Below are 57,671 nucleotides of genomic sequence, written 5' to 3' on the forward strand. Positions count from 1 at the left end.
GACTGGATCCGGTCCCTGGGAAGGGACCAAGCAATCAGGAGGTGCCTGCTACGTGGTATCGATCATCCCGCGATATTTGACCGCCGCGTTCCGCAACGCGGTAATCAGGGCACGCTGAGACGAACCGTGGTACCGGGTGGAGATGGGCTCCACCAGGCGTTCCTCGTCGACGATGCTTGCTCCCACGATCAAGCTCCGGACGAACGTATTCGTCAGGGCCAACGTCGCCGTGCATTCCGCATCGAGGATTCGGTGAGTGTTCCGGTCGACCACGAGGCCGACGAAGAAAATCCCGAACTGGTGTGTGATCGGGTTACTCGACGGCGACTTCGCTTCTCCGGTCACGAAGATCGAGGAACACATGGGAAAAGCTTAACCCCAGACAACTGTGATTACGAACACGTTACGCACGTTGAGCCTCCGCCTCAGCCATGCCGGTACCAACCCACGTCGTCACCGTTTCTCGCTCCGCCAGGTCAGCGGCGAGTTCCTGGACTTCCGCAGCGGTCACGGCGCGAATATTCTGGTGCAATTCGTCCAAATCCGTAAAAGTTCCGGTGTCGAGTTCGGAGCGACCTAAACGGAACATTCGAGATCCAGAGTCCTCGCTCCCCAGCAAGGTCGCGCCACTGAGCTGACCGGTGACCTTATCCAGTTCGGTCGCGCTCATCCCGTGCTCGGCCAGATGATGCAGCTCCCGTCGCATCACATCAATCACCGTGGACGCCTTATCCGGGGTGCACCCTGCGTACATTCCGAAATACCCGGCGTCGGAATAGGACCCGCCAAAGGAGAAGGTGTTGTAAGCGAGTCCACGTTTTTCCCGGACTTCCTGGAAGAGCCGGGACGACATGCCCCCGCCCAGGGCCGCATTTAGCACGGACATCGTGAATCGCTGGGGCGACCCCGCGATCAAACCTGTGCTTCCGATGATCACATTCGCCTGCTCGAAGGCACGATCCACGGTGTGATGGCCGAATTCCGGGGACAATGGTGCGGCCTTGCGAATGCGCCGCGGGGCCGGCGTCGCCCCCTGGGGCAAAGCCCAGCCGGAGCGGTCCAGCGCCTCGAGCACGTGCCGCACGACGTCGCGGTGTTCGAGGCCTCCCGCCACCGAGATGACGAGCTTGTCCGGGGTGTAGTGCTGGGAATAGTGGTCCCAGACGGCGTCACGGGCCACCGAGGTGATCTCTGATGGGTTGCCGCCGATCGGGCGCCCCAGCGGGTGCTCACCCATGATTTTGCTCGTGAAGTTTTCGAAGGCAACATCGGTGGGATCATCCAAATCCATCGCGATCTCTTCGAGGATGACGCCGCGTTCCTGCTCCAGCTCTTGCGGGTCCAAGAGGGCCGAGGTCACCATGTCCGCAATCACGTCCACGGCCATGGGCAGATCCTCTGACAGCACCCTGGCGTAATAGCAGGTATGCTCCTTCGCCGTCAGTGCGTTGGACTCGCCGCCCACGGCGTCGAAGGCCTCCGCTATCTGCAGCGCGTTGCGCCGCTCGGTGCCCTTGAACAGCAGGTGTTCGAGGAAGTGCGTCGAACCATACATTCCCACGGCCTCATCGCGGGAGCCGACGCCCACCCAGAAACCGAGGGACACGCTACGTTGCCCAGGCATGCGTTCGGTGAGAACCCGAACTCCTCCAGGCAAAACCGATCGACGTACCTCATTGCCGCCTTCCCCCGACCAGACCAGGCGTCCGTCGTCGTCGTGCATCTCGGCGGTCAGGTCCTGAGGCTCGAGCCCCAATGTGTACGGCATGTCTGCTGGGTGGTCCTCACTGGTCGGTTTCGGCTTGCGGGAGCACGGTACGCCCCGGCGAACAGTCTAGGGCACGGCGCCACCTGCCCACGACGCACCGAGGCCCCGGCCAGATTCGAGATGAATCCGACCGGGGCCTCAGTGGCTCAACGCGTTACGCCTCGTCGGCGGCTTCGGAGTTGGCCTCATCCTCGGCAACTACCGGGGCAAGCGAGAGCTTTCCGCGGTCATCAACCTTGGTGATTTCAACCTGGACCTTCTGGCCCACTCCGACGACGTCTTCGACGTCGTTCACACGGTTGCCATCGTTGAGCTTGCGGAGCTCAGAGATGTGCAACAGACCATCCTTGCCCGGAGTCAACGAAACGAAGGCGCCGAAGGTCGTCGTCTTCACGACCGTGCCCAAGTAGCGCTCGCCCACCTCGGGAACCTGAGGGTTCGCGATGGCGTTGATGGCGGACCGTGCGGCTTCTGCCGAGGGTCCGTCGACGGCGCCGATGAACACGGTGCCGTCATCCTCGATCGAGATATCCGCGCCGGTGTCTTCCTGGATCTGGTTGATCATCTTGCCCTTCGGTCCGATGACCTCGCCGATCTTGGCCACCGGAACGTTCACGGTGATGATGCGGGGAGCGAATTCGCTCATCTCATCCGGGGCGTCGATCACCGAGGTGAGCACGCTCAGGATGTGCAAGCGAGCCTCACGGGCCTGCTTCAGGGCGGAGCCGAGCACGGCGGCGGGGATGCCGTCGAGCTTGGTATCCAGCTGAATTGCCGTGACGAACTCGGACGTGCCGGCGACCTTGAAGTCCATGTCGCCCAGGGCGTCCTCGGCGCCGAGAATATCGGTCAACGCGGCGTAACGGGTTTCGCCGTCGACCTGATCCGAAACGAGGCCCATCGCGATGCCTGCGACCGGCGCGCGCAGAGGCACACCGGCGTTGTACAGCGAGAGGGTCGAGGCGCAGACGGAGCCCATCGACGTCGAACCGTTGGAACCGAGAGCCTCGGACACCTGGCGGATCGCGTAGGGGAACTCTTCGCGAGAGGGCAAGACCGGGGTCAGGGCACGCTCGGCGAGAGCACCGTGGCCGATCTCGCGACGCTTCGGCGAGCCGACGCGGCCGGTTTCACCCGTGGAGTACGGCGGGAAGTTGTAGTGGTGGATGTACCGCTTCGACTTGACCGGAGAGAGCGAATCGATCTGCTGCTCCAACTTGAGCATATTGAGCGTGGTGACACCCATGATCTGGGTTTCTCCACGTTCGAAGATCGCCGAACCGTGAACACGCGGCAAGACATCGACCTCAGCGGAGAGTCGACGGATGTCGGTGAGCCCACGTCCGTCGATGCGAATCTGATCCGTCAAGATGCGCTGGCGCACGGTCTTCTTGGTTAGGGCGTTGAACGCACCGTTGACCTCGTCGAGGCGACCCTCAAACTGCTGGCCTTCGCCGGCGAGCGCGTCCGCGATCTCCTTCTGGAGGTTCTCCGAAGCGATCTCGCGTTCCTGCTTGCCACCGATGGAGTAAACGTCCTTGACCTTCTGGCCGAATTTCGACTCAACGGCTTCGGCGACGTCGTCGCCGTATCCGCCAAAGCGCTCGATCTCCATGGCAGGCTTGCCTGCACGCTGAGCCAGGTCCGACTGAGCGTCGCACAGTGCCTTGATGAAGGGCTTGGCGGCCTCGAGTCCCTCGGCCACGACGTCCTCGGTGGGTGCAGTAGCGCCGGACTGAATCAATTCCCAGGAGTCGTCGGTGGCTTCCGCCTCGACCATCATGATCGCGACGTCTTCCGTGCCATCAGACTTGGTCACGACACGGCCGGCGACGGCCATGTCGAAGACGGCGTTTTCGAGCTGGGAATGCTTGGGGAAGGCGACCCACTGACCGTCGATGAGGGCAATGCGCACGCCGCCGACCGGTCCCTGGAAAGGAATGCCGGACAGGGTGGTGGACATTGACGCGGCGTTGATGGCCACGGTGTTGTAAATTTCGTCCGGATCGATGGTCAGAACCGTGACGACGACCTGCACTTCATTGCGAATGCCCTTGCCGAAGGCCGGGCGCAACGGGCGGTCGATGAGACGGCACGCGAGGATCGCGTCCGTCGAGGGGCGTCCTTCACGGCGGAAGAACGAACCGGGGATGCGGCCGGCGGCGTACATCCGCTCTTCGACGTCCACGGTCAGCGGGAAGAAGTCGAATCCTTCACGCGGGTGCTTGCCGACGGCGGTCGCGGACAGCATCGTGGTGTCCTCGTCGATGGACACGAGCGTCGAACCCGCGGCCTGCTGGGCCAAACGGCCCGTTTCAAAACGTACGGTGCGCTGACCGAACTTGCCATTGTCGATGATGGCTTCTGCGTACTGAATCTCGGGACCCTCCAAGGGTCACCTCCATTTCTTCTTAGGTCGCGTGGGCCCTCCCCGACTCGGTCTTCGATCGAGGCTCACGGATGATTCACCATCCGGAAGCCACTACCGAGGACCGTGGGTTAGGGCCGGGGCCCACGCTGTTCTTCTTCCGAACCCCCAAGGTTCCTCCCCGGCGGGTTCGCGGCACGGTATTCGTGCCGTTATTTAACAAGACGGCGGTGCCGCCTTCAGTCCCTAGTGTTCCATGAAAGAACGCTCAGGTCTTGAAAGCAGCACCGCCGCTCGCAAACGTCACTACTATCGGCGCAGGCCGAGACGCTGAATCAGCGTACGGTAACGCTCGATGTCGATCCGGCGCAGGTAGCCGAGCATGTTGCGACGGCGACCCACCAGGATCATGAGACCACGACGCGAGTGGTGGTCATGCTTGTGGGACTTGAGGTGTTCCGTCAGATCGCTGATGCGACGAGTCAGAACGGCGACCTGAACCTCGGGCGAACCGGTGTCGCCTTCGCTGGTCGCGTACTCTTTGATGATTTCCTGCTTGACAGCGGGATCCAATGCCACTGAATAACTCCTAGAGTTAGTGCCGTGAACCGCCCGATACGGTGTATACCGCCGGGATCCCCTGCATCGCGGACAGTCCCGATGTGGCAATGCCCATCGAGGATCACGATGCGAGGGAGGTCTGGCAACCACGGACTGCAGCCAGACGTATCGAACAGTCTAACTGATGGCGGCCCATTCCCGGAAGGCTGCAGCGGCCCATCGATGTGAGACGTGTGACCTTATCGTGCGACGATGGCTGACATGATCGATTTCTCGCAGCCCGCCGACGTGGTCGCCCCGCTTCTGTTGGGTGCAATCCTCCATCGTGGCGACGTCGCCATCCGATTGACGGAAGTCGAAGCGTACCTCGGCGAGATCGACCCGGCCTCCCACGCACATAAGGGACCAACCCCGCGGTGCCGCACGATGTTTGGTCCGCCAAGCTGCCTGTACGTGTACGCCTCCTATGGGATACACCGCGCGGGAAACCTCGTATGCTCCCCTGACGGCACCGCCACCGGTTGTTTGATGCGAGGTGGCGAAGTGGTGGCAGGGCTCGACACGGTTCGTGCCCGCCGCGGCCCCCACGCACCAGACGCTGGGTTGGCTCGGGGGCCTGGGAACCTCGGCGCAGCCCTGGGCCTGAGCCTGTCCGACGACGGCTCCCGCGTTCACCACGGTTCTTCACCAGACCGTTCCGGCCTCTCGGTCGCCGACGAGGACGGATTCTGGATCGAAGAACGCCAGGGCCCGGTTGAGGTGGTTCGCGGACGCCGAATTGGCATTAGCAAGAACGCCGACGCTCCCCTGAGGTACTGGATTCCGGGCGACCCCACGGTGAGTTCTCCGCGCTCCCGCAGAGTCGCCCTCGATCAATCTCTCTGAATCTCTTCCAGGTTGGGATCGGCCCGATCCGAAATCCCGATTACTTCAGGTTCCGCTCGGCTTCATACGCGGCAACTGCCCTCTGGAGTCGATTCACGCCCTCGACGATGTCGTCCTCCGCATTGGTCACGAAGGACAGCCGCATCGTATTCCGAATGCTGGTGTCCACGTGGAATGAGCTCCCCGGCACAAAGCCGACGCCTTCACGCATCGCATACGGCAAGAGGGCATCGGTATCGTAGGCCTCCGGCAATTCCGCCCAGAGGAACATTCCGCCGAGCGGCGTCGTGACTCGGGAACCTTCCGGCAAGGCCCGCGGAAGCTCGCGAGCCAAAGCGTGGCACCGCTGCCCGTAGACCCGCAGTTTTTCCTCATCGGAACGATGATTCTCGGGATGAGCCAGGAAATGGGCGGCCGCGTACTGGTCGACGGTCGAGCTGTGGAGGTCGATGGCCTGCTTGGCCACAATCAAGGCGTCCCGAATCGCTGAGGGAACACGTGCCCACCCGAGCCGGATCCCAGGCGCCACCGATTTGGAGAGGGTCTGGAGAAGAACCGTTTGTTCTGCCATGCCCTCGAAAGCGCAAATGGGATCGAGTGCCTCACCCGAATAGCGGAGGCTCGAATAGGGATCGTCTTCGATGAGCATAGTTCCGGTGGCGCGCAACACGTCGGCCACGGCGCGACGGCGCGACATCGTCATCGTCCGGCCGCTCGGGTTCTGGTAACTGGGAATCAGGTACACGAGCTTCGGTCCGTGCTCCGCGATCGCCGATTCGAGGTGGTCGGGAAGCATTCCTTCGTCGTCGCATTCCACGGCAACGAATCGCGCGCCGGAGAGGCCGAACGTCTGCAAAGCCGCGAGATACGTGGGATCCTCAACCAAAATCACGTCGCCGGGATCGATCATGACCTGACCCATGAGGGTTAACCCCTGCTGCGAGCCGGTCGTCACCAAAAGGTCGTCCGAGCTCGTCGGAACTCCTTCGTCGGTGAGCCGTGCCGCCAGGATTTCACGCAGCTCGAGTTCACCCTCGCTCGAGGAATACTGAAGCGACCGATCGGGTCGCTCCAAGCTGGCACGGTATGCGTCACGAATGGCGTCGACATCGAAATACGTGGCGTCGGGAATACCACCCGCGAAAGAAATAACTCCCGGGCGGCTCACCAGATCCAGCAACGCCCTCACCGGGGAATCTTCGGTATCCGCAAAATTGCGGGAAAGCTGGGGAGTAAATTCGGTGACGCCCGTGGTCATGATGCCTCTTTCGTCGTCTGTTGATGTGTGATGGTTGAAGATAATGTCTCACATGCTGAGGAGTGAGACGCGGAAGAACTCATGCACCGGCACTTCGCGTGGCGACCACGAAGATGCGCCGGAAAGGTAGGACAGTCCCGAATTCGGCCACCGGGTAAGCCTCGCGAAGGGCTGCCTGATATTCCGCGATAAATTTCTGCTGTTCCGCCGCCGGCAGGGCGTGGAGCACGGGACGCGCCCCAGTAGAGGAAATCCACTCGTAGACTGGATTTTCGCCCTGAAGAACATGCATGTAGGTCGTTTCCCAGGCATCGACCGACCACCCAGGGCGCGAAAGGTCACCGAGGTATTCCTCGGCACCAATCACGGTGTCCCGCAATTTTTCCGTGATGTGCCGCGCGTACTCCGGTCGAGAGGCGATTTCTCGTAGAAGAACGTGCGACGGGGCATCAAAGTTGCCCGGAACTTGAAAGGCGAAAGCCCCACCGGGAGCCACCAGGTCGGCGATCTCCGGCAGCAACTCGCGATGCCCGTCGACCCACTGAAACATCGCATTCGACACAATGACCTGAGGCCGTTCGCCGAGACCGGTCGATTGCGTTTCTGCAAGCCACTGCCTGACGTCGACCTGACGATACTCCGTGTGAGGATCGGCTCCTCGACGAGCGGCCTCGATCATTTCGTGGCTACTGTCCACGCCATGCACCATTGCCCCTGGCCACCGCTCCCGAATCACCGGTGTGTCCGTCCCCGGGCCACATCCCAGGTCAACGACGTCGTTCACCCGTTCGACCGGAACCCGACCGAGCAAGTCCACGAGCGGGCGGGAACGTTCATCGCCAAACGTCCGATAGCGCCGTGGATCCCAGTGCGTATCGGCCTGAGGTGTTGCGGGGTCGGCGGGGGTCATGCCTTATCGCGCCCGGAAACCTTCACTCCAAGATCCCGACCCAAAATCGCCGAGGCCGCCCCGGTCGCCGCCGTCACGGTAAAAACGCTCGGCCACGCCCCCAACTTTTTGGCGAGGGGATGAGAAAGGCCGAAGGACAGAACGTAGACGCCGGTCAAGGCTGAGGCCATCCCGGTACCGGCGTTTTTCTGCCATCCGCGGAAAGCGGCTACTCCGGCCGCGGCCAGCACAGCCCCACCGAGCGGTCGATTACCGGTGGCCCTGGCCACCCCATAGCCTCCGATGAGACCGGCGGTCGAAAAGAGGGTGGGCGCTGCAGTGGACATGGTGGACCTTTCCGTCGATGAGTTGCTTAGTTCCGGTATAACGCACTGACCTGACCGTTCGCCACTAGCTACCCGGGATAGCTTTCCACCCGTAGAGACGTGACGGCGGGCGGATCCCAATGCGGGAATTCGCGAGAGACGGAGCTGGCCGAACGCCGAACCCGCTCCCGCATCACATGGGCAATCGTGGGGTATTCGGCGGAAATCTCGGGTTTGCGCCCTGGATCGATCGGCTCTGGGGTCTGCACCAGGACGACTCCGCGGCGTCCCCCGTCCTCCGCGTTCTGCCGCATCACGGCATGCGCCGTTGTCCCGGATCCGGCAAAGAAGTCCAGCACCAGAGTGTCGGGTCCACTAGCGACGCGAAGCAAGCGCTGAATGAGCTCCACCGGTTTGGGGGTATCGAAGACACCCGTCGTTCCGAAGAGCGCGCGCAATTCCGCCCTTGCCCCATGGGTGTGTCCGGCCACCTCGCGCGCCCACCACGTCGTCGGCACCACCCCCGGCTGCACCTCGGAGAGATAACGCTTGAGCTGAGGCCCGTGGGTTTGATCCACTCCCCAGTAGACGCGCCCCTCCTCGATTAACGCATCCATGGCTTCTGCGGATACGGACCAGGATCTCCCGCGCGGCGGCACATGAGCTCGCCCGGTCTTCGGGTTAATCACGGGGTAGTCGTGTGTGGGCCGATAGGTCCGTACGGAGAGATCGCTGGGTCGGTATCGTCCCCGACCATCGCCGTCGTCGTGACGATACGCGGCGTTCATGCGCTCCGTGCGCGGCAAGAGACCCGGCCGGAAGCCGGGCCTGGCGTACACGAGAATGTATTCGTGCACCGTGGAAAATCTGCGGGAGTCATTCGCCGGCGAGTATTTTCGCTCCCACACGATCGTGGCCTGGAAACACTCTTCCCCGAAAATTTCATCCAGGAGCAAACGGAGGCGCGGTGCCTCATGGTCGTCGATCGAGATCGCCACGACACCCGATTCCTGGAGGAGCTCCCGGGCCACCCAAAGTCGTGCGTACATGAGGTCCAACCACAAGGAGTGACGACGTCCCGCGCTTCGCCGACCCTTCGTTGTGGCGAGTGAATTCACAGCACAATTTTCACTGGCTTGCGAACGCCGAAAATCGTCGCGATAGTCCGCCCGCGTGCCGCAATTGTAGGGAGGGTCGAGGTAGATCAGCCCAAAGGCCTTCGCATGAGTGCGGGTCAGAAGCTTGAGCGCATCCAAGCTGTCCCCTTCGATCATCGTGGTGTGTCCACACCGGGCCCCTCGCCCGTCCATGGTCACCAATCGCGCGGCCGTGGGCGCCTCCGCCAAGCGACGGGCCTCGGACTTCCCCGGCCACATCAGTCCATAGCTTTCGGGCCCCTCGGCGAACTCCACATCATTCCACCCACGGTCACCTGAAAACGTGGATCCATCCACCGGCATTGCCTCCCCCAAATAGAGCAATGTACACTTGGCAATACAGGATAGCGAAGTTTCGCAAAGTGCACTTGGTAGACCTGATCCACGGCCAAACCGATTCTGGTGCAATGACTTCCGACTCTCTTGACCGCGAAACCGCGCAGCGGTTGGGGAGTCTCCTGCAGAGCTATCGTGCAGACCTCGGCTTCTCGCAAGAAAAGGTCGCCATAGCGGCCGGCATTTCCCGGCAGCACTATCAACAAATGGAATATGGCTATAGCGATCGCGCGACTCGGAGCCCCTCTAATCCCAAATTGCGTTCCCTCATGCGAATCGTCGCCATTTTGAATATTCCTCGGGAAGAAGTTCTGGACGCCATCTGGCCGGAAGATTCCGCCCATCGCCATGCGGCCCCCGTCAACGCCGATTCCTGAGACACGTTACGTCCGGCATCCGCGCCGTCTGTTCCCGCGGAGAGTTCTGCGCGACAATTGGAACATGCAGAAGATGAACGTCGAATCCTTCAATCTGGACCACACTAAGGTCGCGGCACCCTATGTGCGCATCGCGGACCGCAAAGAGCTTCCCGGCGGTGACACGCTCATCAAATACGACGTGCGCTTCACCCAGCCCAACACCGGGCACCTGGACATGCCGACCGTCCACTCGATCGAGCACCTCACCGCCGAACATATGCGCAACCACACGAACGCGCTCATCGACTTCTCCCCCATGGGCTGCCAAACCGGGTTCTATGCTTTGACCCTGGGCCTAGAGCCGGCCGAATTCTTCCCCGTCTTGGAAGAGTCCTTCCGCGACATCTTGGACGCCCAAGAAGTTCCCGCGGCCAATGAGACCCAGTGCGGCTGGGGAAGCAACCACACTCTGGCGGGCGCACAAGAGGCCGTCCGAGGTTTTCTCCGCCAGCGCGACGCATGGTCCGAGGTCTACGCGTGAGCGACGCCGCGACCCTCTCCTTCCCCGCCGAGATTCCCGATCGCCTCACCGGAGGCGTCGTCGTCCAGGTGGCCATGGACGAAGAAGCGCGTCCGTTCCTGGCCGAAGGCACCCTCCTCGCCGATCCCGTGGTTTTTGGCCGAGCCCAATTCACGCCGTTGCTCCACGAAGACCGGGCCATCTTGCTTGTACGGTCCGGCATCGGCTTGGTCAACGCTGCCAGCGCTGCGACGAGCGCGCTCGCTCTGTGCGCTCCGCGAGCCGTCATCTCGGCGGGTAGCGCCGGGGGCTTGCGTCATGACGTTGAGGTCGGCGACGTCGCTATTGGAACCTCCTATACCTTCACGGACGCAGATGCGACGGCGTTCGGATATGAGCGGGGCCAGGTGCCGGGAATGCCCGTGGACTATTCCACAGACCCTGCCCTTTTGGACGCCGCCCGTGATGTCACGCCGGAACAGGGATCGCATCTGGTCGGTCAGATGTTGGCCGGTGGTTCTTTTGTCACGGAGTCGAACGTCAAGGACACTCGCGAGAGATTTCCCGAAGCGCTGTCCACCGACATGGAAACCACCTCGATCGCCCAGGTCTGCGGCAGTCACGGCGTCCCGTTCCTCTCAGTGCGCGGAATTTCCGACCTATGCGGTCCGGCCGCCGACCAAGACTTCCACATGGCCGTCGACGTCGTCGCCGCGCGATCCGCGCGCGTCGTCCTGGAGGCCATCCGCCGCACCGCCGTGACGTCACGTCGACCGTAATGGCGCGCTACCACTACCCGAAACGTCCCCTGACTCGAGGAGATAGACCATGATCACCTATACGATGCGCGACGGCCGGAACATCCCGGCGATCGGCTACGGCACGTACCCGATGTCCAACGCCGAGGCAGAGGACAACGTCGCCGAAGCCATCATGCGGGGCCACCGCCTCATCGACACCGCGGCCCAGTACGGCAATGAGGAAGGGGTCGGCCGCGGGGTCGCGAATTCCGGCGTCGACCGCGAGGACATCTTTGTGACCAGCAAGCTCGCAGGTAAAGACCACGGCTTCGACTCTGCCGTGGCCGCGGTCAAGGAATCTCTGCGCGTCATGGGCCTGGAATACCTGGATCTCTACCTCATCCATTGGCCGAACCCGCAAGTGAACCTCTACGTAGAGTCGTGGAAGGCCCTCATCGCCATGAAGGAAGAAGGGCTCATCCGGTCCATCGGCACCTCGAATTTCCTGCCGGAGCACATCGACCGCCTCGGCGAAGAAACCAGCGAAATTCCCGTGGTCAATCAGATCGAGCTCCAGGTCCGTCAGCAGCAAGAAAAACTTCGGGCCTACCACGCCCAGAAGAAGATCGTGACGCAGGCGTGGTCTCCCCTGGGCCGCATGAAGAATCTTGAGGAGATGCCGGAGCTCGGCGATATCGCCGACACCATCGGCGTGACGCCCGCACAAGTGGTCCTGCGCTGGATGGTGCAGAACCACATCGTGCCGATTCCCAAGACCTCCACACCGGCTCGCATGGAAGAAAACCTCAATGTTTTCGACTGGGAGTTGAGCGCGGAGCAGATGGACACCATCAAACTCTTGCACACCGGAATTGGCTACAAGGACTTCGATCCCCGGACCCACGAGGAATTCTGAGCGTTCCCGGCCATAAACGACGATGCCCCGCGAGACCACGGTCTCGCGGGGCATCGTCCTATTCGGGCGCTGATTGTTCGGCCGAGATGTCCTTCGGCGTCGGTTCCGGGAATCTACGCGGGACGACCGCCCAGAGCATCCCATGCGTCGTCGACGTCTTGCGTCATCTGGCGAATTAAAGCCTCCATGCCTTCGTATGCGACCATCGGCCGGAGGCGGGCCACGAATTCGAGGAGAACGTTATGACCGTACAGGTTGAAGTCCTCCACGGCCTCCTGGGGGCGACCCATCACGTGCGCCTCGACCTGACGCGAAACACCGTCGAAGGTGGGGTTGGAACCCACGGAAATCGCGACCGGCCAGCGTGAGCCACCGTCGTCGTGTAGCCATCCAGCGTAGACGCCGTCTGCGGGGACCAAACCGTCGGAGTCCGTGGCCATATTCGCCGTCGGAAATCCCAATTCTCGGCCCCGAGCTGCACCGTGCACCACCTTCCCCCGCATGCGGTGGTACCTGCCTAAAAGGGTGGCGGCGGACTGCACGTCGCCCTCAGCCAGTAATTCGCGAATCCACGTCGACGAGCAGCGACGATGCGGGGCGTCGACGCTCAATCCGCCCAACACGTTGTCGGTGGAGAGATCATCTACCACGACGACGCTAAACCCGTGGATTTCGCCCAAGTGACGCATGGTCTCGAGATCACCGGCGTTATTGCGTCCGAACCTGACGTCGGCACCGATAACGACTTTCTTGGCCGAGAGCCCTTCGACGAACGTTTCTCGGATAAAGTCTTCCGGCGTCTGCTGCGCAAATTCCAGGGAATACGGCAACAAGACGAGGGCATCGAGCCCCAATTCCGCCAGGAGGTCCCGACTATCGCGTTCGCCCATGATCGGATAGTGCGGAACATCTGGTCGGTGCACGAGCGCGGGATGCGGATCAAAGGAAATCGCGACGGCCTTGAGGCCCGAAGCACGGGCCTCCTCCACGACCGTCCGGATCACCCGGGTGTGGCCGCGGTGGACGCCGTCGAAATTTCCAATGGTCACGGCCGTTTCGCCGTATCCCTGAGGAATCTCACTCAGACTCCTGAAACAGTCCACAAATCTCCTTGAAACATGAGCCAACCCGGTTATCGAGTCGGGGCCTCACTGTGATTTTGCTGCCAGGCGCTCGGCCAGGCCGCAGGTGCTACGAACGCCGAGCGCGCTTGGACTCAGGCCGAGTCTGGCTTGCTGGAGCCGCGCCTTGGGCGAGATCACGGCGAATACGGTTGGCCTTGGTGACCCATGCATGCCAAACCAACAGGCACGGCGGGATCACGAGGTCCAGCACCATCATCACGATCATCAACGGATGCGGTAGGCCAAAGATGGCCCAGGACAGAATCCTGCCGATGCCGCCCATAAAGATCATGAGGCAGACGAACCACAGGACATTAGCCCATTTGAATTTGATCGCAATCGCCACAAATGCTGCCCCCACACCGCACAGGACGGCGGCCAATGCTCCGTAGGACGCGGCGACAGTCGCCGAGGACTTGTCGGTTTCGCCGGGCAGGGACGAGGTTCCCGCCACGATCTGCCAGACGCCGTAGGCAATAATGAGCAGACCATAGAGAGCAACGACCGTCCTGAACAGACCCCAATCTTGCTGCTTGCTGGCGGGCTTGCCTTGTGCTGGCTTCTGTCGCTTCCGGGAGTCCTGCGAAGGCTTTTGGGCCGCCGGACCACGAGCTGGTCCGTCGGCAGGCTTCGTCCCAGGCGCTGAACCGACCGTGGGGTTCGCCTTCTGATGCGTCGTCTGAGTCGGTTCGGAGGGCCGTTGTCTGCCGGCACCTTCCGCAGCAGGTTGCTGGCCGGCGGGTGCTTCGGCTTCGCGGCGCGACCATGGGCTCGGGGACTTCGGGCCGGGGCCCGCGGCTCCTCCGTTTTCCGGCGTCGGGGGTGTCGTCATCGTAATTTCCCTTCTCGGACGATGAATTCTCTGAGTTCCACTCTAGAACGGAGCGGCGCCCTTCGGGATTAGTGCGCGCGTTTTGTCGGTCGATTCCGGTACAACCAGAGCAAACCAACGATCGGCAGGACTAACGGAACGTAACCATAGCCGGCCCCGAAATGCGACCAAACGGATGCCAACGGGAACAGTTCGGGGCGCATCAGGGAAAAGATTCCCACGGCGATCACGCCCAGGAACTCGACGACAATCGCCCAGACCGCGGCCCAATATGAGTTGAGCCCGCGACGGGCCAGCGAAATGGTCGCCACAATGTAGATCGCGGCCGCAACCCCGGAGAGGATGAAAGAAACGGGCGCGGCATCGAATTTCGCCACGATCTGGTAGAGCGCGCGGGCACCGGCAGACAGAGAAAATACCGCATAAATGGCCACCAGGATCATTCCCGGGCCTTTGGATTTCGCGGTTGGACCTGCGGTCTCCGTGGTCTCGTCGTCAGTCTTCAATAGTGTCGGTCTTTCTGTGAATCGATGAGGGTTGGCGTCGCGGACGTCCTCAGTAGTAATACCAGAGCACGTTCATCCGCTGAACCATCACGACGATGATGGGACCGGCGACCGCCAACATCAGGGTGGACCAGCGGGTGCGTTCCGTGAGCGACCAGATGAAGGTGCCTGCCGGAATCAGCATTGCGGTGAGCAAATATCCGTAATATTCCCAGGCATCCCCCGAGGGGCCGTCGGTGAGCACCTGCATCACGATCGAACCGATGAGGTAGACCACCAGAAAGGCTTCGAGGATCAGCACCGATCCTTGGGATAGGTCATCCGGTGCTTTCCCACGGAAGAACTGGATCAGGCAGATGAGGGCCGCCAAGGTCCCGAGGACCGCAGCGATCCAAAACCACACGTCATATCCGGCGATCACTGGTCGGATCCTCTCTCGATTGTCGTTTCGAAGCGTTGCCCCGAAGCAAAGACGAGGTGGGGCACAGCCACTGAGCGGCCCCTTCTCAGCTGATTGTGGCAGAGGGCCACCAGTGTGCCATCGGGCGCGTAAGCTGCGGCGAGTTGTTCCGCCGGGACGATGTCGTTCGGTCCCGAGGAGCCTCCCGTCTCCAGAAGGTCGTCCGTCGGTTCAATCCAGCGACCGTTGGAGAGAGCCGTGGCTTCCTCAGCCGTAAGCTCCCGGCGTCGGAACAGACGCGCAGCGGCTTCGGTGAGCGGTAGAACCGGGAGGTCCTGGCCGGAGTCCCGAGCAGCTTCGAGCTGTTCCAGAGTCGACGCGTCGTCGATGCGGACTTCCCCGATAGAGGTACGGCGTAGACGGGTCAGGTGTCCGCCAACACCGAGAGCCGTCCCAAGATCCCGAGCCAAGGCCCGGATATACGTTCCCGAGGAACAGGTCACCGACACATCGACGTCGAGCACGGATGCGCCCTCATCGGTGGTGGCGGAACGGCAATCGTGGATGTCGAATGCGCGAATCGTCACCGGCCTGGCCTCTAGGTGGACGTCTTCACCAGAACGAACCCTGGCGTAAGAGCGCACACCGTTCACCTTGATCGCGGAGACGGCCGACGGGACCTGCCGGATCTCGCCGGTCAAATCACCCACGGCAGCTTCCACGGACGAGCGGGAAAGTTCCCCCACCGTGGCCGCGTCTGCGGTGTTGGTGACGTCGCCTTCGGCGTCATCGGTGACCGTCGACTGCCCGAGACGAATCGTCGCATCGTAGCTTTTGCCCTCGCCCGTGACCCATGTCAGCAGCTTGGTGGCTTGATTAATACCAAGTATCAAGACGCCGGTCGCCATGGGATCGAGGGTCCCCGCGTGCCCGACCCTGCGGGTTCCGGCGATCCGCCGCATCTTGCCCACCACGTCGTGACTGGTGAATCCCTGCGGCTTATCGACGACGATCAAACCCGCCGGGCCGTCCTGCGAGCTACCCCGACGTGCCACTTACTCGGAGGCTTCTTCGGACTTGGGTGCCGGAGAACCAGAGTCAGGGTCTTGCCCTTCGATACCAAAATCTTCGTCGACGGGGTCGTATCCGTTGCGCAGGCTGTCGAGGTCCTGCCGGGCGGCGTCGGTATGCGGGGTTTCTTCCTCATCGCGCTTATACGGATCGGCGTCACCGGCATAGGTTTTGCCTCGCGCGGCTTCGGCGAGTTCTGCGTCTCGAGCCCGAGCCTCACGGAGAATTCCCTCAAGGTGGCTTGCGTTGACCGGAACCTCGTCGGGGACAAAGGTCAGCGTCGGCGTCAGGCGTGCCGTGATGTTCTTGCCCACCTCGGAGCGCAGGATCCCCTTGGCCGATTCGAGTGCGGCGCGGGTCCCTGCCTGTTCGTCCTCGGTTCCGTACACCGTGTAGTACACGGTCGCGTGCTGCAGGTCGTTCGTGACCCGTGCGTCCGTCACGGTGATGAATCCGAGCCGCGGATCCTTGACTCGGCGTTCGAGGGCCTGGGCCACGATGACCTTGATGCGGTCCGCCAAGCGGGCCGCGCGGGCTGCATCAGCCATGTTGTCTCCTCAAGTCGCTGCGTCGGTTTTCGACGCAAATATAGGGGTGGCTTTCGTGAAAACGAGCCGGTTCCCAGGGTACCCCTGGAAACCGGCTCGTTGCGTCACGAGGTGTGAGCTTCACTCACACTGCCCGGTTATTAGTCGCGAGGCTTCTCGCGCATCTCCCAGGTCTCGATGATGTCGCCTTCCTTGACATCGTTGAAGGCGCCGAGCCCAATACCGCACTCGTAGCCTTCGCGGACCTCGGTCGCGTCGTCCTTGAAGCGACGCAGCGACTCGATCGACAGCGTGTCCGAGACGACGTTTCCGTCGCGCACCAGACGCGCCTTCGCGTTGCGACGAATCAGGCCGCTGCGAACAATCGAACCCGCGATGTTGCCCCACTTGGACGAGCGGAATACCTCGCGCACCTCGGCCGAGCCCAGCTCGACCTCCTCGTATTCCGGCTTGAGCATGCCCTTGAGGGCCTGCTCGACTTCGTCGATGGCCTGATAGATGACGCTGTAGAACTTCATCTCCACGCCTTCGCGATCTGCCAGGTCGGCCACACGCTCGGCGGGGCGAACGTTGAAGCCGATGATGATCGCGTTGTCCACGGTCGCCAAGTTGACATCGTTCTGCGTGATCGCGCCGACACCACGGTGGATGACACGCAACTGGACCTCGTCGCCGCCGACCTCGATCTTGAGCAACGAATCTTCCAGGGCCTCGACGGCACCGGAAACGTCACCCTTGATGATGAGGTTGAGGGTGTCCATCTTGCCCTGGGCCACGGCCTCGTCGAAGGACTCGAGCGTGACGCGCTTGCGGCGTTTGGCCAGCTGGGCGTTGCGGTCCGCCGCTTCACGCTTTTCAGCGATCTGACGGGCGGTGCGCTCTTCCTGAGTGGACAGGAAGGTATCGCCTGCACGCGGAACCGTCGACAGGCCAAGAACCTGCACGGGGCGGGACGGACCTGCCTCCTCCACGTTCTGACCGTTCTCGTCGAACATCGCACGAACGCGGCCGTGGGCCACACCTGCGACGATCGAGTCGCCGACGTGCAAGGTACCGGACTGGACCAAGACGGTCGAGACCGCACCGCGGCCCTTGTCCAGGTTCGCTTCGATGGCGACGCCGCGAGCTTCCTTATCCGGGTTCGCTTGGAGTTCCAGGGCACCGTCGGCGGTGAGGCACACGGCTTCCAGGAGCTCATCGATGTTCAGGTTCTGACGAGCGGAGACGTCGACGAACATGGTGTCGCCGCCGTATTCCTCCGGCACCAGGCCGTATTCGGTCAGCTGACCGCGGACCTTATCCGCGTTCGCGCCTTCCTTATCGATCTTGTTGACCGCAACCACGATCGGCACATCGGCCGCCTGCGCGTGGTTCAGCGCCTCAACCGTCTGGGGCATGACGCCGTCATCGGCGGCAACCACCAAAACGGCGATATCCGTGACCTTGGCACCACGGGCACGCATCGCGGTAAACGCTTCGTGGCCGGGGGTGTCGATGAAGGTCAGCAGGCGATCTTCGCCCTCGACGGTCGTCGTGATCTGGTAAGCACCGATGTGCTGGGTAATGCCGCCGGCTTCGCCCTCGATCACATTGGTATGACGGATCGCGTCGAGCAAGCGGGTCTTACCGTGATCGACGTGACCCATAACGGTAACTACCGGAGGACGAGCCTCGAGCTGTTCTTCAGTCTCGGCCTCGCGCTCCGCCTCGAGGTTGATGTCGAAGGACTCGAAGAGCTCACGCTCCTCGTCTTCCGGCGAGACGATCTGGACCTTGTAGCCCAGCTCTTCGCCGAGCAATTCGAAGGTCTCCTCGTCCAAGGACTGCGTCTGAGTAGCCATCTCACCCAGGTGGATGAGCACCGTGACGAGTGCCGCCGGGTTCGCGTTGATCTTCTCAGCGAAGTCCATGAGCGAAGCACCCCGTCGCATGCGGACGACGGTGTCGCCGTTGCCGCGGGGTACAACCACGCCGCCGGCCGACGGTGCCTGCATCTGCTCCAACTCGTGACGCTTCGCCTGCTTCGACTTGCGCTGCTTGCGACGCGAATTGCCGCGGCCGAAGGCACCCTGGGCGTTTCCGCGCCCACGGGCACCGCCACGCGGAGGACCACCCGCGCTGGGGCCTCCCCTGCGCGGACCATTGTTACCGCCGGGACCGCCGCCGGGCTGGCCGCCGACGCCGGGAGACATCTTGGCGGGCATCATGTTGGGGCTCGGACGGTTGCCGCCCGACGATGCCGGACGGGGCGCGTTGCTCCGCTGGCCGCCGGCAGATGCGCCGGGACGGGGGCCACCCTGGCCACCCTGCCCCTGACGGGCACCGGGACGGGGACCGCCCTGGCCGGCGTTACCTTGACCCTGCCCCTGGCCGGGACGCGGGCCGCCGCGGCGATTGCCCTGGGCACTGCCGCGCATCCCCTGTTGGGAGCTGAACGGGTTGTTGCCGGGGCGAGGAGCGCCCGGCTTGGGAGCGGTTCCTCGTGAGGCCGCAGGACGGGGACCGGGCGTCGGAGCGCTGGGCTTCGGCGACGCCTCGTTCTTCATGCCCTGCTGCGAGCTAAAGGGGTTATTTCCGGGACGCGTAGCTCCCGGCTTGGGCGCGTTGCCCGCCGGCTTCGGCGCGTCCGATGAGGTCGATGCTTTCGCCTTGGAGGATTCAGCGGGCTTCTGAGCCTCAGGCGCCTTCGCCGGTGTCTCGCTCTTGGGCTCGGCGGCCTTGGCCTCTGCCTTGGGGGCGGCCTTACCCGCGGTAGCGGGGGTCGCCGTCGGCCTGGGGCCGGGTGTCGGTGCCTTGGGCGACGGCTTCGGTGCGCTCTTAGCACCCGGCTTCGGGGCGGAGCTCTCCGAGGCAGCCTTCTTGGAGGCTTCCGCCTTCTGAGCAGCCGGCTGAGGCGATGCGGAATCCTGGGAGCCTGAGTCGGCCTGACCGGATCCTTGAGCGCGGTCCGCGAACGCGGCGCGCAACTTCTTCACCACGGGGGGTTCCACCGTGGACGATGCACCTCGAACGAATTCGCCCAAGTCTTGAAGCTTGGCGATCGCTTCTTTAGAGGTGATATTGAGCTCTTTCGCGAGCTCGTGAACGCGGGGCTTGGCCACATTACTCCTGTCTCGGTTTGTGCCGAGACAGGCACAAACCGTTATTTCCTTCTAAGATTCCCGGCGATCAAGAGATCACTCCGGGTTTTGCCGTGTGCAAGCACAGTGAAGTACTCATTGCGCGGCACTCATCGGGTTTCCATCGGTTTTCTTCTCGCTTTCTTCAGGCTGGCGCCCGTTGATTCAGCTAGGACTGGTCCTCGTGTGCTGTGGAGCCGTGGGGTGGTCGAAAGATCGACTCCCACTGCACCAATAGGTCACTGGTATCCACCGGGGCACGAAAAGATCGAGCAAATGCTTTGGTCTTCACGGCCCGGTCGAGGCATTGCCTTCGTGGATGCAACCAGGCCCCTCGCCCACTGATGACCCCATGCGGGTCAAGGACGACGACGCCCGTTCGCTCCGGTGACCTTTGGAGGACCACACGTACTAGTGCGGTGCGATCATCGGAACTGCGGCAACCTATGCACGTCCGAATTCCGGCTGGGGAAGACATCAACCCTCCCCTTTCCGACACGATCGTGCCCGGTGGGTTGCCGGGCAGAGTCGATGATCTCCCCCAGTCTATCCCCTATCCGGCCTTTTCCCCCAACGATGGAGGAGGTTCACCCGGTCACTGTGAGGACGATTACTCGGTGACTCCCGGGCGATCCTCGATGTGAACGGCTTGCGCCTTGGACTGAGCGACGATGTCGATGCGCCAATTCGTCAGCTTGGCCGCGAGCCGGGCGTTTTGCCCTTCTTTGCCAATCGCAAGGGAGAGTTGGTCGTCGGGAACGATCGCGCGAGCCTGGAACCGCCCCTGCGGATCGACTTCTACCGAAGCGACCTTGGCCGGGCTCAGCGCACCTGCGATGTACGCGGCGGGGTCGTCGGAATAGCTCACGATGTCGATCTTTTCGTTATTCAGTTCAGAGGTCACGGCGCGCACTCGTGATCCCATCTCGCCGATGCACGAACCTTTAGCATTGATGCCCTCACGGGTGGCCCGGACGGCAATCTTCGTGCGGTGTCCGGCTTCACGAGCGATCGACATGATCTCGACGGAACCGTCCTCGATCTCCGGAACTTCGTGCTCGAAGAGTCGACGCACCAAGTCCGGGTGTGAACGAGACAAGGTGATGGACGGTCCCTTGAAACCGCGTCGGGCCTCCACCACGAAGGCACGGATACGAGACCCGTGAGGATACGATTCGCCCGGAACCTGTTCGTGCGGAGGCAACACGCCTTCCACGGTTCCGAGGTCAACCTGAACGGTGTCGAATCGCCCGCCCTGTTGCACCTGGCCCGAGACAAGTTGCCCTTCGCGATCCCGAAAGTCGCCAAGAACCTGGTTGTCCTCAGCTTCGCGAAGACGCTGGAAAATCACCTGACGTGCCGTGGCGGCAGCGATACGCCCGAAGTTGCGAGGGGTGTCGTCAAATTCCCCAATAACTGTGCCGTCTTCGTCGATCTCCGGGGCCATGATGGTCACATGTCCACTCGAACGGTCGACGACGGCGCGCGCGTTACGAATCGCACCGGGATTCTTTTCGTAGGCCAGCAACAGAGCAGACTGAATCATCTCGATCAGTTGATCGACGGGGATATCACGCTCCTTCTCCAAGAGTCGGAGGTTGCTCATATCGATGTCCATTGCTGGCCTTTCTTAGCTCTGTGTGCCACAACACCGGGGCCCTGAGCGTCCCGGCGCTTGGCCTGGCCCGGCGGCTTCCGCCGTCGACCTCAGTGTTCCGACCTATTCTAGCGGTCTGTACCTAGTGGTTGAACTCAATTTCCACATGGGCGGACGCTACTTCGCTCAGGCGAATCTCTTCCGGATCTCGGTATTTTTCCGGAACGCCCTTTGGCGTATTCACTTTGCGAGCGATTGTGGCGGTGGTGCCATCGGTCTCCTCGAGGCGGGCTACGAAGTTATCCCCCTCGGTGGTCCGCACCGAAATCAAACGGCCGCGAGCTCGCTTCCAATGCCTCGATTCGGTGAGGGGGCGCGTGGCACCCGGCGAGGTAACCTCCAACAGATAGGCGTCCTGGGGATCGTCCTCCATGCCGTCGAGGGCCTCCGACATGGCTTCGGACGCCTCGGCAATCGTGTCGAGTTCGACGCTGCCCACTTCGTCTTCGTGCAAATCCACCACGACCGTGAGCGTCTGGCTGTTTCCAGCGCCCCGGGCGGTCACGTCCTCGATGACGAGGTGGAGTTGCTCCGCGACGGGCTGTAACTTCTCCCGAATTTCGTCCAAGCTCACGCTGTCCGCGAGAGAATTTCGGGGATGCGATTGGTCCGAGAAGTGTGCGTTGGCCTTTTCTCGTGCCAACCGACGTCGTTCGCGCGAGGTGTTCTTACCGCGTGCCGAAGACTTCGAGGTGTTGTGAGCCAAGAGACCTCCCCATCGTGATGTATTCCTGTTCTCGTCACAGGGTACCGTGGCCCGCCACGATACCGGACGTGCGATGATGGTGAGTTGCCACCGGAACCAGCGTAGGAGAGAAGTTCACTCAGATGAGAGCCACCTTCAGCAAGACCCTCTTCACGATCCTTGTGGTGGTGCTCCTGGTCCTTGGGGCGATCGCCGGGTACGCCGCCTGGCGACTCAACCGAAACGACGGCAACTACGACGCACAACGCGAAGCGGCGGCCCAGCTCAAAACCCTCCAAGAGAGTCTCCGGAATACCGACCTGCCGCAGGATTCGCGAGACGCGCTGAATTCAGATCTCTCGACCCAGCTCGAGGCGCTGAACCGCACTGCGGTCGACGAAGCACAGGCAGATTCTCATGCCACGCCCACGACCCGTGCCAACGCAGGTAAGAATCTCGACGACGCCGCCGAACGGCTCTACGCACTCGCCGGGACCCCAGGAATCGAGACGGATGAATCCGCCGTCCTGATCTCTATTTCCGTGAGCCAGTGGTCCTCAGCTCGCCTGATTGACGGCTCCATCTCGGACCTTGGCAACCCAGATTCGGCTGGGTCCCAAAGCCTGAGCCACATGACGGGTCTCTCCCGCGGCGACTCTTTCGAAGGATCTGGCTTGTGCCCCGCGGTATCCGAACAAGAATCGGCCTCGGCAAGCAATTCAGCGTCGGCCTCCCAGGCACCCGACGCCCAAGATTCCGAGGAACTCGCCTCGCTCCTCAAGGGCCTCTATCGCTCCACCTGGGCCGAGTCCTACTACCAGGCTCGCTCCGATGTTGATGGGATCCCCGACTCGACGACGCGGTTGGTCGGCGAATCCTCCTCCATCCACGACGACCAGCTTCGGTCCTTGCGAGCTGCACTCGGAAAGAGCTGTTCTTCCATCCCTCAGCCGAAGGCCGCTTACTCCATCGAGGATCACGGGGAACAGAATCCCGCTCAGGTCCTCGCCGAACAGGCGGAATATCTGGCGCAACAGTCGCTCTCGGTGGTCAAGTCTGATCCTGCAGCCACGGGTCAAGCGACGGGTCCAGACTCGTGGCGGGCGTGGGGCACCACGTCCTTGGCTCTCAATACCGCGCTGGCGGCACGAGAGACTTCGGACGTTCCGGCCCTCCCCGGGGTGTGACCCCGGGGAAAGCATCACGAGGCGTCGGAGCGGACGTCCTTCAAGACCTCTTGCGTGACGGCCTCGACGTCGACCTCGCGGGCTTCGCCGGTAGCGCGGTCCTTGATTTCGACCTTGCCATCTTTGAATCCTCGTCCGACGACCAAGATCGTGGGAATTCCCAAGAGTTCGGCGTCACCGAATTTCACCCCTGGAGAGGTCTTCGGCCGGTCATCGAACAAGACGTGGAGTCCGGAACGCTCGAGTTCGGCGACGATGCTCTCGGCACCATCCATGATCTCTTCACCCTTACCGGCGGCGACCACGTGAACGTCCGCCGGCGCAAGATTGCGCGGCCAGATCAACCCACGATCGTCGTGGTTGGATTCGGCGATGGCGGCGAGCGCGCGCGTCACACCAACACCGTAGGACCCCATGGTGACGGTCACGAGCTTGCCGTTGGAATCCAGCACTCGTAGGCCCAAGGCCTCAGCATACTTTCGGCCCAAAGCAAAGATGTGGCCCATTTCGATGCCGCGTGCGGTGTGCAGTGGACCGGATCCGTCGGGGGCCGGGTCGCCCTCGCGAACCTCGCAAGCCTCGACGACGCCGTCCCACGTGAAATCGCGGCCCGCGACGAGGTGGTACACGTGACGGCCTTGCAGGTTGGCTCCCGTGATCCAGGAGGTGCCCTCGGCAACTCGCGGATCCACGAAATAAGGGATGCCGGTGGAGGATTCCGTGCCCAAGGTCGCAGCTTCGAGGCTCAGGCCTGGCCCGATATAGCCCTTGACCAGCATCGGGAAGCGTCGTAGTTCTTCGTCTCCGGCTTGGGCGACGTCGATCTCCCCGCCCACTCCGAGCGCATCGCCCAGGCTGGCTTCCAATCGCTTGAGGTCAACACCACGATCTCCGGGAACGCCGACCGCAACCATCTGCTTGTCGCCGGTCGGCAGGGTAACGGAGACGAGGAGGTTCTTGAGGGTATCGGCGGCGGTCCATTCGCCGTCGTCCCGCGGATGTAACGCGTTGGACTGGGCAACCAAGGTGTCAATGGTGGGCGAATCCGGGGTTTCCTCGACATGCGCCGAAGGCAGATTCGTGTGATCGATCGCCTCGGGGGCAACGGTGGTGACGGCCTCGACGTTGGCAGCGTATCCGCCCTCGGAACGGACGAAGGTGTCCTCACCGACGGGGGTGGGATGCAAGAATTCTTCCGACCGTGAGCCGCCCATGGCACCCGACTGGGCACGAACGATCACGATGTCCAGGCCGAGCCGTTGGAAAATGCGCTGGTACGCGCCGCGGTGAGCGAGATAGGCCTCGTCCAGGCCCTCGTCGTCGACGCTGAAGGAGTACGAATCCTTCATGATGAACTCGCGCCCTCGCAGGAGACCTGCGCGCGGTCGGGCTTCGTCGCGATACTTGGTTTGAATCTGATAGAGGGAAACCGGCAAGTCTTTGTACGAGGAGTACATGTCCTTGACCAGCAACGTGAACATTTCCTCGTGGGTGGGAGCCAACAGGTAGTCGGCCCCCTTTCGGTCCTGCAGCCGGAAGAGGTTTTCCCCGTATTCTTCCCAGCGGTTCGACGTTTCATAGGGCTCGCGCGGCAGGAGCGCCGGGAAGTGAACCTCTTGGGCACCGATCGCGTCCATTTCCTCGCGCACGATGGTCTCGACCTTATTCAGAACCTTGAGGCCCAGAGGCAACCACGAATAGATGCCGGGAGCGGCCCGGCGAATATATCCTGCACGCACCAACAGCTTGTGGCTGTCCACCTCAGCGTCGACGGGGTCTTCACGCAGGGTGCGGAGGAAAAGCGAGGAAAGGCGAATGGCCAACTAACGTATCCGTTTCTCTGATTTGACGTTCTTCTTCTGCCCAAGTCTAAAGGAGGCGACCCACCAGTACATACTGGTCGCTCATCACAGCAGAATCGTCGCGAATGACCCGACTTCTTCGAAGCCCACGGCCTTGTACAACGCCCGCGCGGGAGCGTTGTAGTCGTTGACGTACAGGCTGATGGTCGGGAACCTCGGGCGGATCAATTCACAGGCTCGAATGAGGAACGGCTCCGAGAAGCCCTGTCCGCGGAGGTCAGGAGCCAACCACACGCCTTGCAACTGGCACATGCCGTCAGCTGCCAGGCCTAGGTCAGCTTTGAATACCACTCGACCGGTCTCGTCCCGGGCCAGAACGCTGCGGCCGGCCCGGACCGTATCGCGGACCCTCTGCGTGTAGCCTTCAGGATCACGGCCCAACGGCGAATATCCCACTTCTTCGGTAAACATGGCCACGCTGGCCGGTAGAAGTGCTTCAAGGTCGGATTCGAGGGCCCACCGCACCTCGGGAAGTTCGACGGCGGATTCCTCCACCGATGCCCGTCGACTGTTCGGGCCCAGCACCATGAGAGGCTGGTTCGGTCGCTCATCGAAGGGTGTGGGGAATCCACCACGGAGCCACTCCCACAACGGCATCACATATTCGGCCGGCCCAAAAAGAGACGCGGTATTTTTTCGACTCCGCAAAATGTAGTTGGCAACTCGAGAAAAGTGCTTTGTTTCCAGATGGAGTGGAACGATGTTGACGCCAAACCATACGCATCCCCGGAGCGTGGGGATCTGGTCTTGACCCGTCGGCTCGAAGACTCCCAAAAACGGCGAGGCTGAGTGCATTTTCGTCAGAAAACTCGGACGAGGCAGTCCGATCCGCTCGTAGTGTTCCAGGGGAAAGAGGTTGGCGATGGGCCGATCGTGAATCATCGTCAGCAAGGCATCGGAATCTTCCACGGTCAGCGGGCGCACCGTCGGACCCGTTACACGGTCCGCATGCTGTGTCCAGAATTTCACCACGTCACGTCATCCACAATCAGAAAATCTTGACGGGGTCGAAGATATCGGCCGCGATGAGAAGCACGGACATACCGATGAAGGCGATGGCGACGACGTAGGTTAGCGGCATCAAACGGATGGGGTCGAAGTGGCCCGGGTCCGGCTTCTTGCGGAATCGAGCCCAACGGCGTCGGATCCCTTCCCACAATGCCCCGGCCACGTGTCCGCCGTCGAGCGGTAGCAATGGGATCAAATTGAAGACGAACAGGCTGATGTTCAAGGTTCCGAGAACGGATACGAGGTATGCCACTTTGGCGTCGGTCGTGATGTTTTCAGTCGACGCGACTTCACCGGCCACTCGTCCCACGCCAACCACCGACATCGGCGAGTCCGCCGGCCGTTCCTTGTCGGTAAACAGGGCCGTCCCCACATCCCACAGTCGAACCGGAAGTTTGATGATCACTCCCCCGATTTGAGTCAGGGTCTGCCCCAGCACGGGGGGCACGTCCGAGATGCTCCCCGGCGTCAGTTCTTGCCGCGGACCAATGCCGACGAATCCGACGTCGTGGGTTTTGTATTTGCCGTTGGCGTCCTTGACCGGGGCTCCCGAAGCATCCGTGACCGGACGGGGCGTGATGATCGGGGTAATACTGGTCTGAATCGTGGAACCGTCTCGGTCAATGGTCATGGGTACGGTCTGGCCGCCGTGCTCCGAGATGAGCCGACTCAACTGGTCCCAGGACGTGATGTCTTCCCCAGCGAACTTCACGACTTTGTCGCCAGGTTTCACACCTGCTTTTCCGGCAGGTGACGCCGGGTCCTTTGAGGTGCAGGTGGAGGATCGGTTCGTGTCGCCAACGTCGACCGTATGGACGCATTGACTCACGGAACTCACGTTCGTCGTCGGCTGGCTCGTACCGAAGGCCATGACCACCACCGACAAGCAAACGACGCCAATCAGCAGGTTCATCAAGGGGCCACCGAGCATGATGATGATGCGCTTATGAATCGGTAGCTGGTAAAACTGGCGGTTTTCGTCGCCGGGTTGAAGCCTTTCGGCTTCCATGCTCCGCGTCTCCGTGGCCATTTGCTGAAGAAGGCCCGTTGAATCGGCCGTGATTTTTTCGCCGTTTCGATCCGGCGGATACATGCCAATCATGGAAATGTAGCCACCCAGCGGGATCGCTTTGACGCCATATTCGGTTTCACCGCGTCTCCGGGAAAACAGCGTCTTGCCAAAGCCGATCATGTATTGCGTAACTCGCACGTTGAAGAACTTGGCCGGGAGCAGGTGCCCGACCTCGTGTAGCGCAATCGACACGGCGATACCGAGGGCCATGACGACGACGCCGATCACGAACATGAGCCACGACCCGCCCAGCATGTGCGAAAAATCCACCAGTGAATTCCCGTTCTTCGTTCCCTTGGGCTTTTCGCCCCGGTCGATTCTACGTGGCCTTGCCGCAAGAGACGTGGACGATTCCTGAAAGCATCCCTAGCCGACGATCCCGAATTCCCGAAGACGCTTACGGTCCGCGGAACTCGCCGACATTTGCAGCCGCAATAATTCGGAATAGATCCCACCGGACTGAGCGAGCTCACCCGGGGTTCCCATCTCGATGATCCGACCATTCTCCAACGTGACGATCCGGTCCACCGCAGAAATGGTGGAGAGCCTGTGGGCAATGATGAGACTCGTTCGCCCTTCCATCAGTCGGTCCAGGGCATCCTGAACGATCCGTTCCGATTTGGTGTCCAAGGCGCTCGTGGCCTCGTCGAGAATCAAGATCGGCGCATCCTTGAGGATGGCCCGCGCGACGGCAATCCGTTGCTTCTGGCCACCCGAAAGTTTGAGGCCACGCTCCCCAATGAGGGAGTCGTACCCGTCCGTGAATCGACGAATGAACACATCCGCGTTGGCCTGGCGTGCGGCGTCAACGATCTCGTCGCGCGTTGCATCCGGCTTGGCGTAGGCAATATTTTCCGCGATCGTTCCGGAGAACAGCGACGCGTCTTGGAAGACCATGCCCATCGTGGAGCGAAGTTGTCCCAAGGTCGACGTCGAGGTGTCGAAACCGGCGACCTGCACAGAGCCGTTGGACGGCGTGTACAGGCCTTGCAGGAGGGACATCAACGTCGATTTTCCGCCGCCGGACTCCCCCACAAACGCAATCTTTTCCCCGCGCCGAACGCTGAGATTGATGTCGCGAAGCACGGGGTCTTCGCCGCCGTAAGCGAAATCGACGTCGTGGAATTCGATCACGGGGTCCGGCAACTCGTGGTTACTTGGCTTGCGTGGTCCTTCCTCTGAGGACTGCACCTTCTGAATGGTTGACGTGACCGTCGGGGGAATGACCGAGGCCGCCCGTGGGTCGTCGGGCAATCCCATGACCTCAAAGTATTCGCGGGAACCAGCGATGGCCCGCTGCGCCGAATCGATGATCCACGACAACATCGAGACCGGTTGAGACGCCATGGCCATGAGCTGAATCATGAGCACCATGTCGCCGAGCGAGAATTCACCCGTCAAGGTCTTCCAGAAAATGAGGAGGTACATCGCGAAGAAGACGATGTTGAGGATGGAACGCCGGTACACATCCATGGTGTGCCAGTGCCTCGACTGCGAACGAGTCAACGACACCGTCGATGTGAAGTGCTCGGCAAATCCGGCGAGTTCACGCGCTTGGGTTCCGAATGATTTCACGACCCGCAGCTGCGAGATGACCTCATTGAAACGACCGCCAGCCAGATCGACATGCTCGTTCTTGTCCTTCTCCCAGCCTTGCCACTTTTTGCTGGTCAGTCCCGTGAGCCACAGGTACGTGGGATAGATGATGAGCAGAAGCACGGCCAGCGGCCAGTAGTAGATGAACATGACCACGAGCACGGCCACGGTGCTGACGATCATCGAAAAGAAGTTATTCGACATCGACTTGATGAAAAAGGTGACCTCGGCGATCGAACGATTCAGCCGTGACACCACGGTGCCTGTGAGCTGACCGTCGAAGTAGCTTTGCGGGAGGCTCAGGAGCTTATGAAAATAGCGCGTGGACAAGAGCGAGCGCATTTTCTGCCCCATGATGTCGCCTTGATATCCGCCGTAATTCGACACGACGGTCATCAGCAGCTGCACCACAAGATAAAGTCCAGCGAAGGTGAAGATGATCCGGACCGTCGAGCCGCCATCGCCGTTGAGCGCAGCGACCACGGCGTCCGTCGCGAATTTAAGGACGAAAGGCGTGGCCAAAGAGGCAACGGCCGTCAGTACAGAACAGGCCAAAATGATGACGTAGTACGGCCACAGAGAGCTCGTGGCCCGCATGATGCGAAAAATGCTTTTCATGGCGTTCTCCTTTCAGGATGTCCCGCGCCCCCGAAAGGATGACGACGGCGGCGATTTCCGGTGTGGTGGTCCGGCCGCAATCCGTCGTCGCGCGGTTAACGCAACGCCTGAATCAGCTGGATGGCGGTGTCAAGAAAGGCATCGACCTGGACTTCATCATAGGCGTGTTTCCGGGTCGCGGTTCGGAATGAAGACCGCCGAATCACGGACGGTTCCACGTGGCTCTCCGTGCGGAAATATTCTTCGAGGCGGTCACAAAGATCGTCGACATCACCCACGAAATATCCTTCGACGCGCCGGTGAGCGGGACGTCGGAAGCGGTTTCCGCGCTCTCGGGTAAGACGCCCCATGACGAGGTCGGCCAAAGCGGCGGAATGCTCGTGCCAGGCTTGATCACCTTCGCGACGACAGTACGCCACCTTTTCGGCCTCCGCGAATCGGTCCTCATAGGCGTCCAAGAGGTCGTCGACGTCGTGTGGGTCGTAGCCGCCTCGTTCCCGCTCGAAGGTGACCTGACGAACCTCAGCGGCACCCATGGTTTCGACGGCGGGATCTTCGGCCCATCGGGCGAGAGCGTCGTCGAAACGCTCGATCGCGGCGTCGACTGCCGAGGCAGAGTAGCCAGTCTCTCGGTGACCGACTCGACGTACCGTGCCGGGGTCCCGACGAGCTGAAATATTGCCGTTGGAGTCCGCTGCGGTAGCGGCCCTTGATCCATTCATGCTTTCTCCAAATTCCTGTGGTCGGCTCAGACGAGCAGAACGGCAAAGATCACATATCCGATGGCCGCGGCAAAAACGATGGAGTCGAGTCGGTCCATGACACCGCCGTGTCCAGGAAGCAGATTGCTCATGTCTTTAATACCGATTTCGCGTTTCACCATCGATTCGGCAAGGTCGCCGACCGTGGAGACGATGACGAGGAGTACCGCGATCACGATGCCGTGCCACCACGGCTGGTGAAGGAGGAACAGCGCACATAGCGTCCCCACGATCATGGAACCGATCATGGAGCCGGCGAAGCCCTCCCAGGTCTTTTTGGGACTGATACGTGGGGCCATGGGGTGTTTTCCGAACAAGACGCCCGCGATGTATCCCCAGGTGTCGTTGCCGATGGCCATCAAAACGATGGTGAAGACCTTGGCTGGTCCGTCCACGTCGCGAAAGATGAGTACCGCGAGGGCCAACATGAACGGCACCCAGCTCATCACGAAGATGCCGCCCATGATGGAAAACAACATGCCATCTTTGCGCCCGAAGGCTCGCCACAGCGTGACGAGACTGACCGAGCCCAGCACAGAGAGGATGAGCGCCTCTCCCCCACCAAAATAGGCGGCGAAGGGGAGCAGTCCACCCGTGATCACCGCCGGAATCAGTGGAACGCGCATCCCCCGCTTATGGTTGAGGGATTGACCGACCTCCCACGTGCCGACGGCCGCTGCTACAGCTGCGAACGCGACGATCACCAACGGGATAAAGAACAACCCGATGATGACGAGGGCCACCAGAGTCACGCCGACTCCGATGGCCGCCGGAAGATCACGTCCGGCCCGAGATTTCTTCTTCTCGGGTTCGGTCGACGGCGCGCTGGATGAAGTCATCAGACCGCCAGGAGCTCAGCTTCCTTGCGCTTCAGCAATTCATCGATCTGGTCGATGTGCTTTTTGGTCTGCTCTTCGAGTTCCTTTTCCGCACGGCTACCCTCATCTTCACCGGCGTCGCCGTCCTTGACGGCTTTCTCGATGGCGGACTTGGCGGTGCGGCGAATGTTGCGCACGGACACGCGAGCGTCTTCCGCTTTGCCCGAGACCATGCGGACGTATTCTTTGCGTCGTTCTTCGGTCAGTTCCGGCATGACCACGCGGATCACGTTGCCGTCGTTGGCCGGGTTGGCACCGAGGTCAGAATTACGGAGGGCCTTCTCGATATCGCCGAGGGCCGACTTGTCGTAAGGGGTGATGAGCAGCGTGCGGGCCTCAGGGTTCTGGAACGACGCAAGCTGCTGGAGCGGAGTCGGAGCACCGTAGTAGTCCACGAGAATGCCCGAGAACAACGAGGGGTTGGCCCGACCGGTTCGCACCGACGCGAAATCCTCCTTGGCGGAATCTACCGCCTTGCCCATCTTCGTTTTGGCTTCTGACAGGGAATCTTCGATCACTTCGGTCTCCTCATTCGTGGGGACTCGCTCTCGGACGAGTCGCTGTGGCGGCACCGCGCCTTCTGCTCAGTGGCACAAGGCAGCGACGGCCGAATTCTCCGTACTCCAGTTTAGCGATGCGTCAATGAACGTCGCGAACTCTGATCACCGATGCCGGATCTTACGTCGTCACCAGGGTTCCGATTTCCTCGCCAAGAATCGCGCGCGCCACGTTGCCTTCGCCCTGCATGCCGAAGACCCGCATGGTGACGTTGTTGTCCTTGCACAGGCTGAAGGCCGTCTGGTCCATGACGCGGATGTCGCGGCGCAAAGCCTCGTCGTAGGTCAAGTGGTACAGACGCTCGGCGTCGGGATCCACCTTCGGGTCGGCGGTATAGACGCCGTCGACGCCGTTCTTGGCCACCAGCACCTCGTCGGCACCGATTTCCAGCGCACGTTGCGCTGCGACGGTATCGGTCGAGAAATACGGAAGCCCCGCACCCGCACCGAAAATGACCACTCGGTCCTTTTCCATGTGCCGGATCGCGCGGCGCGGAATGTAGTTTTCCGCCACTTGGGCCATCTCGATCGCCGACTGCACGCGGGTGTCCACGCCGGACTGCTCCAGGATGTCCTGTAGGGCCAAGGAGTTCATGACGGTGCCGAGCATGCCCATGTAGTCAGCTCGAGAACGGTCGAGCCCCGCGGAGGAGAGCTCGGCGCCGCGGAAAAAATTCCCTCCTCCGACGACGATGGAGGTCTCCGCCTGGCCGACGGTCGAAGCAATCTGCTCCGCGAACTTGCGCACCACGCCGGTGTCGATACCGACTCGGCCGCCACCAAAGACCTCTCCCGAGAGCTTCAATAGGACCCTGCGGCGCTGTGGTTGCGTGGACGTTGCGGAATTGACGGACATGGATCCTCCTGGGCTATGGGCCCCAATTTCTCGTGTGCTTGCTACTGGTGTTTAGCTTACGCAAAAAGGGAGCGTCCACACGCGGTGGACGCCCCCTTCACATCATCAACAGTGATTAGTTGCCGACGCGGAAACGAACGAAACCGGTTGCCTTAGCGCCAGCTTCCTCGAGAACCTGCGCCACGGACTTCTTGGAATCCTTGGCGAAGTCCTGGTCGAGAAGGGTGTTTTCCTTGAAGAAGCCCTTCAAACGGCCCTGAACGATCTGAGGAATGATCTTCTCGGGCTTGCCCTCGGAACGAGCGGTCTCTTCAGCGATGTGACGCTCGGACTCGACCTGGTCCTCCGGAATGCCGGACTCATCCAGGTACTTCGGGGCCATTGCGGCGATGTGCACGGCGACGTCGTGCGCAACTTCGTCGGTGTTAGCACCGTCAACAGCGAGCAGAACGCCAACCTGAGCAGGGAGGTCCTTGGAGGTCTTGTGCAGGTACATCGCGACGTTTTCGCCCTCGAGGCGTGCCACGCGACGAACGACGACCTTCTCGCCCAGCAAAGCGCCGGCCTCGGTCACCTGCTCCTCGACGGTCTTGCCGTTGGAAGATGCCTTGAGGAGATCCTCGAGGGTCTCAACGTTGGCCTCGACGGCGGCATCGAGAACCGAATTGCCGAAATCGATGAACGGGGCGGACTTGGCCACGAAGTCGGTCTCCGAGTTGACCTCGACCAAGAAGCCGACGCCGTTCTCGACGCGAGCGGCAACGAGACCTTCCGCGGTAGCGCGTCCCTCGCGCTTGGTCACGCCCTTGAGGCCCTTCACGCGAATGATTTCGAGGGCTTTCTGCTGATCTCCCTCGGCCTCGTCCAGGGCCTTCTTGACATCGAGCATTCCGGCACCGGTGCGCTCGCGAAGAGCCTTGATGTCAGCTGCGGTGTAGTTCGCCATGTGAACTCCTTTTATTAGTGTCTGGAACACGTGGACGCGGGGCCGGGCCGGAATGGCCCGGCCCCGCGGAAACTGGGCGGTTCACCGTGCGGCAAACCGATCAGCGTGAATTAGTTGGAAGAGGTTTCGGTCTTCTCGGCGGATTCGGTCTCGGAACCCTTTTCAGCTTCGGCGGCCTTCTGTGCCTCGTGCTGCTCGAGGAGTTCCTTCTCCCACTCTGCCATGGGCTCCTCCGGCGCGTCTTCCTTACCGGACTGTTTCTTGTTGCGCTCGAGGAGGCCCTCGGCGACGGCGTCGGCAACGACGCGGGTCAGCAAGTTCACGGAACGGATGGCGTCGTCGTTACCCGGGATCGGGAAGGCGACTTCGTCCGGATCGCAGTTGGTGTCCAAGATGGCGACAACCGGGATACCGAGCTTCTGGGCCTCGTCGACCGCGAGGTGCTCCTTCTTGGTATCGACGACCCACAGAAGGGAGGGGGTCTTGGTCAAGTTGCGGATACCACCGAGGGTCTTCTCGAGCTTCTCAAACTCGCGACGCAGCAGGAGCAGTTCCTTCTTGGTGTACTGCGAGGCGGCGACGTCGTCGAAGTCGACCTGCTCGAGTTCCTTCATGCGCTCGATGCGCTTGGAAACCGTGGCGAAGTTGGTGAGCATACCGCCCAACCAACGGTGGTTCACGTACGGCATGTTGACGCGAGTAGCCTGCTCGGCGATCGCTTCCTGAGCCTGCTTCTTGGTGCCGACAAACAGGATGGTTCCACCGTGAGCAACGGTTGCCTTGACGGCCTCGAACGCGCGGTCAATGAATTCCAGCGACTGCTGAAGGTCAATGATGTAGATGCCGTTGCGCTCGGTGAAAATGAAACGCTTCATCTTCGGGTTCCAGCGGCGGGTCTGGTGACCGAAGTGGACACCGGAATCGAGAAGCTGGCGCATTGTTACGACGGGCATGTCGTCTCCTTTGTGATGACGCGTCCCAGGTACCTTAGGGGCCCGCATCATCGTCGTAGTTATCGGTTTTCATGCTGAGGACATTTCCACAACATTCCTGGTGATCGTCGACGCCTGTCGCATTCAAGAACGCGACGGACGAGAACCCGCCGTCACCGGCACCTGGAGGCAACCGGACCGTTGGCGAGCGCCGCTTCCGAGGAGAAACGCGGCGATCACGCGAAGTCAGTGGACACACTTATGCCACTGCTTCGGCCACTATACCGCACGAATAGCCGCAAACAGGCCACTAATTCCCCGATTCAGATCACACTTATCCACAATGTCTGGTCCTCAGCGTTCGATGGAAGCACTCGCGTCCTGTCTATGAGTTTTCGTGGAGCCATGTTCCGATGCATCGTTGTATCCCTCATCGCCATGCTCACGGCACTGGCCTCGTCGTCTGTCACGTCAGCGTCGGCAGCATTGTGGTCGTGGCCGTTGGACCCGGCCCCCGCCGTTCTGCGCGCCTTCCACCGACCAACACACCCATGGATGTCGGGCCACCGAGGCGTCGATCTAGCGGCCCGGTTCGGTCAAGAAATCCACGCCCCGGCCGACGGCGTCATTGTGTTTACCGGCAGGGTGGTGAATCGGACGGTCATTAGCCTCGAGGTGAAGTCCGGTCACCGCATCAGCTTCGAACCAGTAGCTGACCCTGCACCCAAAGGGAGCAAAGTTCGTGCGGGCGACGTCATTGCTCGCCGAGACCCAGCCATTCCCCATGAACCGTGTGGACCGTGCCTCCATTGGGGCGTTAGGGATAGCGACGGCTACGTCAATCCCCTACTTTTTGTCGGCGCGACAGAACATTCCGTCTTGTGGCCACTCCCGGCTGCTCGACCCTCAGGAAATAACCCAGATTAATGGCGGCACATAGCGACACGAACAACACCACAATTACACCGAAACCCATCGCCGGGCGCTTTCCAGGAAACAATCCCATAGTCTGGCTATAGGACTACAACCCACCGAGACCACGCCGTGAAAGGACACCGGACTCTCGTGACCCAACACTTCGTCAGCCGGCATAAAGTTGCCGTTGCCCTCGGCATGACCCCCGCCGCCATCCAACAGCGTCACAACGCTGGCACCATGCCTCAGCCCGATGCCATACTCCACGGATCCAAAGGATCCGAATGGTTCGGTTGGAAACGTGAAACCATCGAAGAGTGGGCACCGAAGATCAGACGCACGGCTGACTGGACCCGTAGCGCAACGTAGATACGGCCGAAAAAGAATAGCCCCGCAATATTCCACCCTTCGAGGACTCGTAGCAATCTGGATACGAGCCACTCGTAAGGGATCACGAACTGAGTGCCAAAGGCTTCGACACCCTTCCCATCGCGCGCACTCGATTCACGCCGGAAGCACACGGTGAAACGAAAAGTAAGGAAGCCTAGGGGTTCAGGGCACCGACTCTCAGCTCAATTCCGGAGCTTCATCAGCTACCACCTGGCTCTTGGGACTCATGATTTTGCCCACATCTCGCGGCTGGAGATTAATCCCAGTGAACTCTGGAAAGCGGTCCAATGCCGTGTTTGTGCGCCAATTTATGTGCGAGTCAACTCAATATTGTGACCGCCACGCCGTCGGAGTCTCCAGAATCACCCCATGTCAAACACGATCGGACCTAGTAGTGTCTGGTTCTACAAAACCTAAAAACTAGCTTTGGGGAGCCACCATGCCCAGTTCGCACATCACTCGCCGACGCCTGGCCCAAGGGGCGGCCTGGTCTGCACCCATGATTTTGGCCGCAGGAGCCGTTCCGGCCCACGCGGTTTCTATCTGCGATGAGGTTTCCTACGCGCCTGCGCTCAACTCGAACACCGTGACGCGAGCCAGCGACTCATCGGCCACTGGGGCTTTCAACCCGGTCACACCGGTCAACTCCCCCACCGGCCCGGTGAAGCCGACCGTTGCCGTGACCTTCAAGGCCACCGCCTTGGGAGGCAAAACTCTTAACTCTGCACAGAACCTCACAGTCGCTGGCCAACAGCTGGATCTGGGATACAACGGCGCCGGAGACCTCGCCACGAACGGTCTCGAACTGATTCAGAGCGGCCCTATCGGTTACGCGGCTCGCCAAACGCTCACCATCACCTTTGACCGGCCGGTCAAGAATTTGGCCTTCACGATTGCCGATCTTGACCAAGCCGGATATTTGGACCAAGTTGCACTGTCTGGGTCTCCCACGGTTTCGAACGGATCCAACGTCAGCGGAGCGGGCACTACAACCTCCCCGCTCGGTCCAGCGACCAACGTGGGCGATCGCAAATCCGATGACGTCACGACTCGCAGCGATATTCGCTACTCGCAGCCCGTCACCTCGGTAACTATAGATTTTTGGAGCAAGCAGGGCACTCTTAGCCAGCAGGTTTTTATTTCCGGCATGAGCTTCACCGCCAGCACCTGCCCGTAAGAGTATTTCAGCGTGCCACCTCATTATGGCTGGCGCATAGGTGATTTCCTCGAAGCGCTCAGAGGCGTGCTCACAATCATGGGGCATATGGTGAGCTCTCCTATGAGTGCATGACGCGCCTGGTTGAGAGCGCATGTTTTGTTCAGCTCGGTATCGGACTTGAGATTTCGATTCCACGTTAGGTCATTGACTGCTGCCCTCGTCAGGCGCAAGTAGGGGCCTCATGAATGTTCGCTCGTATCGGATCACGCATTGCGAATTATCACGGATTTTGTTTGCTTCTATGAATTCGGGATCAGTGTCGAATCTGGATCGATATTGTTCATAGGCGGCTAGGCTGTTGAAGCTGAATAGTGCTTCGGCGCGGTCGCTGGCGCCTTCGGAGGGGAGGAAGTAGCCGTGATGTCTCCCTCCGTGCTTGTTGACGAGCCTGATCCATTCTTTGGCAAAGCGCTCGAAATCCTGGATTTTATTCGGGTCAATGGTGTAGTGCACGACACAGGTAATCATGGCCTGACGGTAACACCGTTGATCGTCAGACTGCATATCCCGCCTCCACCCGCCTACATACTGTGTTTCGCTGCCAAGGCGTTAGAGCGTCGCAATAGTGAGCCTGGTTGTGTTTCCGTCCACTCCCGGCGCTTGGCGGGATCCGAATAATCTTTGGAAGTAGTCGCGCCAACAGTTAGCCGGTTCAAAATTCGAATAGGTGCATCATCGCACCATCAGGTCCACGATGGGAACACTGTTAGCTCACACGGATAGCTTGAAGGCCGCTTCTGCACAGTGGGGTCATTCGTCGCAGGAAGTCACCATGAGGCACTATGTGGCCAATTTGCAGGACACCCCGAACCCATCGTCGGCACTGGAAGTGCTAGGAAATGCGGCGAATCGTAAGTGATGGGTTCGCGCTGGATTCCGGGCTGTCTAACATGTTTGAAGCCCGTCATATCAGGCTACTCCCCTGATATGACGGGCTTTTTGGTAGGGGGTGCGGGGCTTGAACCCGCGACCAAAGGATTATGAGTCCTCTGCTCTGACCAGCTGAGCTAACCCCCCGTAGTGGTACTCGCCCGGCCAACGCGAGGTTGGACGGACGGCTCCCCAGTTTACCGCATGATTGTTGCTACCTTGACACCATCAGAGCCGTGAAGGCAGGCGCGAGAAGCCCCTGGGTCAGCGAACTACCGTCCTTCCGGTCCACGATATTCGCCTCGGTACATCGCTTCGAATGCGTCCCACGTTTTCTCAACCGAATGCTTCTGAACTATTTCGTGGCTTACCTCGCCCATGCGGCGTCGTTCTTCGTCCGACGCCGTCAAGACGGCCGTCAATTTCTCGCTGAGGTCCTGAGGGTCACCGGGTTCGAACAGATATCCGTTCTCGCCTTCTCGAACGAGGTGCGGCAACGCGAGGGCGTTAGCCAGGACGACCGGTCGAGAGGCAGACATCGCCTCCAGGCTCACCAGGGATTGAAGCTCGGCGGTGCCCGGCTGGCAAAAGACGTCGGCCCGAAGGTAGCCCTCCCTCAGCTCTGCGTCCGAGACAAAACCCAAGAAGTGGACACGGTCTTCGACCCCTGCTTCACGCGCGACTCGTTTGAGTTCATCCTCAATTTCGCCCGTACCGGCGAGCTCAAGGTGAACCTTCAAATCTGCGGGCAATAGTGCGACGGCCCTGATGAGGACGTCAATGTTTTTCTCCACCGCAAGACGTCCCGCGAAAAAGACCACAGGGTGATCCCGTTTCTTGACCTCTTCACCCGGAGCCAATTCGTATCGGGCTGCATCAATACCGTTAGAGACCGGAATGACCGGCGCCCCAAAGCCGTGGTCGTGCATGGCTTGAGCCCCAATGGGGGTCGGCGTCGTGACATAGTCGGCCCGGCCCAAAACTCGTCCCATGTCTTTCCAGGAACAATAGGCAATCACCTTGAGAGCAATATCCGGGAACGGCAGGAATGGATTGAGGTTTTCAGGCATAAAGTGATTTGTGGAAACCAGCCGAATTCCCCGCCGTTTGCAGGCCCACGAAATCATACGGCCAATAATGTAGTGGCATTGAATATGCACCACATCCGGCTGGACCTCGTCGAGGATCTTCCCCACTCGACGTTGCATTTCCCACGGGAAGCACAACCGGTAGTACGGATGGGTCGGCGGATTATGGGAACGCAGGCGGTGTTCGTGAATTCCATCGATCTCGATGTCATACGACGGCCCGTCCGAAGAACGACCTGCAATCACGTGAACCTCATGGCCCCGGTCCCTCATCCCGACGGCGAGACGGTGACCGAATTGGGCCGCTCCGTTAATATCAGGCGGATAGGTGTCCGCGCCGATCAGGATTTTCAGGGGTCTTGAGTTCATGGATATCTGTCATTCCGTTGGCTCAGTATGGAACAGGGATGAAGTTAATCCCCCATAGTCTATCGGCCGGAACCTCATGCAACCCAACCACTGCACACGAGGTGTTCATCATGAATCGTCGGCATGATCCACATAACGACGACGCCCGCCCTCCGGGGAGGAGGACGGGCGTCGTCGGTGCCGTTGGAACGGCTTGGCCTACTTCTTGAACAAGCGACCGAGGAACACGAAGAACGCGCCCACGGAAACCGCCAGGGCCGTCAGCGGCTTCCAACGTGCCTTGAGATTGTCGGGATCGGAAACATTCGCGCCCAAGTTGGATGCCGCGACCTTGGCGCGGTCAGGGGCTGACTTGGCATCCTCCGAGGACTTCTCAGCCAGGCCAGTGGCCGAGGACTGAACCGAGGAGAACTGCTGGCCAAAGTCGTCTCGCAACGACTTGAGGTGATCGCGGCGTGCCTTGGTGCGCTGCTCGAGCTGGTCCTGCGAAGGCTGCGGCGTCTCCGGAACCTCGTTGGAACGCTTCTGACGCTTCTTCTCTTCCTTGGCCTGACGCTTCTCTTCGGCCTTTGCTTCTTCCTTTTCCTTCATCTCGCGACGCACGCGGCTTGAAGTGTAGGAAGAGCCTTCCTTGGCAACGCCAAGGTCATACAAGAAGCCGAAGATCGCGGATTCCGGCTTAAGCGGCAGCTGCGACTTGATGCGCAAAAGACCGATCAAAGCAAAAATCGCCAAGAGAACGATGAACAGCGCGGCGAAAAGCAACGCCGACAACCACAGCGGCATGACCGTTGCGAGGCCTGCAATGGCCGCAGTGATCAGCGCGATGACCGCGAACAAGAGGAAAACCAGGCCGACGACGACGAATGCCGCCCCCACGCCGAGCTTGATCCCCTTATCCTTCATTTCGAGCTTGGCGATCTGCAGCTCATCTTTGATCTGCTTCGGTCCCAGCCGGGACGCAACCTTGCCGATCCCCAAAACCTGGCTAACCCCGGCCTTCAGGGAGCTCAAGCCACCCCGGTAGGAACGGGGCTTATGTTTCGTGGTGGTCTCTCCGTGATTGATGGAGTGAGACATCAAGCCTCCCTAGTGAATGCCGATGGATTTCACAGCTAAACCTATCACTGACTGTGACTTTGTCGGTGCTGCACTGCGCGAGACGTACCAAATATTCATGCGGGCGGGATCCTTCGCCAAGATCAGCCGTTCACGGTCTTCGACCTCGATCGACGCTAGCTGTTCCCGCGGACTTCGAAATCCCCCCCCCTTTGGAGCACCCCCAGACGCAGGTTCCTAAGTCCCGACCTGGGGGCGTTAGACCAAAAAGTGGGAACGGTCGGAGAGGTCATGAACGAACCTCTAGAAGGTTATGTTTCGGCGCATCAAAATTCACCACACATTGATATAACCGACATCTCATCAATGTTTCGCTTTTGGTGTTGAATCCCAAGGACTGAGACGAGTACTCTGAGCTACGTCGGTAGGGCCCGACGGCCGCGCGACGAATCGGTCCCCCAAGTTGATTCGTCGCCCCGCCAAAATAATCCCTAGGCGCCCCGGTTACCCCCATAGCATCCGGGGCGCCGCCTTAAACTCCATGCTCCAAGCACGATCTAACCGTGCAAATTCTGATGGCATGATAGGGATTTTAATTCCGAGTATCAATTCGTGACGTCATCCCGTTACTGCATATCCCAGCGAAGACTCTTCGATTCGACCGGTCTGTCAAACGTCAATTCATCCGTACTGACCAGTACGATCATGCTGATACCACTCGCACCGTAGAAAGTTCCTGATGTCTGCTTCCTCCAACCCACCGGGCCCTGCGCCAAGAACCACATCCTCAATGTCCGGCAAAAAGAAGGGATGCCTGGGGTGCCTCGGTTGTGGCGGTATTCTTCTGGTTCTTCTCCTCATCATCGGCATCATTGGCGCATTCTTTGGCCCCAACAATTCAAAGCCGGAGAGTTCACCGAGCACATCGTCCACGACTAGCTCAGCCTCTTCACCCTCCCCCTCGTTGACGCCTTCGCCGTCGCCTACACGGGAATCCTCGGCTCCGAGCCAGAGTCCCTCGCCAAGCTCCACGAAAATCGACACCGGTACGACCGCTCAAGGGGACGCGGCGAAAACTTTGGCTAGCTTGCCCGTGAAGGGACGAGCTCCCAAAACTGGATATTCCAGGGAGCAATTCGGCCAAGCTTGGGCCGATGTAGACCACAACGGTTGTGACACCAGGAATGACATTCTCAAACGAGACATGACCGATGAGACCTTTAAGCCAAATACTGGGGACTGCAAAGTAACGCACGGCACGTTAGCCGACCCGTATACGGCGACCGAGATTTCCTACACCGTCGGACAAGATACGAGCTCAGCAGTGCAGATTGATCACGTCGTCGCACTGTCCAACGCGTGGCAAACGGGTGCCCAGCAGCTAGACGCCGACACTCGCGAGCATCTTGCGAACGACCCGCTGAACCTTCTCGCCGTGGACGGCCCAGCCAATCAGCAGAAATCCGACGCCGACGCGGCCACCTGGCTGCCCGGCAACAAGGGGTACCGGTGCCATTACGTGGCCCGACAAATCGCCGTGAAAGCCACTTACCACCTATGGGTCACCCAGCCTGAACGTGATGCCATGACCGGAATTCTCCAGGGATGCCCCGGTGAGCCGTTGCCCGGACGAGATGCCGGCCCGACCGTCGATGTCGCCCCGACTCCGGCACCGGCCCCAACGACGCAGGCTCCAGCCGCGCCCACACAGGCACCCGCTCCCCCAGCAGCACCGGTACCCGAGCAACCACAGGCGCCGGAGGCCCCCGCCGAACCGGCGCCTCCGCAGGAAGGCAACGTTTACTACCCGACGTGCGCCGCAGCTCGCGCCGCAGGCGCTGCGCCGATTTACCAAGGCCAACCTGGTTACAGCCGCAAATTGGACCGCGACGGCGACGGTGTTGCCTGCGAGGCCAAGTCATAGCCTGTGACTGCATGCGACCAGCGCTGGAACACCGCTGTCGACCCACAACGCCCCGGCCCTATGGGACCGGGGCGTTGTGGGTTTTCGTTTTCATCGAATCTATTCAGGCCACGACGAATTCTTAATGACCTCCACAAAATCTCCCCTGCGGAATCCCGGAAGGAAGTGAGCCAAGACGTCCGCTTTAACATTTCCGAACGTGGTCTCCGGTCGATCTTTCAAACCGTCGGTAAAGGCGGCCAGAATCTGATTTTTGAAGTCCGGGCGCGGGTGGGCGGCAACAACGTCAGAACGGTCCGCCTCACTGATGTCGTCATAACCCACGCCCATCACGTCGAGCTCCACACCCCTGGTCACTAAGGCCACCTCCGGTGGCATATGCAACGGAATCTCGGGGGTGGTGTGAAGTGCTATGCCCTGCCAGACTCGGTCGGCGGCGTCGTCGTCAATTCCTCGGTTAACTAAGAAATCACGTGCCACGTCGGCCGCGTCTATTTCGAAGCGCTGATCAGTGGTTCGATACCTCGGGGTGAGACCGAGGTCGTGAAACATCGCCCCCACGTAGAGCAACTCTGGGTCCCAGGTCAGTCCGAATTCTTGGCCTCGCAACGACCCGAAGAAATAGACGCGACGGCAATGATGGTAAACGACGTCGTCGGCCGCGTCCCGGACCAGCTCGGTCGCTTCCCGAGTGAGATCTGTATCCGGGACGGTGATGCCTGCAATGGTGTCGGTCATAATGCCCTCCAGAGCTGAGATGTGGTTCGTCGATGAGCCTGTCTCGCGATTCTTCCCGATCAAGATGGACGAAGCCATACCTGCATCGGTTCGAATTATTTCGAAATGCAATTATCTGCACACTCTCAACCTGATGCCCCGGAAGTTTTAGAAGTGGGGCTCAAGACGGGAATGAACCATTGGCGCCAATTAATCATTGGGGCCATAGTTTCCAGAATCCCTCGGATTTTGACTTAGGTTTCAGGTGCGGACACGACTTTTCTTGCCGCATACCGAAGGTGTTTCGCAGTGGTGAACACAAGCTTTACTAAGTTTTCTCAAGCTATCTACCCAAATGGCGAGCGACCACATACAATCTATCCAGGCCGCACTCAGGCCCCACACAGAAAGAACCATCATGAAATCTCGCACCATCATTCCCGCACTTGCTGTGGCCACTCTCGCTCTCGCAGGTTGCAGCCATGCCGATAATTCGTCGTCCTCCGCTAGCCCCAGCTCCAGCGCATCGACTTCTTCGTCCAGCGCCTCTGCGACCCCGACCGAGGCCGCATCCGCATCGGAAGCTCCTGCAACGGAGTCGCCGTCCGTCACGGAGACGACTCCGGAGGATTCTCCGTCGGATTCAAGCTCCGAGACCGACAGTACGGAGGCCGCGCCGACCGAAGCGCCCGCACCGGCGGACTCACCTGCGCCGTCACAGGCAGCGCCTTCCTCTGCTCCTGCGGATAGCGCGCCCGATGCAAACCAAGCCCCCGCCCCGGCACAGCCGAACGCCGGTGGATCGAGCGTCAACTCGTCAGCACTCCGCAAAGCTGAGCAGTACTCCAGCATGATGCACATGTCTAAACTAGGCGTCTACGACCAGCTGACCTCAGAATATGGAGAAAAGTTCTCTCCGGAAGCCGCGCAGTATGCCATCGACAATATGAAGGCCGACTGGAACGCCAATGCTCTGGCAAAGGCGAAAGACTATCAATCCCAGATGAATATGTCTCCCGAGGCGATTAGGACCCAGCTCACCTCCGAGTACGGCGAAAAGTTCACCCCGGAAGAAGCAGACTACGCAATTCAACACCTCAACGGCTAAAGCCACAGCTCCTCGACGGCTAAAGCCACAGCTCCTCGACGGAAACCCCGCTGATCTTTCGTAGGTAAGCGGGGTTCTCCCGGGAGCCACTCGGATTGAGGCCATCCCCTTTGAGTTGCGCCACGCGCCCATAGATCATTCGGCCGCGAACAAACGACTCGCATGGTGAGGCACTGCTTGAGGTACCTCGATTTTCCCGAGGTTTCATGTCCCCATCAATTCGCAACAGCAGGCATACACCTGTGCATTCAATCAACACCAGGAGATCCCCCTTTGGAAAACCAGCCCAACGCACCCCAAAACAACCAGCAATGGCAGGGTCACGATAATCAGCAGTGGCAAGGCCACTATGGAAACGTCCAGCAACCGAAAAAGAAGCGCCGGGGGCTATTTGGATGTCTCGGTTGCCTCGGCATCATCGTCGTCATTGTGATCATCGCCGTGATCGTCATGGTTGCCAATGGGGCAAATTCGAACCATGACTCAAATTCTGGGGGTAATTCGCAATCCAGCTCTTCGGACGGCTCTGGAAAGAGCGATGACACTCCCGCTGATTACAAGGCCGCCCTCAAGAAGGGACAGTCCTACGCTCAGACCATGAATATGTCGAAACAAGGCATTTACAATCAGCTCACCTCAAGCGTGGAGCAGTTCACTCCGGAAGCGGCACAGTACGCCATCGATCACATCGATGCGAACTGGAACGAAAATGCCCTCAAGAAGGCGAAGGACTACCAGTCCCAGCAGAACATGTCACCCGAAGCAGTACGGACGCAGCTGACTTCTGAGATCGAGGGTTTCACTCCTGAGGAAGCGGACTACGCGATCCAACATCTCAACGGCTAGATCTGCCCCAAACAATAGGGCCCCCACTGACCGGCACGGTATGTGGGGGCCCTTTTGCGCAGTAGATGAATGGTTGAGGACGCCGTCGAGAAGGAAGTGACTGAATCCGTGACGTATCCACGACGCCTCACTCTCACTCGCCGACCTGCGACCTTCACCTTCAATCGACTTCGAATTGGTATCTGCAGGTAATAAAAAGCCCCGCCCACCACAGAAGGTGAGCGGGGCTTTGAAACCGACTTAGTAGATACCGTTTGGACTCGCTGCGCCTTGGTTAACATCTCGCACGACCGATGAATCTATCGGTGTGCTACTGGGCGTCACGATGGTCCCGCCGGTCACGCTGGTGATCACGATTTTATTTTTAATTCGGCCTGTGGTCGTTTTTGACTCACCATCCTGAAAAGTGAACAATATGTCCGGAACGCCTGAAGCCGTGCTGACTTTTGGCAATTTTGTACCGGCGGGCAAGGTCCAGGTGATCGTTGTGGTTCGTGTGGAAACGTTGTAGGCACCACGGCTGACGGAGCCTAAGCTGGCAGAAACCGTGAAGGCCCGTTCATCCGTTGCAGCCGTTAATAGTCCCTCTACGTTCAAGGTCATGACCAGTGGCGCTTGCAAAGTCATCGGAGTTCCGGTGGCGGGCACACCCAAATCCACGTACACGCTGTTAAGGTAGCCGTCGGCGCCACCTCCGCCGTCAAAAAGTACCCCTAAATCCGGATTTGTCGGCGAGGCCGCCTGCGCGGGCATCGCGGCCGTTGCCACGATAACCGGCGCGCTCCAGGCGCCGCCCTTGATGATACTTCGACGCCGAAGTCCTGTATGTTCCATGGTCCCCCACCCAAATGGCTACTGACCTGCGCAAATGCACAGAAGTCTCAATGTGACCCACACTCTACTCCCTAGTACTTCAAAAGCGTCAACTTCGGACCGGGCGGTCAGTGAATTCAAATCGAGAAACCTTGAATCACCCCACCTGCAGAGGTCCCGGAGCCGGTATCGGGCCGACGGTCTTGGACTGGAAGGTGTCGAGTTGAATCCGCGCCCTAACCGCGCCTTTTGCCGTTTTTGGGCACAAAAAATGCCGGGACACTAGGCCGTGTGGCCCGGCATCCCGGCAATCTCTTGGCTCCCCCGACTGGACTCGAACCAGTAACCCTTCGATTAACAGTCGAATGCTCTGCCAATTGAGCTACGGGGGACCGTTACTCTCAACGTTCTTCAACGCTTGCAACAGCACTAAACTTTACAGGCTCGGCTGGGGGTTCGCAAAACGACAGCGGGTGACCCTTGTCACCGATATTCCGAAAGCTGCCGACGTTTGTACTCCAGGTCGGCTATCTCCCGCTGGATGCTGCGGAATCGATCAGCCTCGGTGACGGCATCGACCCGTTCGAGCTCACGCACTTTATCCCGTTGCCGAGCGCTGAGCTCCTGCTGAAGCAGGCTATTGAGAATCGAGACGGCGTAGGCCTCGAGCTGGCGTTGGCTCGAGGCCGGCAACGGCGCCACGGTCAGCTCGGCAAGCAAACCGTGCGTTGCCTCGTGGGCGTGACCTCGAATCGCGTTGATCCACCCTGTACCTGAAGTGGGAGTCATCTCGCCGGCCGCAGCGAGGATCCCACGGAGCAACTCATAGTGGACCCGGAACCTCACCCGGATCGACCCCAGGGCATCCCACTGGGACTGTTCCACGAGCTCCGGAACCTGAATCAACACCTCCAGAGCCTGACGTTCGCGCCGGGCCGCGGGATCCCTGTAATCCGGCACCTCAATCTGTGGCGCCCCCACGGAACCGTGATCCGACGCCGCCGCGACGGCTTCCACCTCGTCCCGACGTCGTTCCGAGGGCTTGCGCGCTTCCGCTTGGACGGCCTGATCCAGTTCCTGAAGGTCCACTCCGATCCATCGGGACACTTCACGCTGATAACCGTGCCTGAGAACGGAATCGCGGATCGAGGCGACCATGGGCGCGACTGCCTTCATGGCCCGGTAGCGCCCCTCGATGCTGTCCAGGTCGAAGTCCCTCAGAGTAACTCGGATCGCGAATTCGAAGAGGGGACGCTTATCTTCAAGCAGGTCGCGGACGGCGCGATCCCCCCGTTTGAGCCGGAGATCGCACGGGTCCATACCGTCTGGGGCCACGCACACGTACGTTTGAGCGGTGAACCGTTGGTCCTCCTGAAACGCGTGGAGGGCCGCCTTTTGCCCCGCCTCATCGCCGTCGAACGTGAAAATCACCTCTCCGCCGCTACCGTCATCTCCCAGTAGTCGACGAACGATCTTGATGTGTTCGGTGCCGAATGACGTTCCGCAGGTGGCCACCGCAGTTTCGATTCCGGCCAGGTGCGCAGCCATGACGTCGGTGTATCCCTCGACCACCATGATCTGCTTCCCTTGTGCAATCTTCCGCTTGGCGAGGTCGATGCCGTAGAGCACTTGAGACTTCTTGTAGAGCTGCGTCTCAGGGGTGTTGAGGTATTTGGGGCCTTGATCGTCGTCGAAGAGCTTGCGAGCACCGAAGCCAATGGTTTCGCCCGTGATATTGCGGATGGGCCAGATCAGTCGACCACGGAAACGGTCGTACAAGCCGCGTTGCCCTTCCGAGAACATACCGGTGGCCTTGAGTTCCTCATCGGAAAACCCCTGATCACGGAGGTGCTTCAGGAGATTCGACCAGCCTTGCGGGGCGAACCCCACCCCGAATTTCTTCGCCGCCTCCCCATCGAAGCCACGGCCGCCAAGGAACGCTTGGGCCACTTGGGCCTGACGGGTATAGAGCTGGCGCTCGAAAAATTCCTGGGCAATCTTGTGCGCATCAATCAGGCGCTGACGGCGACCCTTCTCCTCGCGCGTCGGCCCGCTCCCCTGCTCGTAGTGCAGTTCGTAACCGATGCGTGCGGCCAAACGCTCCACAGTCTCGGCGAAGCTGGTATGTTCCATCGCCATCAGGAAAGCGATGACATCGCCCGATTCTCCGCATCCGAAGCAATGGTACGTACCCATTTGGGGCCGCACGTGGAACGACGGCGTCCGCTCATCGTGGAAAGGGCACAAACCCTTGTAGGAGCCAATGCCGGCGGATTTGAGGGTGACAAAGCCTTCGACGATCTCCCGAATATCGCTTCGGGAACGTACCTCATCGATGTCTTCGCGTCGTATCAATCCAGCCACAAGGGTCAGTTTATCTGGGGCCCGCAAGTCACGGGCTGGTCTTCGCGGAACGTGGACATCTCACCACAGGGGCTTATCGCCGGTGCGCCAATTCAGGCCGGTGATGCGATCGTGGAGACGCACCGCAGAAGAATCCGTGAGCGAAGCGACCTGGTCAATGACCAAACGTAAGCGCCCGGCGTCGTCGGAGGGGTCGGTTTCCCGCCAATCGGCAGCGAAAACCGGATCAAGGTACATGCCGTCCGTCTCGACCAGAGCTTCAACCACTACCGTCAGCATCTCGCGCTGATTCTCGTACATGGGCCCTTGGTCTCGGACCGCCATCACGAAAGCGGTGGCGATACCTTTCATCACCGCGATCTCGGTCAGAGTCTCCCGAGGGATTCGCAATTGGGCATCGTATCGGGTGAGACGTCCGTCGCCGTATTCAGCACGGGTCGCCGCAATGGCATCACCGGCGAACCGACCGATCAACCGGCTGGTCAGCGCCTTCAGCTCGGCCATCGAGGCTCGGGTACCCGTCATGCTCGGCAGCCATTCCTTCAAGTTCCGAAGACGCCCCAACGCCTCCTCCAACTCGGAGGGCTCGGCGTCGGGCAGGTACAACCGTTGCGTCCAGCTCAGCACGCGTTCCCGCTCGGCCGTGCGGTCCATCCAGCCCAACTGCACATGACCGGCAAAGACAGCATCCTCGACGTCGTGGACGGAATAGGAAATGTCGTCGGCCAAGTCCATGACCTGCGCTTCTAGGCATTTCTGGCCCTCCGGGGCTCCGTCTCGGAACCACTCAAATACCGGGAGATCATCCTCATAGACGCCGAATTTCTTGCTTCGCACGCCGTCTTTCACCGGAGCGTCTTCGCGCTTCCAGGGGTATTTGCAGGCCGCATCGAGGCTCGCGCGCGTCAGGTTCAACCCACAGGGTTGGCCGTCAGGCATAGTGACCTTGGGTTCGAGCCGACTCAGCAGTCGAAGAGTTTGCGCGTTTCCTTCAAAGCCACCGGCGGATTCCGCAATCGCGTTGAGGGCCGTCTCGCCATTGTGGCCAAAAGGCGGGTGGCCGAGGTCGTGGGCCAAACACGCGGCGTCGACGACGTCGGGGTCACACCCAATCATCCGGCCGACTTCTCGCCCCACCTGGGCAACTTCCAAGGAGTGGGTCAGCCGGGTCCGAATGAAGTCGTCCGAATTCGGTGAAACGACTTGAGTCTTGAAGCCCAGCCGACGCAATGCCGAAGAATGCAAGACTCGCGCCCGGTCCCGTTCGAAGTGACTGCGATACAGGTTCTTGTGGTTCTCCGGGAGCCACCGCTCGGAATCGCGCGCGGTGTAACCAGGCTGCTGGGGATCCATCGGGGAAGACATCGAGCGGGCACCTTGATCGGGGACGTTGGGTCATGCCCACAGTACCGCGTGATTCCGCGGAAGGACGGAGTTTTCCACAGCATCCGCGGGTCGGGTCACGCTTAGCCGCCCGAAATGTCCAATTCGGCATCGGCGAGACCCAGACGTTCCGCGTCGCCCAAGATTCGCGAATTCAACCAACCGTCCGGAAGATGGGGCTTCTTCGGTGACCCCGCCCTGCCACGCGGTCCCTCAACATCGGCACCAGGATAAGGGAGGGAAAGGTCCAGTTGATTGAGCAGGTCACGGAATTCGTCGAGCGTGGCAACCTGCGCCATGCTGGCACGAAGTTCGCCACCAACGGGGTAACCCTTGAAATACCAGGCGATATGCTTACGGATCTCGCGCATGCCTCGATGCTCATCATGGAAGGTTTCGACGAGTAGTTCGGCGTGCCGATAGATGATGTCGGCGACTTCGGCCACTCCAGGGCGGAAGCGATCCGTGCGTCCCTCGAAAGCTGCCTGCAGGTCACCAAAGAGCCACGGACGGCCCTGGCAACCGCGCCCAATCACCACGCCGTCTACGCCCGTCTGCTCGACCATCCGAGCGGCGTCTTCAGCCGACCAGATATCACCGTTACCGAGCACGGGAACGTCCGGAATTGCCTCTCGCAGTTCCGCGATGGAGTCCCAATCGGCTTGCCCCGAATAGTGCTGCGCCGCGGTCCGACCATGAAGCGCGATCGCGGCCACACCAGCGTCGCGGGCGGTCTTGGCGGCGTCGAGGAAGGTGATGTGATCATCGTCGATCCCTTTGCGCATCTTCACGGTCACGGGGATATTCGCTCGTGATGCCTCGCGCACGGCCGTGGTCACGATGGCTTCGAAGAGGTCGGTTTTCCACGGCAGGGCCGAGCCCCCACCGTTTTTGGTGACCTTGGGAACCGGACAACCGAAATTGAGGTCCACATGGTCCGCTCGCCCCTCCTCGGCGACCATCCGGATGGCCTTGCCCACGTTGACGGCATCCACGCCGTAGATCTGGATCGAGCGGATTTTCTCGTCGGAGTCGTGCTCGATAATGCGCAAGGACTCGGGGCGGCGTTCCACCAAAGCGCGGGCCGTGACCATTTCGGTCACGTACAACCCTCCACCGTACTCGCGGCACAGGCGCCGAAAAGCACGGTTCGTCACGCCTGCCATCGGCGCCAGAACCACGGGAACATCGACCATGAGCGGCCCAAGACGCAGTGGTGGCAGTGAAAGGCGGGTGGGAGCGGTTGCGGTAGTCACCCAGCGATTTTCTCACAGGCCACAACGGTTGCACACGTTTCGAGCGCACATTGTGGGTGGAGGAACATTCGCACGTGGCGGCACTCTCGGGTCAGACGACGTGGGCATCCGCGACGTCGAGCGCCCGATCGATGATCCTCAAGCCCTCTTCCGCCTGGTCCTGAGTGATATTCAGCGGGGGTGCCACATGAATACGGTTGTAATTCGCGAAAGGAAGCAACCCTAGCTTTTTCATGGTGCCGATGAGTTCGTTCATTTCCGGGGAGCTTCCGCCATAGGCAGCCAAAGGCTCACGGGTCTCGGGATTCTTGACGAGTTCGATGGCCCAGAAACACCCCAGGCCCCTGACTTCGCCGACAGAGGCGTGGTTCTTGGCGATCTTCTCGAGGCCAGGTCCGAAGACTTCCCGCCCCATCCTTTCGGCATTCTCGATCATGCCTTCATCCGCCATCGTGCGGATGGTAGCTACGGCAGCGGCACAAGCCAGCGGGTGGCCAGAATACGTGAGACCGCCCGGGTAGGCCCGTTCGCGAAAGGTCTCAAAAATGTCATCCGAGATGGCGACGCCGCCCAGCGGGACGTAGCCAGAATTCACGCCCTTGGCGAAGGTCATGAGATCGGGGACGACGTCCCAATGGTCCACGGCAAACCAAGCTCCAGTGCGACCGAAACCCGCCATGACCTCGTCCGCGATATACACCAGGCCGTAACGGTCCGCGAGATCGCGAACCCCCTTCAGGTATCCGGGCGGGGGCGCGTAGATTCCGGCGGTTCCCGGCACCGTTTCGAGGATGATGGCCGCGATCGTCTCGGGCCCTTCCAGAATGATGGTGTCCTCAAGGTGTCGAAGGGCTCGCTCGGTCTCTTCTTCCAGAGTTTGCGACCCAAAATACGAGCGATATGGGTAGGCCGGCATGAAATGCGAGACCCCGGCGTCACCGTAGTCGCTCGCGAAACGACGGGTATCCCCCGTGACATTCACGGCCAGATCGGTCCCACCGTGATAGCTGCGGTATGCGGAAAGAACTTTCCGACGTCCCGTGTGCAACCGAGCCATACGGATCGCGTGCTCTACGGCTTCTGCCCCACCATTGGTGAAGAAGATGTGATTCAAGGTCCCGGGTGTCCGCCCCGCGATGAGCCGGGCAGCTTCGGAACGTGCGTCGTTGACGTGGGAGGGCGCGATCGTACACAGCTTCGCGGCCTGATCTTGAATGGCTTTCACCACAACAGGATGCTGATGGCCGATGTTCGTATTGACCATCTGAGACGAGAAGTCCAGGAGCTTGTGGCCGGCGCCGTCCCAGACGTACGAGCCTTCGGCCTTGGTCACGGTCATGGGGTCCAGGGAACCTTGGGCCGACCAAGAGTGAAAAACGTGCTTCCGGTCCAGGGCATAGGCTTCTCTCCCCGCGGCAAGCTCGGCCTCGCTGGGGCCAGCCGCCAGCCCGTCCATGGGATCCGTGGACTCGGTATGACCTCGATCGATTCCGTTCATCGGACTACCTCCTGGTTCGTTTCCCCTGGTCGGGGCCCTGTGGACCAGTGTAGGTACTCATGCCCGGAATCGCGCGCCTCGGCGCTCCCGCGGCGACGCGGCCCCTCGGTTATGAATAACTATCTGAGGCAGCATCGGACGGGAGGTCTTCGACGGCTCGTTCGAAATTCGCGGTCAGTATCACGACGTCGGCGGCGACGTTGGACAGCCGAACCCGAAGCGTGCCATCCGACGGCGTTTCCTGCCCGGTTTCATGTGCCGGGCCAAGCAAACCCTCGCGTTCCCAATGCTCGCGGACCCTATGGTGGTGACCGGGAATTTCGCCTCGGGCGTTGACCACCCGCCACCACGGGACGTTGGAGCCCCAGCGAGCCATGACGTTGCCAACGACCCTTGGCGACTCCCCCACGATCTTGCCGATCGTCCCATAAGTCGCGACCTGCCCCTCAGGGATTCCTTCGACCGCCCGCAGAATCCTCTCGAGACGCAGGTCATCCACGATGCGACTCCTTCTTGGCCCTAACGGTCCGCGAGGACCAAAGCCTCTTCCTCGACCTCAGCGGTTCCACGCTCGATCAATGCATCGGCCAATTCGGACAGCACGCTCATCGAGTCATCCACCTGGAAGACCACCGGGTATTGAGCCACGAGGAGCGCGAGCAATTGCTCGACGTCCTCGGCCGCACGTGGGGCGTTGATGTCGTAACCGAGGAGAACTTCCGTGGGCTCGTCCTCGGGAATCTCCCGACCGGGGGCATCGGCATCGAGGGAGCGGTAGCTGACCGCAAAGGCACTGATCGGCCCCTTTTTCCCGTCATGTTGCGCGGCAATCACGTCGTCACGAACGACAATCGCGCCAAACGCCTCCGCTTCGTCCGAGAGGAACAACCGATTCACGCGACCCAACGATTGTTCTGCCGGCGGGTCCCACTCGTGGACGGACCGATAGAAATCCCAGAGCGCCTGAGTGAGTTCGAGAGACCCCGTGGCGAGATCCTCTACCGCCTGATCGAGGCGGTCGGCGTCGTCGGCTCGAAGAGGCTGCGGGGCCAAAGCTCCCGCGTTGACGCGCACCATGCGGGTCCGCTGAATCGAGCCCAAGCCCGCCCACTGTGCGAAACCCGCACCGGAGGTTTCGGGCACGATCTTGGTTCGAAGAGCCGAGACGCCGGACGGCGCGGTGGCGGCGTGTTTCCGCAACTGGTCCAGGATGAGCCGGCCGACGCCGCGTCGTCGATGGTCCGGCGCCACCTCGACGTAGGCCCAGAGCCGAGCGTCGTGCAGTGACGTTTCGTACACGGTTCCGGCCGCCACGGGAATCCCCTGGTGCTCGACCACGATCGACCGTTGCCACGGCGAATCCGTGTCTGGGCCCAATTTGGCGCGAAACACGGAGGCCTGGATGTTGTCGGCGTCGGGCCAGATCTGCATCAGTTGCAGGTCATCGCCCTCTTGCCACGGTCGAAGGGTGTAATCCGTCACCACGTTCTCCTGTTCGCTACTTGATCAGCCGGCCGGCCAAATACGAGGCCACCTGGTCCAGGCTGACGCGCTCCTGCGCCATGGTGTCGCGTTCACGGATGGTCACCGCCTGGTCGTCGAGGGTATCGAAGTCGACGGTGATGCAGAACGGGGTTCCGATTTCGTCCTGGCGACGGTAGCGGCGACCGATGGCACCCGACGTGTCGTAGTCGACGTTCCAGTTCTTCCGCAGTTCCGCGGCGAGCTTCTCGGCCGTCGGGGTCAACGTTTCCTTCTTGGACAACGGCAGGACCGCAGCCTTGACGGGCGCCAAGCGGGGGTCCAACTTGAGGACCGTCCGAGTGTCGACGCCGCCCTTGGCGTTCGGGGCCTCATCCTCGCTGTAGGCATCCACGAGGAACGCCATCATCGAACGCGTCAAGCCGAAGGACGGCTCGATGACGTACGGGACGTACCGTTCCCCGGTGGCCTGATCGAAGTATTCAAGGCGGGTATTGGAATGGTCGTTGTGTACGCCGAGGTCGTAATCCGTCCGGTTGGCCACGCCCATGAGCTCTCCCCACTCATTGCCCTGGAAACCGAACTTGTACTCGATGTCGATGGTCCCCGCAGAGTAGTGCGCACGATCATCCTCAGGAACGTCGAACTGCCGCATATTCTCAGGATTAATACCGAGGTCCACGAACCAGTTCCAGCAGTCCTCGACCCACCGGTCAAAGTACTTCGGGGCATCTTCCGGGTGCGTAAAGAATTCGATTTCCATCTGTTCGAATTCACGAGTGCGGAAAATGAAGTTTCCCGGAGTGATTTCGTTGCGGAACGCCTTGCCGATCTGCCCGATTCCGAAGGGGGGACGCTTCCGGGAAGCCGTGACCACATTGTTAAAATTCACGAAAATGCCCTGAGCGGTCTCGGGACGCAGGAAGGTCATACCCTCTTCGTTGTCCACGGCACCGAGGTAGGTTTTCATGAGACCCGAGAACTGTTGCGGTTCGGTCCACTGCCCGGGCTGGCCCGTTTCGGGGTCATTGATGTCGGCCAAACCGTTGACCGGCGGGTGGCCGTGCTTGGCCTCGTAGGCTTCCAGCAAGTGATCTGCACGGTACCGACGGTGCGTGTGCAAGGACTCCACGAGCGGATCAGTGAAGGTCTCGACGTGCCCTGATGCCTCCCACACGGCCTTCGGCAAGATCACCGAGGAGTCCAGTCCCACCATGTCCTCGCGGGAACGCACGAAGTTCTGCCACCACAACTGACGGATATTTTCCTTGAGCTCGGTGCCCAGGGGGCCGTAATCCCACGCCGAGCGAGAACCGCCGTAGATCTCACCCGCCTGAAAAACGAATCCGCGGCGCTTGGCCAGCGTGATGACGTTGTCCAGCGTGGACTTAGGTGCCATAGGTATTGCTCACTCCATAGGTCGTCACGCGCCATCGGGGGTGTCGCGTGCAAAGGGTCAAATCTCTCCCGCCCAGCCTACCGGTTTGACTCCTAGGTCGCCCATCCCGGCTGTTCACGATCATGCGGGTCTCCATGCTTCCCCCAAGCGAAACGGATAGGCTCATGACATGACGAGTCGAAATGAATCCGTGGAAGTGATCGAGATCCGGGACGACATGATCCGCTTGGGCCAATTACTGAAATTGGCAAACCTGGTGGGCGACGGATTGGAGGCCCGCGAAGTCATCGCTGAGGGGCACGTCAGCGTTAATGATGAGGTAGAAACGCAACGCGGCAAGCAGATACGTCCGGGCGATAAGGTACGCCTGGGCGATATGACGATCCAAGTTCAACGCGCTGAAGCCTAAGTTCCGCCTCCTCAAAAATACATTCTGCAACCACATCAATTAAGACGGATCTCTCATGAACGCTTTAATTCAGCCTCTACGACGGGTCAAGCACGCCGGTTTGGCGCTCAACAAATCTTCGCGCCGAAATATTCGATTACTCATCGATCATTCTCGCTCTATTTATTCCAAACGTTTCCCGTATAAATACGATCTCGATCGTTACCAAAGCTTTGACAAAATTCTCCGGATCCATGAGGCATCGTCTCTAACTTTCAAGGTGAATCATCTGATGTATTCACCGCCGACAGATCCGCCACATTCCCCAATGCCGAGCAGACTGTTTTTGCTCTGGACCGGCGACAACGACCTAAGTCCGCAACGCATGCGGGCCATCAAATCCTTGCGACGTCACAATACTGAATTGGACGTCGTCTTTATCACGGCCGAGAATCTCAACGACGTCGTCGTTCAAGGGCACCCTTTACACCCGGCGTATGAAAAATTAAGCTACGTCCACCGTTCCGATTACCTGCGCGCTTATCTGATGCATCATCATGGAGGCGTTTATTCGGATATCAAGGACATGCGGGAGCCGTGGAAACCACTCATTGATCGTGCAAATCGCGATCACACCATGTGGGCTTGTGGGCTTATACCGCCCGATTCCCGAGACCTCAGCCCGGCGTTCGGAGCACTCGGTTCTGACCAGCGCACCCATTACACACGTATGCTCGATCAGCGCGCCTTTGGGTTCAAGCCAGGTTCTTCGTGGACCGATGCGTGGCTCAGCGAAGTCGAACGTCGCCTGAGTTACTTTGATCGACTATTGGATGAAAAGCGCCCGCAACAGCCCTGGGGCCTCAACGCTGAATATCCCATACCTTGGACCGCTCTCCTGGCCCAAGTCATGGCTCCATTATCCCTGAAGTACAGCAATCACGCTCTCATCGATCCAGACCGTGCTTTCGTGATGCACCTCGACGGCCACCGCTAAACGCCTCGCCCACCCTTCAGAAGCCACCGGCTATCTCAGCGCAGCACGTACGTCAGGAATTCGGAAACGTGCTTCATTTCCTGATTGCTCACTCCGTGACCCATCCCCGCATAGAGAACCTTGGTGACCTGCGTGTGGTCCCTCAGCCAATCGAGGGTGAAGGCCACTAAATCGCCCGTCACGACGGGGTCTTCTTGGTCTCGCCCGTAGAAGAAGGGCAAGCGAGGTGTGCGGGCGGCGAGGGCGGCGTCGTCAAGGGATTCGTCGTCGGAATCGATCACAAAACCGGAGAGTCCCACCACGGCGGCCAGAAGATTCGGGCGATGCCGAGCAACCGAGCTGGCTATTGCCATTCCTTGCGAGAAGCCAAGGAGTGTGACGTCCGCGTACTCATCGGCGTGGGACTCGATCCATGTGGTGACCATCGAAGTGGCTGCCTTCGCGCCTTCTGCAGTCTTGGCGAGACTCCCCTCCGGACCCATATTGAGGTCAAACCAGCTGAACCCGGGGCCACCGGAAGGCATGGGGTCGGGTGCCCTCATCGACGCGTAGGTAAAGCCGTCCGACGGCAATGCGGGCAATAGCCCGAGGAGGTCCTGCTCATTCGATCCGTAGCCGTGAAGCATGAGCACCAAATGAGTGCCGCGGCGTTCTTCGGACGGACGAGAGTATTCGACGAAGGGTTCCTGAGTCATGCTTCCAGTCTAAGCGGGACCTGGAACTGGCCGTGGCGGCTAGCGGCGTGCGGCCTCCGCCGAAGGCCAGCCGGCGGCTAAACAGTTGGCGATCTGGGCGGTCTCGATGAGGAAACCGTCGTGGCCGCTCGGGGACGACACGGTGTGCACCGGAACGGACCGAGGGAGGGCTACGGCCAAACTTTCCGATTCTCGGGGATAAAACAGACGGTCCGAATCGACGGCGATGACGCTCCAGCCGCACGTGGATCGGGCCAAGGCCTCCTGAAGAGTTCCCCGCCCTCGGGAAATGTCGTGGCTCATCAGAGCATCGTTGACGACCAGATAGGAGTTGGCGTCGAAACGGCCTGCCAGCTTCGAAGCATGGTGATCGAGATAGCTTTCCACCCGATAACGCCCACGGCGGTTAACGCAGGGGCCGGTAGGGTCTTCGTCATCTTGAGGAAAGCGACCGAAGCGTTCGTGAAGTTCCGAGGCCGAACGGTACGTGATGTGGGCGATCCGCCGGGCCAGTCCCAATCCATGGACCGGGCCTGGACCCGCGTAGTAATCCCCGCCTGAGAAATCGGGGTCCTGACGAATCGCGAGGCTCT

Annotated in this window: 57 protein-coding genes and 2 tRNA genes (1 of these 59 only partly in view); 14 read left to right on the top strand and 45 right to left on the bottom strand. The window is 60.6% G+C overall.

What is annotated here, in order from left to right:
* Positions 1-48: 48 nt before the first annotated feature.
* From D8M21_RS06865 to rpsO, 4 genes are all read right to left on the bottom strand, one after another.
* A complete protein-coding gene (locus tag D8M21_RS06865; RefSeq protein WP_048679171.1) occupies positions 49-363 on the bottom strand; it encodes a DUF3870 domain-containing protein in 315 nt (104 codons plus the stop codon).
* Between the two features lie 40 nt (positions 364-403).
* Positions 404-1,768 (bottom strand): M16 family metallopeptidase, encoded by a 1,365-nt coding sequence (locus D8M21_RS06870; protein WP_126855754.1) that lies wholly within the window; start codon positions 1,766-1,768, stop codon positions 404-406.
* Between the two features lie 154 nt (positions 1,769-1,922).
* Complete coding sequence (locus tag D8M21_RS06875) at positions 1,923-4,160, bottom strand: polyribonucleotide nucleotidyltransferase (RefSeq protein ID WP_126855755.1); 2,238 nt, start codon at positions 4,158-4,160, stop codon at positions 1,923-1,925.
* A gap of 285 nt (positions 4,161-4,445) precedes the next feature.
* The gene (rpsO, locus tag D8M21_RS06880; RefSeq protein ID WP_030016054.1) at positions 4,446-4,715 is read right to left on the bottom strand and encodes a 30S ribosomal protein S15; all 270 of its coding nucleotides are present in this window, start codon (positions 4,713-4,715) and stop codon (positions 4,446-4,448) included.
* A gap of 234 nt (positions 4,716-4,949) precedes the next feature.
* Between rpsO and D8M21_RS06885 the strand changes: the two genes are divergently transcribed.
* Positions 4,950-5,582: a DNA-3-methyladenine glycosylase gene (locus tag D8M21_RS06885; protein ID WP_202975609.1), complete on the top strand. Its 633-nt coding sequence runs from the start codon at positions 4,950-4,952 to the stop codon at positions 5,580-5,582.
* A gap of 40 nt (positions 5,583-5,622) precedes the next feature.
* Here D8M21_RS06885 and D8M21_RS06890 read toward each other — a convergent pair whose 3' ends face one another.
* The 4 genes from D8M21_RS06890 to D8M21_RS06905 form a co-directional block, all read right to left on the bottom strand.
* Positions 5,623-6,840, bottom strand: a complete 1,218-nt coding sequence (locus D8M21_RS06890) for an aminotransferase-like domain-containing protein (RefSeq protein ID WP_048679183.1) — start codon at positions 6,838-6,840, stop codon at positions 5,623-5,625.
* A gap of 79 nt (positions 6,841-6,919) precedes the next feature.
* Positions 6,920-7,750 (bottom strand): methyltransferase domain-containing protein, encoded by an 831-nt coding sequence (locus D8M21_RS06895; protein WP_048679187.1) that lies wholly within the window; start codon positions 7,748-7,750, stop codon positions 6,920-6,922.
* Positions 7,747-8,076, bottom strand: coding sequence for a hypothetical protein (locus D8M21_RS06900; protein ID WP_048679191.1), 330 nt, complete (start codon positions 8,074-8,076; stop codon positions 7,747-7,749). Before D8M21_RS06900 ends, D8M21_RS06895 begins: the two co-directional genes overlap by 4 nt.
* A 68-nt stretch (positions 8,077-8,144) precedes the next feature.
* A complete protein-coding gene (locus tag D8M21_RS06905) occupies positions 8,145-9,509 on the bottom strand; it encodes a site-specific DNA-methyltransferase (RefSeq protein WP_161970374.1) in 1,365 nt (454 codons plus the stop codon).
* A gap of 110 nt (positions 9,510-9,619) precedes the next feature.
* Between D8M21_RS06905 and D8M21_RS06910 the strand changes: the two genes are divergently transcribed.
* The 4 genes from D8M21_RS06910 to D8M21_RS06925 all read left to right on the top strand — a co-directional run bounded on the left by D8M21_RS06910 (position 9,620) and on the right by D8M21_RS06925 (position 12,083).
* Complete coding sequence (locus tag D8M21_RS06910; RefSeq protein ID WP_065424239.1) at positions 9,620-9,925, top strand: helix-turn-helix transcriptional regulator; 306 nt, start codon at positions 9,620-9,622, stop codon at positions 9,923-9,925.
* A gap of 64 nt (positions 9,926-9,989) precedes the next feature.
* Complete coding sequence (locus D8M21_RS06915; protein ID WP_048679201.1) at positions 9,990-10,448, top strand: S-ribosylhomocysteine lyase; 459 nt, start codon at positions 9,990-9,992, stop codon at positions 10,446-10,448.
* Positions 10,445-11,206 carry a 5'-methylthioadenosine/S-adenosylhomocysteine nucleosidase gene (mtnN, locus tag D8M21_RS06920; protein ID WP_238651119.1) on the top strand — a complete coding sequence of 254 codons (762 nt, stop codon included), beginning with the start codon at positions 10,445-10,447 and terminating at the stop codon, positions 11,204-11,206. The genes D8M21_RS06915 and mtnN overlap by 4 nt, the downstream gene beginning before the upstream one ends.
* Positions 11,207-11,255: 49 nt before the next feature.
* A complete protein-coding gene (locus D8M21_RS06925) occupies positions 11,256-12,083 on the top strand; it encodes an aldo/keto reductase (RefSeq protein WP_048679207.1) in 828 nt (275 codons plus the stop codon).
* Positions 12,084-12,196: 113 nt separating this feature from the next.
* Here D8M21_RS06925 and D8M21_RS06930 read toward each other — a convergent pair whose 3' ends face one another.
* The 10 genes from D8M21_RS06930 to D8M21_RS06975 form a co-directional block, all read right to left on the bottom strand.
* Positions 12,197-13,186 (bottom strand): bifunctional riboflavin kinase/FAD synthetase, encoded by a 990-nt coding sequence (locus tag D8M21_RS06930; RefSeq protein ID WP_126855757.1) that lies wholly within the window; start codon positions 13,184-13,186, stop codon positions 12,197-12,199.
* Between the two features lie 88 nt (positions 13,187-13,274).
* Positions 13,275-14,039 carry a DUF4345 domain-containing protein gene (locus tag D8M21_RS06935; protein WP_053089950.1) on the bottom strand — a complete coding sequence of 255 codons (765 nt, stop codon included), beginning with the start codon at positions 14,037-14,039 and terminating at the stop codon, positions 13,275-13,277.
* A 68-nt stretch (positions 14,040-14,107) separates the two neighbouring features.
* Entirely contained in the window at positions 14,108-14,545 is a 438-nt protein-coding gene (locus tag D8M21_RS06940; protein WP_238651120.1) for a hypothetical protein, read from the bottom strand.
* Positions 14,546-14,594: 49 nt separating this feature from the next.
* Positions 14,595-14,966: a hypothetical protein gene (locus D8M21_RS06945; RefSeq protein ID WP_048679213.1), complete on the bottom strand. Its 372-nt coding sequence runs from the start codon at positions 14,964-14,966 to the stop codon at positions 14,595-14,597.
* Positions 14,963-16,000, bottom strand: coding sequence for a tRNA pseudouridine(55) synthase TruB (gene truB / locus D8M21_RS06950; RefSeq protein WP_174229715.1), 1,038 nt, complete (start codon positions 15,998-16,000; stop codon positions 14,963-14,965). The genes D8M21_RS06945 and truB overlap by 4 nt, the downstream gene beginning before the upstream one ends.
* The gene (gene rbfA / locus D8M21_RS06955) at positions 16,001-16,564 is read right to left on the bottom strand and encodes a 30S ribosome-binding factor RbfA (protein ID WP_082156658.1); all 564 of its coding nucleotides are present in this window, start codon (positions 16,562-16,564) and stop codon (positions 16,001-16,003) included. It lies immediately after the preceding gene.
* 140 nt (positions 16,565-16,704) lie between these two features.
* Positions 16,705-19,665, bottom strand: coding sequence for a translation initiation factor IF-2 (gene infB, locus D8M21_RS06960; RefSeq protein ID WP_048679216.1), 2,961 nt, complete (start codon positions 19,663-19,665; stop codon positions 16,705-16,707).
* Positions 19,666-19,852: 187 nt separating this feature from the next.
* The gene (locus tag D8M21_RS06965; protein WP_082156659.1) at positions 19,853-20,161 is read right to left on the bottom strand and encodes a YlxR family protein; all 309 of its coding nucleotides are present in this window, start codon (positions 20,159-20,161) and stop codon (positions 19,853-19,855) included.
* 132 nt (positions 20,162-20,293) lie between these two features.
* Positions 20,294-21,301: a transcription termination factor NusA gene (gene nusA, locus D8M21_RS06970; RefSeq protein WP_048679218.1), complete on the bottom strand. Its 1,008-nt coding sequence runs from the start codon at positions 21,299-21,301 to the stop codon at positions 20,294-20,296.
* A gap of 121 nt (positions 21,302-21,422) precedes the next feature.
* Positions 21,423-22,046 (bottom strand): ribosome maturation factor RimP, encoded by a 624-nt coding sequence (locus tag D8M21_RS06975; protein ID WP_161800253.1) that lies wholly within the window; start codon positions 22,044-22,046, stop codon positions 21,423-21,425.
* 122 nt (positions 22,047-22,168) lie between these two features.
* On the opposite strand from D8M21_RS06975, the gene D8M21_RS06980 reads away from it, so the two are divergent.
* A complete protein-coding gene (locus D8M21_RS06980; RefSeq protein ID WP_048679221.1) occupies positions 22,169-23,212 on the top strand; it encodes a hypothetical protein in 1,044 nt (347 codons plus the stop codon).
* 14 nt (positions 23,213-23,226) lie between these two features.
* On the opposite strand, the gene D8M21_RS06985 is transcribed toward D8M21_RS06980, so the two are convergent.
* The 10 genes from D8M21_RS06985 to rpsB form a co-directional block, all read right to left on the bottom strand.
* Positions 23,227-25,035, bottom strand: coding sequence for a proline--tRNA ligase (locus tag D8M21_RS06985; protein ID WP_048679224.1), 1,809 nt, complete (start codon positions 25,033-25,035; stop codon positions 23,227-23,229).
* An 84-nt stretch (positions 25,036-25,119) separates the two neighbouring features.
* The gene (locus D8M21_RS06990) at positions 25,120-26,046 is read right to left on the bottom strand and encodes a GNAT family N-acetyltransferase (RefSeq protein WP_126855758.1); all 927 of its coding nucleotides are present in this window, start codon (positions 26,044-26,046) and stop codon (positions 25,120-25,122) included.
* 16 nt (positions 26,047-26,062) lie between these two features.
* On the bottom strand, positions 26,063-27,409 hold the full coding sequence (locus tag D8M21_RS06995) for a M50 family metallopeptidase (protein ID WP_048679228.1): 1,347 nt from the start codon (positions 27,407-27,409) through the stop codon (positions 26,063-26,065).
* Positions 27,410-27,520: 111 nt separating this feature from the next.
* Positions 27,521-29,368, bottom strand: a complete 1,848-nt coding sequence (locus D8M21_RS07000) for an ABC transporter ATP-binding protein (protein ID WP_048679231.1) — start codon at positions 29,366-29,368, stop codon at positions 27,521-27,523.
* A 95-nt stretch (positions 29,369-29,463) separates the two neighbouring features.
* Positions 29,464-30,090, bottom strand: a complete 627-nt coding sequence (locus D8M21_RS07005) for a DivIVA domain-containing protein (RefSeq protein ID WP_048679234.1) — start codon at positions 30,088-30,090, stop codon at positions 29,464-29,466.
* 26 nt (positions 30,091-30,116) lie between these two features.
* Entirely contained in the window at positions 30,117-30,968 is an 852-nt protein-coding gene (locus D8M21_RS07010; RefSeq protein WP_048679236.1) for a phosphatidate cytidylyltransferase, read from the bottom strand.
* Complete coding sequence (gene frr / locus D8M21_RS07015) at positions 30,968-31,525, bottom strand: ribosome recycling factor (RefSeq protein ID WP_048679237.1); 558 nt, start codon at positions 31,523-31,525, stop codon at positions 30,968-30,970. The genes D8M21_RS07010 and frr overlap by 1 nt, the downstream gene beginning before the upstream one ends.
* Positions 31,526-31,685: 160 nt before the next feature.
* Positions 31,686-32,420, bottom strand: coding sequence for a UMP kinase (pyrH, locus tag D8M21_RS07020; RefSeq protein ID WP_048679239.1), 735 nt, complete (start codon positions 32,418-32,420; stop codon positions 31,686-31,688).
* Positions 32,421-32,535: 115 nt separating this feature from the next.
* A complete protein-coding gene (gene tsf / locus D8M21_RS07025; RefSeq protein WP_048679241.1) occupies positions 32,536-33,366 on the bottom strand; it encodes a translation elongation factor Ts in 831 nt (276 codons plus the stop codon).
* 110 nt (positions 33,367-33,476) lie between these two features.
* The gene (gene rpsB, locus D8M21_RS07030) at positions 33,477-34,319 is read right to left on the bottom strand and encodes a 30S ribosomal protein S2 (protein ID WP_048679244.1); all 843 of its coding nucleotides are present in this window, start codon (positions 34,317-34,319) and stop codon (positions 33,477-33,479) included.
* Positions 34,320-34,853: 534 nt separating this feature from the next.
* On the opposite strand from rpsB, the gene D8M21_RS11630 reads away from it, so the two are divergent.
* From D8M21_RS11630 to D8M21_RS07045, 3 genes are all read left to right on the top strand, one after another.
* A complete protein-coding gene (locus tag D8M21_RS11630) occupies positions 34,854-35,225 on the top strand; it encodes a M23 family metallopeptidase (RefSeq protein WP_446720496.1) in 372 nt (123 codons plus the stop codon).
* 138 nt (positions 35,226-35,363) lie between these two features.
* Positions 35,364-35,582 (top strand): hypothetical protein, encoded by a 219-nt coding sequence (locus tag D8M21_RS07040; protein ID WP_126855760.1) that lies wholly within the window; start codon positions 35,364-35,366, stop codon positions 35,580-35,582.
* Positions 35,583-36,042: 460 nt separating this feature from the next.
* Complete coding sequence (locus D8M21_RS07045; RefSeq protein ID WP_048679252.1) at positions 36,043-36,780, top strand: hypothetical protein; 738 nt, start codon at positions 36,043-36,045, stop codon at positions 36,778-36,780.
* Positions 36,781-36,963: 183 nt separating this feature from the next.
* Here the strand turns inward: D8M21_RS07045 and D8M21_RS07050 are convergent, their stop codons facing one another.
* The 5 genes from D8M21_RS07050 to D8M21_RS11485 form a co-directional block, all read right to left on the bottom strand.
* Positions 36,964-37,326, bottom strand: coding sequence for an NIPSNAP family protein (locus tag D8M21_RS07050; RefSeq protein ID WP_238651122.1), 363 nt, complete (start codon positions 37,324-37,326; stop codon positions 36,964-36,966).
* Between the two features lie 436 nt (positions 37,327-37,762).
* Positions 37,763-37,839 (bottom strand) — tRNA-Ile (locus D8M21_RS07060).
* A gap of 125 nt (positions 37,840-37,964) precedes the next feature.
* The gene (locus tag D8M21_RS07065; protein ID WP_048679375.1) at positions 37,965-39,149 is read right to left on the bottom strand and encodes a glycosyltransferase; all 1,185 of its coding nucleotides are present in this window, start codon (positions 39,147-39,149) and stop codon (positions 37,965-37,967) included.
* A gap of 198 nt (positions 39,150-39,347) precedes the next feature.
* A complete protein-coding gene (locus D8M21_RS07070) occupies positions 39,348-40,229 on the bottom strand; it encodes a phage holin family protein (protein ID WP_048679378.1) in 882 nt (293 codons plus the stop codon).
* Positions 40,230-40,889: 660 nt separating this feature from the next.
* Positions 40,890-41,252, bottom strand: coding sequence for a hypothetical protein (locus tag D8M21_RS11485; protein ID WP_238651124.1), 363 nt, complete (start codon positions 41,250-41,252; stop codon positions 40,890-40,892).
* 49 nt (positions 41,253-41,301) lie between these two features.
* Between D8M21_RS11485 and D8M21_RS11490 the strand changes: the two genes are divergently transcribed.
* Positions 41,302-42,132: a GmrSD restriction endonuclease domain-containing protein gene (locus D8M21_RS11490; protein WP_274542920.1), complete on the top strand. Its 831-nt coding sequence runs from the start codon at positions 41,302-41,304 to the stop codon at positions 42,130-42,132.
* Positions 42,133-42,231: 99 nt separating this feature from the next.
* On the opposite strand, the gene D8M21_RS07080 is transcribed toward D8M21_RS11490, so the two are convergent.
* On the bottom strand, positions 42,232-42,948 hold the full coding sequence (locus D8M21_RS07080) for an HD domain-containing protein (RefSeq protein WP_342342969.1): 717 nt from the start codon (positions 42,946-42,948) through the stop codon (positions 42,232-42,234).
* Between the two features lie 319 nt (positions 42,949-43,267).
* On the opposite strand from D8M21_RS07080, the gene D8M21_RS07085 reads away from it, so the two are divergent.
* Both D8M21_RS07085 and D8M21_RS07090 read left to right on the top strand, forming a co-directional pair.
* Positions 43,268-43,957 (top strand): Ltp family lipoprotein, encoded by a 690-nt coding sequence (locus D8M21_RS07085; RefSeq protein WP_065424222.1) that lies wholly within the window; start codon positions 43,268-43,270, stop codon positions 43,955-43,957.
* Positions 43,958-44,230: 273 nt separating this feature from the next.
* Positions 44,231-44,803, top strand: coding sequence for an Ltp family lipoprotein (locus D8M21_RS07090; RefSeq protein ID WP_065424223.1), 573 nt, complete (start codon positions 44,231-44,233; stop codon positions 44,801-44,803).
* A gap of 240 nt (positions 44,804-45,043) precedes the next feature.
* On the opposite strand, the gene D8M21_RS07095 is transcribed toward D8M21_RS07090, so the two are convergent.
* From D8M21_RS07095 to D8M21_RS07135, 9 genes are all read right to left on the bottom strand, one after another.
* Entirely contained in the window at positions 45,044-45,637 is a 594-nt protein-coding gene (locus tag D8M21_RS07095) for a hypothetical protein (RefSeq protein WP_126855761.1), read from the bottom strand.
* A 295-nt stretch (positions 45,638-45,932) separates the two neighbouring features.
* Positions 45,933-46,008 (bottom strand) — tRNA-Asn (locus tag D8M21_RS07100).
* Positions 46,009-46,099: 91 nt separating this feature from the next.
* Complete coding sequence (gene dnaG, locus D8M21_RS07105) at positions 46,100-47,980, bottom strand: DNA primase (RefSeq protein WP_048679386.1); 1,881 nt, start codon at positions 47,978-47,980, stop codon at positions 46,100-46,102.
* 60 nt (positions 47,981-48,040) lie between these two features.
* A complete protein-coding gene (locus D8M21_RS07110) occupies positions 48,041-49,345 on the bottom strand; it encodes a deoxyguanosinetriphosphate triphosphohydrolase (protein ID WP_048679389.1) in 1,305 nt (434 codons plus the stop codon).
* Positions 49,346-49,446: 101 nt separating this feature from the next.
* Positions 49,447-50,559, bottom strand: coding sequence for a tRNA dihydrouridine synthase DusB (gene dusB / locus D8M21_RS07115; RefSeq protein WP_082156665.1), 1,113 nt, complete (start codon positions 50,557-50,559; stop codon positions 49,447-49,449).
* 151 nt (positions 50,560-50,710) lie between these two features.
* A complete protein-coding gene (locus D8M21_RS07120) occupies positions 50,711-52,075 on the bottom strand; it encodes an aspartate aminotransferase family protein (protein WP_048679989.1) in 1,365 nt (454 codons plus the stop codon).
* A gap of 151 nt (positions 52,076-52,226) precedes the next feature.
* Positions 52,227-52,616: an MGMT family protein gene (locus D8M21_RS07125; protein ID WP_053089955.1), complete on the bottom strand. Its 390-nt coding sequence runs from the start codon at positions 52,614-52,616 to the stop codon at positions 52,227-52,229.
* 20 nt (positions 52,617-52,636) lie between these two features.
* Complete coding sequence (locus D8M21_RS07130; RefSeq protein WP_238651129.1) at positions 52,637-53,599, bottom strand: GNAT family N-acetyltransferase; 963 nt, start codon at positions 53,597-53,599, stop codon at positions 52,637-52,639.
* 16 nt (positions 53,600-53,615) lie between these two features.
* Complete coding sequence (locus tag D8M21_RS07135) at positions 53,616-54,998, bottom strand: glycine--tRNA ligase (protein ID WP_048679396.1); 1,383 nt, start codon at positions 54,996-54,998, stop codon at positions 53,616-53,618.
* A gap of 169 nt (positions 54,999-55,167) precedes the next feature.
* Between D8M21_RS07135 and D8M21_RS07140 the strand changes: the two genes are divergently transcribed.
* Entirely contained in the window at positions 55,168-55,407 is a 240-nt protein-coding gene (locus D8M21_RS07140; protein ID WP_048679399.1) for an RNA-binding S4 domain-containing protein, read from the top strand.
* Between the two features lie 307 nt (positions 55,408-55,714).
* Positions 55,715-56,383, top strand: a complete 669-nt coding sequence (locus D8M21_RS07145; RefSeq protein ID WP_161800258.1) for a glycosyltransferase — start codon at positions 55,715-55,717, stop codon at positions 56,381-56,383.
* A 35-nt stretch (positions 56,384-56,418) separates the two neighbouring features.
* Here D8M21_RS07145 and D8M21_RS07150 read toward each other — a convergent pair whose 3' ends face one another.
* The gene (locus D8M21_RS07150; RefSeq protein WP_048679405.1) at positions 56,419-57,078 is read right to left on the bottom strand and encodes an alpha/beta hydrolase; all 660 of its coding nucleotides are present in this window, start codon (positions 57,076-57,078) and stop codon (positions 56,419-56,421) included.
* Between the two features lie 39 nt (positions 57,079-57,117).
* On the bottom strand, positions 57,118-57,671 hold the final stretch of the coding sequence (gene metX, locus D8M21_RS07155) for a homoserine O-acetyltransferase MetX (RefSeq protein ID WP_048679408.1). 637 nt of this gene lie beyond the right edge of the window; only the last 554 of its 1,191 coding nucleotides appear in the window; the start codon falls outside the window, past its right edge — the gene reads right to left on this strand; the stop codon is at positions 57,118-57,120.

Source organism: Kocuria sp. HSID16901 (assembly GCF_003989425.1).
Taxonomy (GTDB): domain Bacteria; phylum Actinomycetota; class Actinomycetes; order Actinomycetales; family Micrococcaceae; genus Rothia; species Rothia massiliensis.

Bases quoted from the DNA above. Each gene is read 5' to 3' on its own strand.
- D8M21_RS06865 (WP_048679171.1), bottom strand. From the start codon at position 363: ATGTGTTCCTCGATCTTCGTGACCGGAGAAGCGAAGTCGCCGTCGAGT.
- D8M21_RS06870 (WP_126855754.1), bottom strand. From the start codon at position 1,768: ATGCCGTACACATTGGGGCTCGAGCCTCAGGACCTGACCGCCGAGATG.
- D8M21_RS06885 (WP_202975609.1), top strand. From the start codon at position 4,950: ATGGCTGACATGATCGATTTCTCGCAGCCCGCCGACGTGGTCGCCCCG.
- D8M21_RS06890 (WP_048679183.1), bottom strand. From the start codon at position 6,840: ATGACCACGGGCGTCACCGAATTTACTCCCCAGCTTTCCCGCAATTTT.
- D8M21_RS06895 (WP_048679187.1), bottom strand. From the start codon at position 7,750: ATGACCCCCGCCGACCCCGCAACACCTCAGGCCGATACGCACTGGGAT.
- D8M21_RS06900 (WP_048679191.1), bottom strand. From the start codon at position 8,076: ATGTCCACTGCAGCGCCCACCCTCTTTTCGACCGCCGGTCTCATCGGA.
- D8M21_RS06910 (WP_065424239.1), top strand. From the start codon at position 9,620: ATGACTTCCGACTCTCTTGACCGCGAAACCGCGCAGCGGTTGGGGAGT.
- D8M21_RS06915 (WP_048679201.1), top strand. From the start codon at position 9,990: ATGCAGAAGATGAACGTCGAATCCTTCAATCTGGACCACACTAAGGTC.
- D8M21_RS06925 (WP_048679207.1), top strand. From the start codon at position 11,256: ATGATCACCTATACGATGCGCGACGGCCGGAACATCCCGGCGATCGGC.
- D8M21_RS06935 (WP_053089950.1), bottom strand. From the start codon at position 14,039: ATGACGACACCCCCGACGCCGGAAAACGGAGGAGCCGCGGGCCCCGGC.
- rbfA (WP_082156658.1), bottom strand. From the start codon at position 16,564: ATGGCTGATGCAGCCCGCGCGGCCCGCTTGGCGGACCGCATCAAGGTC.
- D8M21_RS06965 (WP_082156659.1), bottom strand. From the start codon at position 20,161: ATGTCTTCCCCAGCCGGAATTCGGACGTGCATAGGTTGCCGCAGTTCC.
- nusA (WP_048679218.1), bottom strand. From the start codon at position 21,301: ATGGACATCGATATGAGCAACCTCCGACTCTTGGAGAAGGAGCGTGAT.
- D8M21_RS06980 (WP_048679221.1), top strand. From the start codon at position 22,169: ATGAGAGCCACCTTCAGCAAGACCCTCTTCACGATCCTTGTGGTGGTG.
- D8M21_RS06995 (WP_048679228.1), bottom strand. From the start codon at position 27,409: ATGCTGGGCGGGTCGTGGCTCATGTTCGTGATCGGCGTCGTCGTCATG.
- D8M21_RS07000 (WP_048679231.1), bottom strand. From the start codon at position 29,368: ATGAAAAGCATTTTTCGCATCATGCGGGCCACGAGCTCTCTGTGGCCG.
- D8M21_RS07005 (WP_048679234.1), bottom strand. From the start codon at position 30,090: ATGAATGGATCAAGGGCCGCTACCGCAGCGGACTCCAACGGCAATATT.
- D8M21_RS07010 (WP_048679236.1), bottom strand. From the start codon at position 30,968: ATGACTTCATCCAGCGCGCCGTCGACCGAACCCGAGAAGAAGAAATCT.
- pyrH (WP_048679239.1), bottom strand. From the start codon at position 32,420: ATGTCCGTCAATTCCGCAACGTCCACGCAACCACAGCGCCGCAGGGTC.
- tsf (WP_048679241.1), bottom strand. From the start codon at position 33,366: ATGGCGAACTACACCGCAGCTGACATCAAGGCTCTTCGCGAGCGCACC.
- rpsB (WP_048679244.1), bottom strand. From the start codon at position 34,319: ATGCCCGTCGTAACAATGCGCCAGCTTCTCGATTCCGGTGTCCACTTC.
- D8M21_RS11630 (WP_446720496.1), top strand. From the start codon at position 34,854: ATGTCGGGCCACCGAGGCGTCGATCTAGCGGCCCGGTTCGGTCAAGAA.
- D8M21_RS07045 (WP_048679252.1), top strand. From the start codon at position 36,043: ATGCCCAGTTCGCACATCACTCGCCGACGCCTGGCCCAAGGGGCGGCC.
- D8M21_RS07050 (WP_238651122.1), bottom strand. From the start codon at position 37,326: ATGCAGTCTGACGATCAACGGTGTTACCGTCAGGCCATGATTACCTGT.
- D8M21_RS07065 (WP_048679375.1), bottom strand. From the start codon at position 39,149: ATGAACTCAAGACCCCTGAAAATCCTGATCGGCGCGGACACCTATCCG.
- D8M21_RS07070 (WP_048679378.1), bottom strand. From the start codon at position 40,229: ATGTCTCACTCCATCAATCACGGAGAGACCACCACGAAACATAAGCCC.
- D8M21_RS07080 (WP_342342969.1), bottom strand. From the start codon at position 42,948: ATGGCTTCGTCCATCTTGATCGGGAAGAATCGCGAGACAGGCTCATCG.
- D8M21_RS07085 (WP_065424222.1), top strand. From the start codon at position 43,268: ATGAAATCTCGCACCATCATTCCCGCACTTGCTGTGGCCACTCTCGCT.
- D8M21_RS07095 (WP_126855761.1), bottom strand. From the start codon at position 45,637: ATGGAACATACAGGACTTCGGCGTCGAAGTATCATCAAGGGCGGCGCC.
- D8M21_RS07110 (WP_048679389.1), bottom strand. From the start codon at position 49,345: ATGTCTTCCCCGATGGATCCCCAGCAGCCTGGTTACACCGCGCGCGAT.
- dusB (WP_082156665.1), bottom strand. From the start codon at position 50,559: ATGGTCGATGTTCCCGTGGTTCTGGCGCCGATGGCAGGCGTGACGAAC.
- D8M21_RS07120 (WP_048679989.1), bottom strand. From the start codon at position 52,075: ATGGACGGGCTGGCGGCTGGCCCCAGCGAGGCCGAGCTTGCCGCGGGG.
- D8M21_RS07135 (WP_048679396.1), bottom strand. From the start codon at position 54,998: ATGGCACCTAAGTCCACGCTGGACAACGTCATCACGCTGGCCAAGCGC.
- D8M21_RS07140 (WP_048679399.1), top strand. From the start codon at position 55,168: ATGACGAGTCGAAATGAATCCGTGGAAGTGATCGAGATCCGGGACGAC.
- D8M21_RS07145 (WP_161800258.1), top strand. From the start codon at position 55,715: ATGCCGAGCAGACTGTTTTTGCTCTGGACCGGCGACAACGACCTAAGT.
- D8M21_RS07150 (WP_048679405.1), bottom strand. From the start codon at position 57,078: ATGACTCAGGAACCCTTCGTCGAATACTCTCGTCCGTCCGAAGAACGC.